At 69.4% G+C, this 48601-nt stretch carries 40 protein-coding genes (1 of these 40 running past the window's edge); 22 read left to right on the top strand and 18 right to left on the bottom strand.

The features are described 5' to 3' along the window. A protein-coding gene (locus BLW75_RS00235) for a DinB family protein (protein ID WP_034316697.1) crosses the window boundary here: on the top strand, nt 1–489 show its 3' portion. The gene continues 75 nt to the left of window position 1, outside the view; the window shows 489 of its 564 coding nt (coding positions 76–564); its start codon lies beyond the left edge, outside the window; its stop codon occupies nt 487–489. Between the two features lie 88 nt (nt 490–577). On the opposite strand, the gene BLW75_RS43110 is transcribed toward BLW75_RS00235, so the two are convergent. Beyond that, entirely contained in the window at nt 578–835 is a 258-nt protein-coding gene (locus BLW75_RS43110; RefSeq protein WP_198935787.1) for a hypothetical protein, read from the bottom strand. On the opposite strand from BLW75_RS43110, the gene BLW75_RS00245 reads away from it, so the two are divergent. Together BLW75_RS00245 and BLW75_RS00250 are read left to right on the top strand one after the other, a co-directional pair. Beyond that, nucleotides 818–1573 carry a carbon-nitrogen hydrolase family protein gene (locus tag BLW75_RS00245; protein ID WP_034316691.1) on the top strand — a complete coding sequence of 252 codons (756 nt, stop codon included), beginning with the start codon at nt 818–820 and terminating at the stop codon, nt 1571–1573. The genes BLW75_RS43110 and BLW75_RS00245 overlap by 18 nt on opposite strands. Continuing rightward, nucleotides 1570–3261, top strand: a complete 1692-nt coding sequence (locus BLW75_RS00250; RefSeq protein ID WP_034316688.1) for a flavin monoamine oxidase family protein — start codon at nt 1570–1572, stop codon at nt 3259–3261. The genes BLW75_RS00245 and BLW75_RS00250 overlap by 4 nt, the downstream gene beginning before the upstream one ends. Here the strand turns inward: BLW75_RS00250 and BLW75_RS00255 are convergent. The 4 genes from BLW75_RS00255 to BLW75_RS00270 all read right to left on the bottom strand — a co-directional run bounded on the left by BLW75_RS00255 (nt 3225) and on the right by BLW75_RS00270 (nt 6530). Continuing rightward, nucleotides 3225–3737, bottom strand: a complete 513-nt coding sequence (locus tag BLW75_RS00255) for a VanZ family protein (RefSeq protein WP_034316685.1) — start codon at nt 3735–3737, stop codon at nt 3225–3227. The two genes, BLW75_RS00250 and BLW75_RS00255, sit on opposite strands and share 37 nt — an antisense overlap. A 176-nt stretch (nt 3738–3913) precedes the next feature. Then, on the bottom strand, nt 3914–4459 hold the full coding sequence (locus BLW75_RS00260) for an isochorismatase family protein (RefSeq protein ID WP_091596367.1): 546 nt from the start codon (nt 4457–4459) through the stop codon (nt 3914–3916). A gap of 10 nt (nt 4460–4469) precedes the next feature. Then, nucleotides 4470–5459 carry a TolB family protein gene (locus BLW75_RS00265; RefSeq protein ID WP_034316682.1) on the bottom strand — a complete coding sequence of 330 codons (990 nt, stop codon included), beginning with the start codon at nt 5457–5459 and terminating at the stop codon, nt 4470–4472. 207 nt (nt 5460–5666) lie between these two features. Then, nucleotides 5667–6530, bottom strand: coding sequence for an alkaline phosphatase family protein (locus BLW75_RS00270; RefSeq protein ID WP_034316679.1), 864 nt, complete (start codon nt 6528–6530; stop codon nt 5667–5669). Nucleotides 6531–6876: 346 nt separating this feature from the next. Between BLW75_RS00270 and BLW75_RS00275 the strand changes: the two genes are divergently transcribed. Continuing rightward, nucleotides 6877–7512 (top strand): MerR family transcriptional regulator, encoded by a 636-nt coding sequence (locus BLW75_RS00275; RefSeq protein ID WP_034316676.1) that lies wholly within the window; start codon nt 6877–6879, stop codon nt 7510–7512. A gap of 173 nt (nt 7513–7685) precedes the next feature. On the opposite strand, the gene BLW75_RS00280 is transcribed toward BLW75_RS00275, so the two are convergent. The 4 genes from BLW75_RS00280 to BLW75_RS00295 all read right to left on the bottom strand — a co-directional run bounded on the left by BLW75_RS00280 (nt 7686) and on the right by BLW75_RS00295 (nt 12625). Next, entirely contained in the window at nt 7686–9233 is a 1548-nt protein-coding gene (locus BLW75_RS00280) for a purple acid phosphatase family protein (protein ID WP_241783836.1), read from the bottom strand. 229 nt (nt 9234–9462) lie between these two features. Beyond that, entirely contained in the window at nt 9463–9732 is a 270-nt protein-coding gene (locus tag BLW75_RS00285; RefSeq protein ID WP_034316670.1) for a hypothetical protein, read from the bottom strand. Nucleotides 9733–9891: 159 nt separating this feature from the next. Beyond that, the gene (gene glpK / locus BLW75_RS00290) at nt 9892–11844 is read right to left on the bottom strand and encodes a glycerol kinase GlpK (protein WP_034316667.1); all 1953 of its coding nucleotides are present in this window, start codon (nt 11842–11844) and stop codon (nt 9892–9894) included. Nucleotides 11845–11857: 13 nt separating this feature from the next. Next, entirely contained in the window at nt 11858–12625 is a 768-nt protein-coding gene (locus BLW75_RS00295; protein WP_007033228.1) for an IclR family transcriptional regulator, read from the bottom strand. A 151-nt stretch (nt 12626–12776) separates the two neighbouring features. Here BLW75_RS00295 and BLW75_RS00300 point away from each other — a divergent pair, with 151 nt between their 5' ends. The 3 genes from BLW75_RS00300 to glpD all read left to right on the top strand — a co-directional run bounded on the left by BLW75_RS00300 (nt 12777) and on the right by glpD (nt 16910). After that, nucleotides 12777–13598 carry an MIP/aquaporin family protein gene (locus BLW75_RS00300; protein ID WP_034316663.1) on the top strand — a complete coding sequence of 274 codons (822 nt, stop codon included), beginning with the start codon at nt 12777–12779 and terminating at the stop codon, nt 13596–13598. A gap of 76 nt (nt 13599–13674) precedes the next feature. Beyond that, nucleotides 13675–15192 (top strand): glycerol kinase GlpK, encoded by a 1518-nt coding sequence (glpK, locus tag BLW75_RS00305; protein WP_034316660.1) that lies wholly within the window; start codon nt 13675–13677, stop codon nt 15190–15192. A gap of 5 nt (nt 15193–15197) precedes the next feature. Further along, nucleotides 15198–16910, top strand: a complete 1713-nt coding sequence (gene glpD / locus BLW75_RS00310) for a glycerol-3-phosphate dehydrogenase (RefSeq protein WP_034316914.1) — start codon at nt 15198–15200, stop codon at nt 16908–16910. A gap of 88 nt (nt 16911–16998) precedes the next feature. Here the strand turns inward: glpD and BLW75_RS00315 are convergent, their stop codons facing one another. Then, on the bottom strand, nt 16999–17730 hold the full coding sequence (locus tag BLW75_RS00315; protein ID WP_034316657.1) for an SDR family oxidoreductase: 732 nt from the start codon (nt 17728–17730) through the stop codon (nt 16999–17001). Between the two features lie 113 nt (nt 17731–17843). On the opposite strand from BLW75_RS00315, the gene BLW75_RS00320 reads away from it, so the two are divergent. Further along, nucleotides 17844–18320: an RrF2 family transcriptional regulator gene (locus BLW75_RS00320; protein WP_034316912.1), complete on the top strand. Its 477-nt coding sequence runs from the start codon at nt 17844–17846 to the stop codon at nt 18318–18320. Here the strand turns inward: BLW75_RS00320 and BLW75_RS43285 are convergent. Together BLW75_RS43285 and BLW75_RS43290 are read right to left on the bottom strand one after the other, a co-directional pair. After that, nucleotides 18301–18915, bottom strand: a complete 615-nt coding sequence (locus BLW75_RS43285; RefSeq protein WP_241783834.1) for an MFS transporter — start codon at nt 18913–18915, stop codon at nt 18301–18303. The genes BLW75_RS00320 and BLW75_RS43285 overlap by 20 nt on opposite strands. 48 nt (nt 18916–18963) lie before the next feature. Then, entirely contained in the window at nt 18964–19596 is a 633-nt protein-coding gene (locus BLW75_RS43290) for an MFS transporter (protein ID WP_241783832.1), read from the bottom strand. A 67-nt stretch (nt 19597–19663) separates the two neighbouring features. On the opposite strand from BLW75_RS43290, the gene BLW75_RS00330 reads away from it, so the two are divergent. Further along, complete coding sequence (locus BLW75_RS00330) at nt 19664–20614, top strand: Lrp/AsnC family transcriptional regulator (RefSeq protein WP_034316654.1); 951 nt, start codon at nt 19664–19666, stop codon at nt 20612–20614. Here BLW75_RS00330 and BLW75_RS00335 read toward each other — a convergent pair. Further along, entirely contained in the window at nt 20604–21410 is an 807-nt protein-coding gene (locus tag BLW75_RS00335; protein ID WP_034316651.1) for an NmrA family NAD(P)-binding protein, read from the bottom strand. The two genes, BLW75_RS00330 and BLW75_RS00335, sit on opposite strands and share 11 nt — an antisense overlap. Nucleotides 21411–21727: 317 nt before the next feature. Here BLW75_RS00335 and BLW75_RS00340 point away from each other — a divergent pair, with 317 nt between their 5' ends. Next, nucleotides 21728–24304, top strand: coding sequence for a glycoside hydrolase family 3 protein (locus tag BLW75_RS00340; RefSeq protein ID WP_034316648.1), 2577 nt, complete (start codon nt 21728–21730; stop codon nt 24302–24304). A gap of 45 nt (nt 24305–24349) precedes the next feature. On the opposite strand, the gene BLW75_RS00345 is transcribed toward BLW75_RS00340, so the two are convergent. Continuing rightward, nucleotides 24350–24991 carry a TetR/AcrR family transcriptional regulator C-terminal domain-containing protein gene (locus BLW75_RS00345; RefSeq protein WP_034316646.1) on the bottom strand — a complete coding sequence of 214 codons (642 nt, stop codon included), beginning with the start codon at nt 24989–24991 and terminating at the stop codon, nt 24350–24352. Nucleotides 24992–25071: 80 nt separating this feature from the next. Here BLW75_RS00345 and BLW75_RS00350 point away from each other — a divergent pair, with 80 nt between their 5' ends. The 3 genes from BLW75_RS00350 (at nt 25072) to BLW75_RS00360 (ending at nt 28294) form a co-directional block, all read left to right on the top strand. Further along, on the top strand, nt 25072–26505 hold the full coding sequence (locus BLW75_RS00350) for an FAD-dependent monooxygenase (RefSeq protein ID WP_091596371.1): 1434 nt from the start codon (nt 25072–25074) through the stop codon (nt 26503–26505). A gap of 14 nt (nt 26506–26519) precedes the next feature. After that, on the top strand, nt 26520–27737 hold the full coding sequence (locus BLW75_RS00355; RefSeq protein ID WP_241783830.1) for an MFS transporter: 1218 nt from the start codon (nt 26520–26522) through the stop codon (nt 27735–27737). A gap of 92 nt (nt 27738–27829) precedes the next feature. Further along, complete coding sequence (locus BLW75_RS00360; RefSeq protein ID WP_034316644.1) at nt 27830–28294, top strand: TetR/AcrR family transcriptional regulator; 465 nt, start codon at nt 27830–27832, stop codon at nt 28292–28294. A gap of 242 nt (nt 28295–28536) precedes the next feature. Here the strand turns inward: BLW75_RS00360 and BLW75_RS00365 are convergent, their stop codons facing one another. Next, entirely contained in the window at nt 28537–29502 is a 966-nt protein-coding gene (locus BLW75_RS00365) for an aldo/keto reductase (RefSeq protein ID WP_034316641.1), read from the bottom strand. A 2-nt stretch (nt 29503–29504) separates the two neighbouring features. Further along, complete coding sequence (locus BLW75_RS00370; protein WP_034316638.1) at nt 29505–30305, bottom strand: SDR family oxidoreductase; 801 nt, start codon at nt 30303–30305, stop codon at nt 29505–29507. Between the two features lie 302 nt (nt 30306–30607). Here BLW75_RS00370 and BLW75_RS00375 point away from each other — a divergent pair, with 302 nt between their 5' ends. Genes BLW75_RS00375 through BLW75_RS00395 form a run of 5 tightly spaced genes read left to right on the top strand, consistent with a single transcriptional unit; the run spans nt 30608 to nt 43168 of the window. Continuing rightward, nucleotides 30608–36919: a type I polyketide synthase gene (locus tag BLW75_RS00375; RefSeq protein WP_034316635.1), complete on the top strand. Its 6312-nt coding sequence runs from the start codon at nt 30608–30610 to the stop codon at nt 36917–36919. Beyond that, entirely contained in the window at nt 36913–40935 is a 4023-nt protein-coding gene (locus BLW75_RS00380) for a beta-ketoacyl synthase N-terminal-like domain-containing protein (protein ID WP_034316633.1), read from the top strand. The genes BLW75_RS00375 and BLW75_RS00380 overlap by 7 nt, the downstream gene beginning before the upstream one ends. 16 nt (nt 40936–40951) lie before the next feature. Beyond that, nucleotides 40952–41251: a phosphopantetheine-binding protein gene (locus tag BLW75_RS00385; protein ID WP_034316630.1), complete on the top strand. Its 300-nt coding sequence runs from the start codon at nt 40952–40954 to the stop codon at nt 41249–41251. 4 nt (nt 41252–41255) lie between these two features. Continuing rightward, entirely contained in the window at nt 41256–42041 is a 786-nt protein-coding gene (locus tag BLW75_RS00390) for an alpha/beta fold hydrolase (RefSeq protein WP_034316627.1), read from the top strand. Beyond that, a complete protein-coding gene (locus tag BLW75_RS00395) occupies nt 42038–43168 on the top strand; it encodes a glycosyltransferase (protein ID WP_091596377.1) in 1131 nt (376 codons plus the stop codon). Before BLW75_RS00390 ends, BLW75_RS00395 begins: the two co-directional genes overlap by 4 nt. A 138-nt stretch (nt 43169–43306) precedes the next feature. On the opposite strand, the gene BLW75_RS00400 is transcribed toward BLW75_RS00395, so the two are convergent. Further along, entirely contained in the window at nt 43307–44161 is an 855-nt protein-coding gene (locus tag BLW75_RS00400; protein ID WP_034315139.1) for an ABC transporter permease, read from the bottom strand. Then, nucleotides 44158–45102, bottom strand: a complete 945-nt coding sequence (locus BLW75_RS00405) for an ATP-binding cassette domain-containing protein (RefSeq protein WP_034315137.1) — start codon at nt 45100–45102, stop codon at nt 44158–44160. Before BLW75_RS00405 ends, BLW75_RS00400 begins: the two co-directional genes overlap by 4 nt. A 238-nt stretch (nt 45103–45340) precedes the next feature. Between BLW75_RS00405 and BLW75_RS00410 the strand changes: the two genes are divergently transcribed. The 4 genes from BLW75_RS00410 to BLW75_RS00425 all read left to right on the top strand — a co-directional run. Then, nucleotides 45341–46120, top strand: coding sequence for a hypothetical protein (locus tag BLW75_RS00410; RefSeq protein ID WP_034315135.1), 780 nt, complete (start codon nt 45341–45343; stop codon nt 46118–46120). Between the two features lie 2 nt (nt 46121–46122). Beyond that, nucleotides 46123–46926, top strand: coding sequence for an MlaE family ABC transporter permease (locus tag BLW75_RS00415; protein WP_034315133.1), 804 nt, complete (start codon nt 46123–46125; stop codon nt 46924–46926). 4 nt (nt 46927–46930) lie between these two features. Then, nucleotides 46931–47770: an MlaE family ABC transporter permease gene (locus BLW75_RS00420; protein WP_034315131.1), complete on the top strand. Its 840-nt coding sequence runs from the start codon at nt 46931–46933 to the stop codon at nt 47768–47770. Next, nucleotides 47767–48601 (top strand): MCE family protein (locus BLW75_RS00425; protein ID WP_091596379.1); only part of this gene is annotated, 835 nt, incomplete at its 3' end. The genes BLW75_RS00420 and BLW75_RS00425, both read left to right, overlap by 4 nt.

Below are 48601 nucleotides of genomic sequence, written 5' to 3' on the forward strand. Positions count from 1 at the left end.
ACCACCGTCCAGGGGCTCACGGACGAGCAACTCGACGAGCGTCCGACGGTCAGCGAACTGAGCCTCGGCGGCCTGATCAAACACGTCGCCTCGATCGAGGAGATGCGGTTGCGCTTCGCGGTCGAGGGCCCGTCCGCGATGACCTACGACCTGCCGGAAGGCGTCACCTGGGCCGACCTCGGCTCCGGGACCGCCCGCGAGTTCCCGCAATGGGCGATCGACCACCAGAACAACTTCAGGATGCTGCCCGGCGACACGCTCGCGGGGATCCTCGCGCGCTACGAGCAGGTGGCCGCGCGGACGAACGAAATCGTCTCGTCCATTCCGGACCTTTCCGCGACGCACCCACTGCCGGAGGCACCCTGGAACCCGCCGGGCGCGGTGTGGAGCGTGCGCCGCGTGCTGACTCACGTCATCGCCGAGACCGCGCAGCACGCCGGCCACGCCGACATCCTGCGGGAAAGCATCGACGGCCGGAAATCGACCTGATCAGCGCGCGATCTCGTCGCGAAGGCCAGCCGCCGTACGAGGCTTTGCCGGATCTGCCGCCGAACGTGCGGTTCGTCGACTTCAGCGGCTACTTCTGCACGGTCGAGATCTGCCACATGTCGACGATGTCGGCCATCGCGGAGAAGGCGGTCACCGAGGCGCTCGGCTGGGGCGGACGATCACACGGAGGAACCGCCACCCGGCGGGTGATCCAGACAACAAATCGCCGTTGGATTGCGTAATAATGCACTGATTCGATGGTATGACGACACTTTGTGCAACGATCATCCCTTATCGGTGCATCGAAACGGCGGATATCGTCGTCGGTATGAAGGTCGCCGTCCATCAGGGCTCGTACGCCGAGCTGCCGTCCGCCGTCGCGGCGTCGGGCGCCGATCTCGTGATCGCCGCCGAGATGAGCACCACCGGCTATCACATCGGCGCCCGTTCCCGCGAGCTCGCCGAACCGGCCGACGGGCCGACAGCGAAGCGGATGTCCGCGCTGGCAAGGGAAACCTGTGTCGCACTGGCCTACGGGTACCCCGAGTCCGCGGACGGCCGCGTGTACAACAGCGTCCAGCTGATCGGCCCCGGCGGACAGCGCCTGGCGAACTACCGCAAGACACATCTGTTCGGCGACATCGACCGTGACTGGTTCGAACCGGGTACCGAGGCGGTCGTGCAGGCCGAACTCGACGGCCTGCGGATCGGCCTGCTGATCTGCTACGACGTCGAGTTCCCCGAACTGGTGCGGGCGCACGCGCTGGCGGGGACCGAACTCCTCGTGGTGCCGACCGCGTTGATGAGCCCGTACGAACTGGTCGCCGACACGCTGGTGCCCGCCCGCGCCTACGAAAGCCAGCTGTTCGTCGCCTACGCGAACCGGTGCGACACCGAACAGGAGCTGACCTACTGCGGCCGCTCCTGCGTCGTCGCTCCGACCGGCGAAGTGCTCGCCCGCGCGGGCACCGATCCGGCGCTGATCAGCGCCGAAGTCCCCCGTGACGCGCTCGTCGCGTCGCGTCTGGAGAACACCCACCTCGCCGACCGACGGCCCGAGCTGTACCGAGGACTTTCCGCATGACCTCCGCCCTCCCGACCGCGATCCACCACGACGAACCGGCGGGCCGCCCGATCACCATGTTCGGCCCCGATTTCCCGTTCGCCTACGACGATTTCCTCGCCCACCCCGCCGGACTCGGCTCGCTCCCCGCCGAACGCCACGGCACCGAGGTGGCGGTGATCGGCGGCGGCCTCTCCGGCATCGTCACCGCGTACGAGCTGATGAAACTCGGCCTGCGCCCGGTCGTGTACGAGATCGCCGAGATCGGTGGCCGCCTCCGCACGGTGAACTTCCCCGGCTGCCCGGACGACGTCGTCGCGGAGATGGGCGCGATGCGCTTCCCGCCGTCGTCGACCGCGCTCTTCCACTACATCGACAAGGTCGGCCTGGAGACGACACCGTTCCCGAACCCGCTCGCGGAGGGCACGCCGAGCACCGTCGTCGACCTCAAGGGGGAGAGCCACTACGCGCGCACGGCGGACGACCTTCCCGCCGTCTTCGGCAAGGTCGCGGCCGCCTGGGACAGCACGCTGTCCGAGCAGGCCGCGTTCACCGAGATGCAGATGGCGATCCGCGAACGCGACGTGAAGACGATCAAGCGGCTGTGGAACGAGCTCGTGCCGCGCCTGGACAACCAGACCTTCTACGGCTTCCTCTGCGACTCGCCCGCGTTCGCCTCGTTCCGTGACCGTGAGATCTTCGGGCAGGTCGGCTTCGGGACCGGCGGCTGGGACACCGACTTCCCCAACTCGATCCTGGAGATCCTGCGGGTGGTCTACACCGGCGCCGACGACGAGCACCGCAGCATCGTCGGCGGCAGCAGGCGGCTTCCGTTGCGGTTGTGGGAACACGCGCCCGAAGACATCGCGTTCTGGCCCGCGGGAACGAGTTTGAGCTCGCTGCACGGCGGGAGCCCGAACCCCGGCGTCGCCAGGTTGCACCGCACCGCGCCGAACAACATCACCGTGACCGACACCGAGGGCCGCATCCGTACCTATCCGGCGGCGGTGTTCACCGCGCAGAGCTGGATGCTGCTGTCGAAGATCGCCTGCGACGAGGCGCTGTTCCCGATCGACCACTGGACGGCGATCGAGCGCACGCACTACATGGAGTCCTCGAAGGTCTTCGTCCCGGTCGACCGGCCGTTCTGGCTGGACAAGGACCCGGCGACCGGCCGCGACACGATGAGCATGACGCTCACCGACCGCATGCCGCGCGGCACGTACCTGCTCGGCGACGACCCGGACGCGCCCGCGGTGATCTGCCTGTCCTACACCTGGGCCGACGATTCGCTGAAGTGGCTGCCGCTCTCGGTTTCCGAGCGGGTCGAGGTGATGCTGCAGTCGCTGCGGGAGATCTACCCCGGCGTCGACGTCCGGCGGCACATCATCGGCGACCCGGTGACCGTGTCCTGGGAGGCCGAACCGCATTTCATGGGCGCGTTCAAGGCCAACCTGCCCGGCCACTACCGCTATCAGCACCGGCTGTTCACCCACTTCAAGCAGGACCGGCTGGAGGAGCGCCACCGCGGTCTCTTCCTGGCGGGCGACGACGTCTCGTGGACGGCGGGCTGGGCCGAAGGCGCCGTCCAGACGGCGCTGAACGCGGTGTGGGGCGTCCTGCACCACTTCGGTGGCGAGACCGACCCGGCGAACCCGGGACCGGGCGACGTCTACGACGAGATCGCGCCCGTCGAGCTGCCCGACTGAGCGCGGCGGTCCACCAGCCACGCCGTGCCCGCCGCGAGGAGGGCGCCGAGTACCGCGCCGATGGTGTTCATCAGCCAGTCGTTGGTGTCGCAGGCGCGGCCGATCGCGGGCACGAGCGCCTGGAGCGTCTCGATCACGGCGGACAGCGCCGAACCCGCCGCGAGCATCGTCACCGGGCGCCGGGACGCCAGCGCGGCGAAGCAGACCGGCGGGAGGAACAGCGCGACGTTGGCCAGGAGTTCGACCGCGCCCGGCGTGGGCACGGAGAACTGGACGGTGCACAGGATCCCGTCGATCGTGTGCGCCGTCGGCACCAAGGTCAGTGCCAAGACGGGGAGCAACGACACTCCGGCGAGTGCCCAGAGGATCCGGCGCCTGCTCGCGAACAGGCGGCCCAGGACGGCGCAGACGAGCGCGACCAGCAGGATCGCCACCGGCACGAGGGCGGAGTGGTCGAGCAGGAAGTTCGTGATCATGGCGGGCCGATCCTACGGAGGGGTCCCTACGCCGGCTTCAAGGTAGAGAAGCGTGGTTCCCGGCTGGCCGATGGCTGCTGGGGTCGTGAGTGGTAAGTGTCGTTCTAACCCTCTTTGCCACTCACGACCCTCGCGAAAACGCGTGAATTACCTGAATCGGGCACTCCCTGCTTCGCTCAGCCGGTGAACCCGACCTCCGCCGACGGCACGACGCGCACCCGTCCGCCGGGATGGATCGCCGTGCTCAGGAGCAGGTTGTGCCGGGCGATGACCTGTTCGGCCGTCAGTCCCGTGGTGGGGTCTCCGTCGGCGGACGGCGCGTGGCCGTCGGCGACCAGCACGACGTCCAGCCCGTGGCTCTGCGCGGCCCGGGCGGTCGCGTCGACGCAGTAGTCGGTGGCCAGCCCGGTCAGCACCACGGTGTCGACGCCCCGGTCGACCAGCAGACCGGCCAGCCCGGTGCGGTAGAAGGAGTCCGTCGCGGTCTTGTCGACCACGACGTCGACCGGCTCGAGACCGAGCAGCGCGCTGACCCGGGTGCCCGGCGACGAGGGATCGAAGTCGGTGCCGGGAGCGCCGATCTGCCGCAGCGCGATCACCGGGACGCCGTTCTCACGGGCCCGCCGGGCGAGCCCGGCGATCCGGACCGCCAGCTCCTCGCCGCGCCAGACCAGGGGAACGAGCATTTCCTGCATGTCGACGATCAGCAGCGCGGCCCTCATACGCGGCAGCCTAGGGCAGCGCGGCGGGCGACTCCGCCTCCGGGATGAGCAGCCGGGGCGCGCCGGCCCCGTTGGCGGGGACGGCCCAGACATCGGAGTGTCCTTGCGTGCGCGGGAGGGCATAGGCGACGGTGCGGCCGTCGAGCCAGGCCGGCTGGTCGTCAACGCTCCGGGTCTCGGCCAGCGGGGTCACCGTGCCGCTCGCGAGGTCGAGCACCGAGACCCGCCAGCCCTTCGCGGGGTCGCCGTCGACGGCGGACTTGTGGGCGATGCGGGTTTCGTCGGGGGAGAGGGACGGGCATTCGACGTTGTCCCGCAACGTCCGCACGGTGCGGGCCTTCGAGTCGCCCTCGACGAGGTAGCGGTGGGAACCGGTCGACATGGTGGCGTAGAACCGGTTCGGCTGCCGGGTGAAGGTGACGCCCCAGAAGTTGACGTCGGCCGCCTTGTACGGCTTGCCGTCCACGGTCACCGCGAACTCTTCGAGCGTGCCCTCGACCTCGCCGGTGGTGAGGTCGAGGGTGCCGGCGCGGGTGGAGAACCGGCCGCCGTTGTAGGAGTCGCCGGTGACGAACACCGTCCAGGACAGCCTCTGACCGTCGGCCGAGACGCGCGCCCGGTTGGGCACCCCGACCAGCGGGATCTCCTGTGTCACCGCGAGACGGCGATCGAGCACGGCCAGCTGGTAGGTGGTCAGCCCGGTTTCCGGCCGCAGGCAGATCCCGGTGCCGCCGGCCGCGTGGACCCGGCTGCAGGACACGGTCGACACCGCACGTGCCCCGCCCGGGTCGGCCGCGCTGACACTGGACACGTGGCCGCGGTCGGCGTCGGCGGTGCTGCGGAACAGCAACCGCGGGCCGTCGAGGCTGACGGCGTCGCTGGTGCCCGCCGACGCGGTGTCCTGGTTGCGCGCGCCCGCCACCCCGACGTAGATCACGGCGGCCGCGATCAGCGCGAGTGTTCCGGTGACGGCGATCAGGACGCGGGTGCGGGCGTTCACGGTCGTGCCTTCCTGCGGGGGAGCCGAAGAACTAGTGAGGTGTAAGGCGAAGATTTCCGGAGCGAAGGCCTCCGTGCTCATGGCCGAGACGTGTCGCGAAAGCCACTTTCGCTGGGGCTCGCGCGGGGGCGCAGTGGGTTGCCTCGCCGTCCACGGAAGCCGCCCGCGGGCGCGTCCACAGAGGACACGCCCGCGGAGTTCACCCGATCACTGCCACACGCTGGTGATCGGCGGCTTGTTCGCCGCGTTGGCGATGCCCGGCAGGCCGAACGCCGCCTCGATCGTGCGGAGGATCGAGTAGTGGTTGATGGATTCGCTGTAGCTGCCCGGCTTCACGTGGGCACCGACGAACGTGGTGAAGATCTGGTTCACCGACGTCCCGCTGTCCTCGTCGAAATTGACGATCAACAGGCTGTTGTGCGTCTTGGCCCACTGCGCGTAGGCGTCGAGGTTCTTCTTCAGCCATTTGTCACCGGTGTCGACCGGGCAGTCGTGCATGTCGCTGCACAGGTCCGGGGTCACGAAAGCGACGTCCGGCAGCTTGGTGAAGTCGCTGGGGAACGACGAGAACCGTTTGTTCGCCGACGACGGCACATTGCTGAAGCTGACCCAGCTGTTGTGCTTGCGGGCGTATTTTCCCTTCGTGCAGCCGGTGTAGCCGTCCGAAGGCATGCTCTCCGCATAGCCGACGAACTTCTTGCCGATTCCCGCCAGCTGGGAAGCGATGTTCTCCTTGTTCCCGAGATCCTGGCATTTGTTGCTGTCGACACCGTGCGTCGAGCCCGCGAACTGGGCGATGTAGTTCGGCTGGCTCGGGTGCGTCGTGCCGTACGCCTTGGTGAACTTGGCCCCCTGCGAGGCGAGCTGGTTGAAGTACGGCGCCTTCGAGCTACCGCTGATCTCCTTGTAGTCCTTGTTTTCGAACATCACGAGGACGATGTGGTCGAACGCGGGCACCGCCGCCGCGGCGGGCTCCACCGCGGCGGCGGGACTGTCCTGATGGGACACCACCAGCGCCGTGGCCAGCCCGGTCGCGGCCACGGCCGCGACCGCGATCCGTTTCCAGAACATTGAAACCTCCTGGGAAAAAGGTTGAAACTTTGACGACCGACCGTCGGGTTCAGCGGCGCTCCGCAGGCGTCGACAGAGTCGAGACATCAGATGTCTCAGGAGCATTTAAACGGTAGGGGAGTCCGCGGCCCATCAAGATCGCCTGACTGGAGCAATCGGCGGGCGTGGAACGCCCCAAAACCGGCATTACTTGGCATGAAACCATGTAAACCGGGCACTCACCTTGTGTTCGGGCACGCGAACCGATCAACTTATGGCAACTCGCTGATTCAGCCGGTCGACGGTGGCGGTGCCATTGCACCGGCTTCATGGTGTACTCATCCGACCATTGGTTAAGCTGGTCGGCGTGAAGCCCTTTTCGCCGAGACCGGCCGGATACACGATCGAAGAACTCTCCACGATCGTCGGCATGTCGGCGCGCAATATCCGGGCCCATCAGACGAGGGGCTTGCTCGCCCCGCCGGTGCGGCACGGGAGGTCCGCCTACTACGGCCCTGCCCACCTGCGGCGCCTGCGGCGGATCACGATGCTGCAGAAACAGGGCTTCAATCTGGTCTCCATCGCCGCGATGCTCGGAACGGCCACAGTGGACGGCGTCGAGCGGCTGGACGCGGCGATGGCCGACATCGCCCGTGACCAGCCCGGCGTCGTCCGGTGCCTGGAGCGGCACGGCGTGCTCGGGCGGGACGACACGGGGGCGCCGTCCGTCGTGCGCCCGTCGGTTTCGCGCGCGGTGGCGGAGCTCGCCGGAGCCGGGGTGCCGCCCGCCGTGACGTTGCGGTTTCTCGGGCAGTTCATGGACCGGGTCGCGCCGCTGGCAGGCGAGCAACTGGCCGCGCTCAAAGCCCAGAACGGCGGTGTATCGGGGGCTCCCTTGGCCTGTTTCGCCGACCTTCTGGTAAGCGCTTTCAGGACGACCGTGGAGAACGCGGCCGAAGTCACTTTCGCAGACGGGGAGCCAGGGCCGCGGCCCCCGAGGTGACCGTCGCCGTCGCCACGTCGAGGCTCGTGCCGTCGATGAAAGCGGACAGCATGACGACGACGCGGCCAAAGGCACGGAAAGCGCTTTCTCGCTTCGGCGACTGAGCCGGGAAAACGGGCGTCCACATCGGCCGATCGGCCGATGTGGACCCCTCGTCCGGTGGATGTGCCTGCTCAGGAGCGCTGGACGATGATCTGATCGACCAGGGTGCCGTCGGCACTGATCGCGCGGACGTCCATTTTGGGCGGTGTGGTGCCCGTGCCCGCGATAACGCCGACCGAGACCAGGCTGTAGCCGCGGAACCGGACGCGGGACCAGGTGACCTTCTTGGTGCGGTCCTGTCCGTCCCGTTCCGAGTACTTCATCGGGACCGGGGTGTCGTTGGCGGTCTCGTGGCCGAGGTAGGTGTCCGGTGCCGGGAATTCGGAGACACTGCCGCCCCCGCCACCCGCGGTGATGTAGGTCGTCCCGTCCTTGACCGGGTCGGTCGTCCCGCGCGACGGCACCTTCTTGACGGCTTTACCCGCCCGGATGGGGTCGGTGCGTTCGTAGATGTGGTTGTGGCCGTTGAGCACGAGGTCGACCTGGTACTTGTCGAACAGCGGGGCCCAGTCCTTCTGCGCGCCGAGTTCCGCGCCGTTGGAATGGCAGGTGGAATACGTGCACTGGTGGCAGTAGACGACGATGAAGTCGATGGTGGGATCGGCGCGGAACGCGGCGAGCGTCCTGCCGAGCCACGTGAGCTGCTTGCCCTTGGTGTAGTCCAGATTGGACGGACTGTTGTAGCAGACGTCGTTGCCGTCCAGGCTGATCAAACCGACGTTCTGATAGCGCCACGAGTAGATGCAGGTCGAGCCGTTCCAGGCGTTGTCCGGCATGGTGAAGCGTGCCCGCACGCCGCCGTACCCGTCCGCGGAGTACCAGCCCTCCATCTCATGGTTGCCGAGCGCCATCATCCATGGGATCCCCGCGGTGACCGGCTCGTTCTGCACGAAGAAGGAGTCCCAGAGTCGCGCGTCGTACTTGTCCTCCTCCGGATGCCCGCCCTCGCCTTCGAGTGCGTAGCTCAGGTCGCCCATGGCGAGATGGAAGGCCGGATCGAGGCCCGCGATCAGGCTGCTGGTCGCGACGGCGTTGTAGCCGACACCCTGGTCACCGAAAGCGGTGAAGGAGAACGTGCCGTCGCCGCCGGGGGCGGGAGCGGTGCGGAAGCTCGCCATTTCGCCGAGCCTGGCGGCCGGGTCGTAACCCTCGTGGCCGACGACGTAGTAGTACGTGGTGTTGGGCAGGAGCCGGTCGATCCGGGCGTGGAGGTAGTACTGGGTGATCGATTTCGGGCTGTTCGGCGGGACCTCCTCGACGGGGTGCTGCCAGGACATCTGGCTGGTCAGCGCCCGGACTTCGGCCGGGATGGGCGGGCTGAAGTCGCCGGGAACCGTGCCGATCCGGACGAACGGCGCGGTCACCGCCGCGGGTACCTGCCAGGAGACCACGACTTGCTGGGACGGGTCGGCCCCGTAGGCGATGTGCCGTCCGAACGGGCGCAGCGCCGACCCCGCGACCTTGTCGGCGTTGAGCAGCACGGTCGGCCCTGGGGAGGCCGCGGCGGATCCGGGGAGGAGGACGCCGCCGGCGGCGAGTGCCGCGCCGCTCACCGCACCCACCCGGAACAGGGTCCGCCGTGAGTACCGATTGACGAACTTGTCGTGTTTCTCGGCCAAGCTGAGCCGACGATAGGCTTGAGACCTGCTGTTCCGTGGAGTTTCGGCCATGAAGCCGAAGTTAAGAAGGCTTCTTAACCAAGTCAATACGTAGGTGGTTGTTCCTTGACCGGCTGCACGGAACCGTGCAGCGACTTCGGGCATAGGGGACTAAGCGCCGACCTCGTGAGTGTTTAGGACGGTTCTAACCGTCCTAAACACTCACGAGGCCGAGCGGCGGCGCACCCCGTCAGACCAGTTCCGAGGAGACGACCGACGGAAGCTCGCGCAGGCGCTCCAGGAGCGGCTCGACCTCATCGGCGTCGATCAGGACCGCGCAGGTCATGGTGCTTTCGCGGACTCCGTCGCGAACGTCGACGGACAGGTCGTGGACCAGGCAGCCGAGCGCCTCGACCAGGCCGGGGATCTGCTCGACGCCGCCGACGAAATAGGTCGCGATCCGGCGGCGGACCAGCATGGACGAACGAGGGGCGGGAACCTGGAAAACGGTGATCGACATCGTGGACTCCAAGAGCGGGAAACGTACAGGCCATGGAGGGCCAGGTCCCGGGAGATGCCCCGTATCGAGGGGTCGCCGGATTGCGCGCCGGCGACCTGGTTCAGCCGGCGCGCTTGACTACGAGTCGGGTAAAGCGGCGCACGGCGACAGGCTAGCACGTCACGAGAGGCGCAGCCGGGCCCCTTGTTCGCGGACGTGCGCGGCGGACCCGCAGTCGAGGTCCAGCTGCCGCTGCCGCTCGGCCACGAACGCCCTGCCGAGGCCGGTCCGGTCCGAAGTGGACAGTGTGCGCCGGAGGTCGTTCAGCAACCCGCGTTCTTCCGTGCGGATATGGGCGTCCACCGAATTCTCCAGCGCCACCAAGGCTTTCTCGGGATCGGCGGCTTCCAGTACGGCCAGCAGCTCGTCCCCGAGCCCGCTCTCCGTCGCATCGGGACGGACGATCCGTTCGGTCGCGGTGGCATGGGCGACCAGGGCCGCCGAGAGTTCCGCGATCAGTGCCGGCCGGTCGGCCTCGTCGTTGCGGAGGTCGCGGAACAGCTGTTCGATCCGGCGGTGATCGGCCAGGACGACCTCGACCAGGTCCGAGCCAGGGGGAGCGGCGGTCGGCCCCGGGCGCATCCAGCCGAACGTCAGTTCCACGGCCTGGCGCCAGTGCGAGTATTCGCTGTCGCGGCGGGCGGGGTCCATCGTCGGCAGCCACTGCCCGGCGCGGTGCCAGTTCCGGCGCAGGCCCTCCAGATCCGGCCAGTACCCGACCGACAGCCCGGCCGCGTACGCCGCGCCCAGCGACACCGTCTCGGCGACCATCGGGCGCACCACCGGCACGTCGAGGACGTCGGCGACGAACTGCATCAGCAGGTTGTCGGCGGTCATCCCGCCGTCCACCTTGAGCGTCGTCAGCGCGAGCCCGGAATCGGCGTTCATCGCGTCGACGACCTCACGGGTCTGCCAGCCGGTCGCCTCCAGCACGGCCCTGGCCAGGTGCCCCTTGGTGATGTACGACGTCAGCCCGGCGATCACGCCGCGTGCCTCGCTGTGCCAGTGCGGCGCGAACAGGCCCGAGAAGGCGGGCACGATGTAGCAGCCGCCGTTGTCCTCGACCGTGCGGGCCAACGTCTCGATCTCAGGCGCGCTGCCGATCAGTTCGAGCCCGTCACGGAACCACTGCACCAGCGACCCGGTGACGGCGATCGACCCTTCAAGGGCGTAGACGGCGGGCTCGTCGCCGATCTTGAACCCGACGGTGGTCAGCATGCCGTGGGTCGACAGCACGGGCGTCGGGCCGGTGTTGAGCAGCAGGAAGCTGCCCGTGCCGTACGTGCACTTCGCCTCGCCGGGCGCGAAGCAGGTCTGGCCGAACAACGCCGCCTGCTGGTCGCCGAGCGCCGCCGCGATCCGGATCCCCGGCACCACCCGTGACGTCGCCCCGTACACCTCGGTCGACGGCCGGATCCGCGGCAGCATCGCGCGCGGGACGTCGAAGAACTCCAGCAGCTCGTCGTCCCAGGACAGCGTCCGCAGGTTCATCAGCATGGTGCGCGAGGCGTTGGTGACATCGGTGACGTGCACGCCGCCGTCGGGCCCGCCGGTCAGGTTCCAGATCAGCCAGCTCTCGACCGTCCCGAACAGCACGTCACCGCGCTCGGCGCGTTCCCGCAGGCCAGGGGTCCTTTCCAGCATCCACCGGATCCGGGGAGCGGAGAAGTACGTGGCCAGCGGCAGCCCGCACAGCCGCCGGACGCGATCGGCGCCCGGCTCGCGGGCGAGCTGTTCGAGCATCGCGTCGGTGCGGGTGTCCTGCCAGACGATCGCGCGGCCGACCGGATTGCCGGTGTACCGGTCCCACAGCACCGTCGTCTCGCGCTGGTTGGCGATGCCGAGGCCGACCACCTGCGCCGGTTCGACGCCGGCGTCGGCCAGCGCCTGCGGCACGATCCGGCCGACGTTGCGCCAGATCTCCGTCGCGTCGTGCTCGACCCAGCCGGGCCGGGGGAAATGCTGCTGGTGTTCGCGCTGCGCGACCGACACCAGCCTGCCGCGCGCGTCGAACAGGATGCACCGCGTCGAGGTGGTGCCCTGGTCGATCGACATCACGTAGCGCTGGACCACGCGAGCACCTCCATCACCATCGGGACGCGCCGAGGTCGCGGGAGACCGCCCGTGCCGCGTCGCGCACGTGGCCGAGCAGCCGCGGGATCGGGCTGCCGTCGGCTTCACAGATCCGTTCCGTCGCGCCGGACACCCCGATCGCGCCGACCACGATGCCGCCGTGGCCGCGGATCGGTGCCGCGATCCCGGCCTCACCGGTGATCATCTCGCCGTTCTCGCTCGCCCAGCCCGCCTCGCGCACCTTGCCGCAGGCGCGTTTGATCGCGGTTTGGGTGACCAGGGTCCGGCGGGTGTAGGCCTCCGGCTCGCCGGTGCGCAACGATGCCACGAGACCGGTGTCATAGGCCAGAAGGACTTTCCCGAGCGCCGTCGCGTGCAACGGCAGAAGCGTGCCGACGTCGAGGGTCTGAAGGCTGTCGTCGGGGCGGAAAACGTGGTGCACCACCAGGACCCGGCCCTCCAGCGGAGCGCCGATCCGGACGGCTTCACCGCTGCGGGCGGCCAGCGCGTCGGCCCAGTTGATCGCGCGGGACCGGAGTTCGTTGACGTCGAGGTAGCTCGTGCCGAGATGCAGGAGTGCCGCGCCCAGTTGGTATTTGCCGGTGTCGCGATCTTGTTCGACAAAGCCGACCCCTTGCAGGGTACGCAGGATTCCGTGCGCCGTTCCCTTGGCGAGTTCGAGGGAATCGGCGATCTCGCCGACCCCCAGACGCCCCGAACCGCGCGCCAGCAACCGCAGGATCGCGGCGGCGCGCTCGATGGACTGGATCGGACCGGGCACGGCACAACCGTAGCCCGACCGGCCCTGATTCGACAATGTCGAACATCGTCTTCGACCGTTCGACAATGCCGACCGGTGTCCGTTGACCCCGGGTTTCCGCGAACTTAACTTCGGCCTCAACAGGGCAACGGTGTCCTTTGTGGAGGAAGCAATGGTGCGAAACCTCAAAGCTCGCGGACTGGCGGGCGAACTGGCGGCGGAGTTCGTCGGGACGATGATCCTCATCCTGTTCGGCTGCGGGGTGGTGGCTCAAGTCGTCGCCGCGGGCATCGGGGATCACGACAGCATCGCGTGGGCCTGGGGAATCGGTGTCACGCTCGGTATCTACGTGGCTTCACGGATCAGTGGCGCGCATCTGAACCCCGCCGTCACCGTGGCGCTCGCGGTGTTCAAGGGCTTCTCGTGGCGCAAGGTCGCCCCGTACGCCCTGGCGCAGACCGCCGGCGCGTTCCTGGGCGCGCTGCTGGTGCGCTGGAACTACACCGAGGTGCTCAACGCCGCCGATCCCGGCCTGACGATCAAGACCCAGGGTGTGTTCTCCACTCTTCCGGGTAACGGAACCCTGCCGGTGGGTGACTGGGGCGCGTTCCGCGACCAGATCATCGGGACCGCGATCCTCGCTTTGGTGATCTTCGCCATCACCGACCTCCGCAACACCGCGCCCGCCGCGAACCTCGCTCCGGTCGTCGTCGGCTTCCTGGTGGTCGCGATCGGCATGGCCTGGGGCACCAACGCCGGCTACGCGATCAACCCCGCCCGCGACTTCGGCCCGCGGCTGATGTCCTGGCTCACCGGTTACGACACCGCGTTCACCGACCAATACGGCTATCCGTACTGGTGGATCCCGATCGTGGCGCCCGTCATCGGCGCGGTGATCGGCGGTGCGATCTACAAGTTCTTCATCGAGCGTTACCTGCCCGCCGACCCGGCACCGGAAGCCTTGCCCGCCAAGGACATCGAGCGCGTTTCCTAGGGAGACTCCGCCATTCGGGGTGCAACCCCGAACCCGCCCGGAGGCTCCGCCCCGGACCCCGGAAAGAGAGGGAATCATGTCTGACTACATCGGCGCCGTCGACCAGGGCACCACCAGCACGCGCTTCATGATCTTCGACCACGGCGGCAACGAGATCGCCCGCCACCAGCTCGAGCACGAGCAGATCCTCCCCAAGCCGGGTTGGGTCGAGCACGACGCCACCGAGATCTGGGAGCGGACCCGGTCGGTCATCGCCACGGCGCTCAACAAGGCGAAGCTGACCGCCGCCGATCTCGCGTCGCTCGGCATCACCAACCAGCGCGAGACCACCGTGGTGTGGAACCGCCGGACCGGGCGTCCGTACTGCAATGCCATCGTGTGGCAGGACACCCGCACCGACCGGATCGCGTCGGCGCTGGAGCGCGAGGGCAAGGGCGACGTCATCCGGCGGAAGGCCGGTCTGCCGCCCGCCACCTACTTCTCCGGCGGCAAGCTGCAATGGATCCTGGAGAACGTCGAAGGCGTCCGCGAAGACGCCGAAAAGGGTGACGCGCTCTTCGGCACCACCGACACCTGGCTCATCTGGAACCTCACCGGCGGCCCCGACGGCGGCGTCCACGTGACCGACCCGACCAACGCGTCGCGCACCATGCTCATGGACCTGGAAACGCTGGAGTGGGACGACGAACTGCTGTCGTTCTTCGGCGTCCCCAAGCAGATGCTGCCGTCGATCGCGCCGTCTTCGAACAACGGCCGCTTCGGTGTCACCCGTGCGGACGGCCCGCTCGGCGGCGAGGTCGCCATCACCGGTGTGCTCGGCGACCAGCAGGCGGCGACCGTCGGCCAGGTGTGCTTCCGTCCCGGCGAGGCCAAGAACACCTACGGCACGGGCAACTTCCTGCTGCTCAACACCGGGCACGAGGTCGTGCGCTCGAAGCACGGCCTGCTTACGACTCTGGCCTACCAGTTCGGCGACGAGAAGCCGGTGTACGCGCTGGAAGGCTCGATCGCCGTCACCGGTTCCGCCGTGCAGTGGCTGCGCGATCAGCTGGGCATCATCAGCGGCGCGTCCCAGAGCGAGAGCCTCGCCCGCCAGGTCGAGGATAACGGTGGCGTCTACTTCGTCCCCGCGTTCTCCGGGCTTTTCGCCCCGTACTGGCGTTCCGACGCGCGCGGCGCGATCGTCGGCCTCACCCGAGCCACCACCAACGCGCATCTGGCGCGGGCGACCCTCGAAGCGATCTGCTACCAGACCCGCGACGTCGTCGAGGCCATGCAGAACGACTCGGGCGTCACGCTCGACGTGTTGCGTGTGGACGGTGGCGTGACCGCGAACGAACTCTGCATGCAGCTCCAGGCGGACATCCTCGGTGTGCCGGTGTCGAAGCCGGTCGTCGCGGAGACCACCGCGCTCGGGGCCGCCTACGCGGCCGGGCTCGCCGTCGGGTTCTGGAAGAGCACCGACGAGCTGGAACAGAACTGGAACGAGGACAAGCGCTGGGAGCCGTCGTGGACGGACGAACAGCGCGCCGAGGGCTACGCGGGCTGGCAGAAGGCCGTCGGCCGCACGCTCGACTGGGTCGAGGTCGAGTGAGCCCGATGAACAGGAGGAACAGAGTGACACCCGTACCGCTTTCCCCGGTCTACCGTGCCGAGACGCTGCGCAAGCTCGCTCGCGAGGAGATCGACGTCCTCGTCGTCGGCGGGGGAGTGACCGGTGCCGGCGTCGCGCTCGACGCGGCGTCGCGCGGGCTCTCCGTCGCGCTCGTCGAGGCCCGTGACTTCGCCGCGGGCACGTCCAGCCGATCGTCCAAGCTGATCCACGGCGGGCTGCGTTACCTGGAGAACCTGGACTTCAAGCTGGTCCGTGAGGCGCTGAAGGAACGGAGCCTGCTGCTGCAGACACTGGCGCCGCATCTGGTCCGGCCGGTGAAGTTCCTCGTGCCGCTCAAGCACCGCGTCTGGGAACGCGGCTACATCGGCGCGGGGGTCACGCTCTACGACACCCTCGGCGGTGCGCGGGCCCTGCCGCGGCACCGGCATCTGTCCAAACGCGGCGCGGGCAAGGTCGCTCCCGGCCTCGCGGACGACGCCCTCATCGGCGCCATCCAGTACTACGACGCGCAGGTCGACGACGCGCGCCACACGATGACCATCGCGCGGACCGCGGCCGAACAGGGCGCCTCCGTCCTCACCCGCGCCCGGGTCACGTCGCTGCTCCGCGACGGCGAACGCGTCGTCGGCGCCAAGGTCGTCGACCGCGAGAGCGGCGCGGAGATCGAGGTCCGGGCGAAGACGGTCGTCGCGGCCACCGGCGTGTGGAGCGACGACATGGCCGAAGCGGCGGGCATCCCCGCGCCCTTCACCGTGCGCGCGTCGAAGGGTATCCACCTGGTGGTGCCGCGCGAGAAGATCGACCTGGACACCGGGCTGATCCTGCGCACCGAGAAGAGCGTCCTGTTCGTCATCCCGTGGGGGCGGCACTGGATCGTCGGCACCACCGACACCGAATGGGACCTCGACCGCGAACACCCGGCGGCCAGCCAGGCGGACGTCGACTACGTGCTCGATCACCTCAACGCGGTCCTGCGCACGCCGATCACCGCCGACGACATCGAAGGCGTGTACGCGGGGCTTCGGCCGCTGCTGGCCGCGAAGGCGACGTCGACGACGAAGCTCTCGCGGGAGCACGCCGTGGCGCATCCGGTACCGGGCCTGGTGATCGTCGCCGGCGGCAAGTACACGACGTACCGCGTGATGGCCGCCGACGCCGTCGACGTCGCGGTGGAGGACCTCGGCCGTCCCGCGCCGTCGTCGTGGACCGAGCGGCTGCCGATCGTCGGCGCGACGGGCTACCACGAGCTGTGGGGCGCGCGGCACTCGCTCGTGCAGCGCACGGGGCTGCCCATCGCCCGCCTCGAGCACCTGCTCCAGCGCTACGGCACCGCGATCGAGGACATCCTGGAGTCGATCTCGGAACGTCCCGAACTGGGTGAAGCCATCCCGGGGACGGCGGAGTACCTGAAGGCGGAGGTCGTCTACGCCGTTTCGCATGAGGGCGCGCTTCACCTGGAGGACGTCCTGACGCGACGCACCCGCATTTCCATCGAGGAACGGGACCGTGGTGTGACGGCGGCGCCGGTGGTGGCGGAGCTGATGGCGCCGCTGCTGGGCTGGGATTCGCACAAGCAGGAGCGCGAGGTCGCCAATTACCTCGCGCGGGTCGAGGCTGAGCGCTCCGCCCAGGCCCAGCCGGACGACGAAGCGGCCAACGCCAGCCGCCTCGCGGCTCCGGCGCTGCTGCCCAGCTGACGTGGGCTGAAGGGGCCCTTCGCCGCATGCGACGCGGCGAAGGGCCCTTTCGTCGCGTCGCATGCGGGCATGGCTCCCTTCAGCCCGGCTACTTCAGCCAGTCGAGGTAGCGGGTCTCGGCGACGCGGGCGCCGTCCTTCGTGGTGAGGACGTCGCCCTTGACGGCGGCGAACATGCCCGCGGTCTCGTCGACGATCACCGGACGCCGGTCTCCCTTGGCGGACAAGGTGATCCGGCCCAGTTCGTCGAGCGGGTAGACGTCCGGGCCGCCCACGTCGAGGGTGCCGTTCAGCGGCTTTCCCGCCGACACCTCGGAAACGGCGGCGGCGACGTCCGCCGCGGCGATCGGCTGGATCGGCGTACTGGGCAGGCGGACCGCCGTCTCGTCGGAGGTCCAGGACAGGACCGCGCCGACGAATTCCATGAACTGGGTGGCGCGGACGATCGAGTAGGGGAGACCGCTCTCCTTGAGGATGTTCTCCTGCAGGGTCTTCGCCCGGTAGTAGTCGAGGTCGGGCACCTGGTCGACGCCGACGATCGACAGGATCACGAAGTGCCCGGTGCCCGCCTTCTTCGCGGCCGCGACGAGGTTGTCCATCGACGTCCGGAAGAACGCGGGGGAGGCGTCGTCGAAGGTCGGCGAATTCGTGAGGTTGACGACCACGTCGGCGCCGTCGAGCGCGGCGTCCAGCCCTTGACCGGTGAGCAGATCGACCCCGGTGGAGGGCGAATGCGGCACGGCCTCGTGGCCCGCCTCGTTCAGGTTGCGCACGACCTGTGAACCGATCAGCCCGGTCCCGCCGATGATCGCGAATTTCATGACCCAGTGCCCTTCGTCGATGCGTCCGGTTAACCCGGACAACTTATGTCCGAAATACTACTCGGACATGTTGTGTCCGAGTCAAGAGGCGGGTTAGAGTCGTCCGGGTGAAGATGTCCGGTGGGGTCGAGTGGGCCCTGCACTGCTGTGTCGTGCTGACCTCGGTCGACGAACCCGCGCCCGCCGCGCGCCTGGCACAGCTGCACGACGTCTCGCCGAGCTACCTCGCGAAACAACTCCAGGCCCTTTCGAAGGCCGGTCTCATTCGGTCGGTCCAGGGGAAAGCCGGGGGATACGTGCTCACCCGGCCGCCGTCGGAGATCACGGTGCTCGACGTCGTCGAGGCCATCGACGGGCCAGGGCCCGCTTTCGTCTGCACCGAAATCCGGCAGCGCGGTCCGATGGCGACCCCGCCCGAGGCGTGCTCGGCGCCGTGCGCGATCAGCCGCGCGATGGCGAACGCCGAGGTCCAGTGGCGGGCGGCGTTGCGGGCGGTCTCCATCGCGGATCTGGCTGACGACGTCCGTGGTGACTACGGTCCTGGCGCGCTCGCCGGGATCGGCGCGTGGTTCAAGGCCGCCGAGGGGTAGCGGGCATCAGCGCGGTCGCGGCCATGGTCGCCACCACCAGCACCGCCGCGAGCGAGAACGCCTGTGCCGAAGAGCGGCCGTGCAGGAAGACGGTGCCGAACACCGCGATGCCCAGCGTCGCGCCCACCTGCTGCACCGCGTTCAGCAGCCCCGCCGCCGATCCGGTCTCCTGTGGACGGACGACGGACAGTGCCGCGGTGAAGAACGGCACCGTGAACAGTCCCAGGCCGAGTCCGCCGACCCCGAGCGCGACCGGCAGCGGACCCGCGATCGCCAGCAGGATTCCCGCGAGCAGCAGTGTCAGGCCGGCGAAGGCGACCCGGGATCCGTACCGGGGCACGAGCCATTTGCCCGCCACCCAGGAAGAAATCGCCAGCCCGCCCGACCACGGCAGCAGTGTCAGCCCGGACGTGAGTACGCCGCGTCCCTCGTCGAGCTGCTGGTGCAGGACCACCACGAGCATCACCCCGTTCATCACGGCGAAGAACAGGGTCGACGCCGCCAGCGCCGCGGGAAAACCGCGGTGGGCGAACAGGCTCGGCTCGACCAGGGGATGACGTCGGTTCCGCTGGTGGAATCCGAACAGCACCAGCACGGCGGCCCCGGTGGTGAAGAGAATCCAGCTCCACCTGTCGATCAGCGGTTACACGACGAGCCCGATGCCGAGCGAGACGAGCACGGTGCCCGGCACGTCCAGCCGGACCGGATGCTCCGCGCGGTCTTCCGGCAGCAGCCGCCCGGCCATGAGCACCACGATCGAGATCGGCACATTCACCAGGAACGCCGCCCGCCACGAAACCAGATCCGTCAGGAGGGCGCCGAGCAGCGGCCCGCTCACCGCGGACAGCCCGACCACCGGACCGTTCCAGCCCAGTGCCGCCGCCAGCGCCGGCCCCGAGAACAGGACCTTGATCAAGCCGAAGGTCTGCGGGATCACCAGCGCCGCCGCGATGCCCTGGACCGCTCGCGCGCCGATCAGCACATCCGTGCCCGGCGCGAGCGCGCAGCACAGCGAGGCCAAGGCGAACACCGCGACGCCGGACAAGAACACACGGCGGCGGCCCAGCAGGTCGCCGAGCCTGCCGCCGGTGATGAGGAGTACCGCGAACGGGAGGGTGTAGGCGGCGCCGAACCACTGGATGGCGGAGGCGGGGCCGCCGAGGTCCGCGTGGATCGCCGGGCCGGCGACCTGGGTGATCGTCGCGTCCAGCACGTTCATCGCCTCCGCCGCGAGCAGTGTGGCGAGCGGAACCGATCGGGCCTTCGTCAGTTGCATGATCGAGAGCGTGCGGTGAAGATGAATTCTGTTCCAGGCAGCCCGGACCGGATGGACGAAATCTTCCATGCTCGACGACATAGACCGTGCTTTGATCCATGCCCTGCAGATCGACGCCCGTGCGTCGTTCAGCCGGATCGGGGCGGTGCTCGGTGTCTCGACCCAGACCGTCGCCCGGCGCTACCAGCGGCTCCGCGCCGAATCCGGGTTGCGTGTGGTGGGCCTGCCCGATCCGGATCGGGCAGGCTTGACGCAGTGGCTCGTCCGCCTCAGCGCACAGCCCGCCACCGCGCGGACGCTCGCCCGCTCGCTGGCCAGGCGGCCGGACACGTCCTGGGTCAAGCTCACCTCGGGCGGCACGGAGATCGTGACGATCGCGCACACGCCGAGACACGAGCAGAGCGCCATGCTGCTGCACGACATCCCGCGCACCGCGAGCGTCACCGCGGTGTCCGCGCATTTCATCCTGCACACCTACCTCGGCGGACCGACGGCATGGCGCGGGCGGGTCGCCGCACTGACGGAGGACCAGCAGGAGGCGTTGCGGCCGCCGGAACCCGTCGCCGACGAGACCCCGCTGACCGCGGCGGACCACGCGCTGATCGCCGCTCTCCGGCACGACGGCCGAGCGAGTATCGCGGATCTCGCCGCGGTGGCGGGGCTGGCCCCGGCGACCGCGACCCGTCGCCTGGCGGATCTGCGCGCACGGGGAGCGCTCTTCTTCGACGTCGAAATCAGTGCTGCCTTGTACGGCGTGACCACGCAGGCGTTCCTGTGGATGGCCGTCGCGCCGGCGGACCTCGACGAGGTGGCGACGACGCTGGCCACTCACGATGAGCTCGCCGTCGTCGTCGCCACGACCGGGCCCACCAACCTGGCCGCGCAGGCGCTGTGCCCGGATCCCGCCGCGCTACACCACTACCTCACGCACCGGCTGGGCGCGCTGCGTGCGATCCACACGGTGCACACCGCGCCGGTGCTGGAGATCGTGAAGGCGGTCGGCCCGCTCACGGCTTGAACCGGTCGGCGTGTTCGGCGACCCACTGCGCGAAGGTACGGGCAGGCCGTCCGATCACCTTCTCGACCGTGTCGACCACTGTGCGCGCCTCCACCGGCGGATCGCTGTGCCAGCCGACGACGTATTCGGCGTCCGCGACCGAGACGCCGTCGGCCAGCAGCCGGTCGATCGCCTGCTGCCGGGTGATCCGCTCCAGGGTGATGTCGTGGCCGAGTGCGGCGGAGAGGATCGCGATCCGTTCGCTCGTGGTCAGTGCCTCCGGGCCGGTGAGGTTGTAGACCTTGCCCGAATGCCCGTCCTCCACGAGCGCTGTGGCGGCGACGGCGCCGATGTCGCCCTCGTGCACCACCGCGCTCGGGAGGTCGAACGGCTCACGGACCACCTTCCCGGTGCGGATGGAGTCGGTCCAGGTCAGCGCGTTGGACATGAACTCCTGTGGCTCGAGCCGCGTCCACTCCACCCCGGACTCGGCCATGGCCTGTTCCGTCGGCCCGACATAGCCGCCCCAGACGATGGTCATACGCCGCACTCCCGCGTCCACGGCGCGTTTGACCAGATCGGCGCCGACGTCGGCGAGTCCTGCCGTCACGGTGATGTGCAGCCGGGTGACGCCCTCGAAGGCTTCGGTGAGCGTTTCCGGTGCGGTGTGCGTGCCTTCCACCAGTTCGACGCCCGCCGGAAGCCGTGCCCCGGCGGGGTTCCTGGTGAGTGCCCGGACACGTTCCCCGCGGCGGACGAGTTCGGCCACGACGTGGCGGCCGGTGTTCCCGGTCGCGCCTGTTACCAAGACGGTCATGAGGGATTCCCTTCGTTTCCGGTGAAGGTAAAAGCTCAAGTAATGTGGAGGTCAAGCGGAGCCCGCTCTTGCTGCTGATGTTCGGCGGCACTTCTGTTCGCGCTGCCGTATACCGCCAAGCGGTGGAACCGGGAGCGCGTGGCCGGGTGACTTGCCGAGTCTTAGTTCATGGCAAAAATTAACACTCGGCATACCGGCCGGAAACTCTTGACGCGGCCGCCGGGGCCGGTGAGGATCGGCCGGTCCCCGCCTCCCGCAGAATGGACCAGACCATGGCAAGACGTGCCCGTGCGCGCCGAAGTCCGCTGATCGCCTTGATGAGTCTCACGCTGCTCGGCGGAGCCGTGGTGGCCACGCCCGCGGCCGTCGCCGCCGAACAACCCGTGATCGGGAAGCCCGCGTTCGACCGGGACGGTTGCGCCCGGATCGAGAAGAGCCTGCCGACGCTCGCCGACTGGCCGAAGGTGGAGAGCCGGTTCAAGGGCAAGGGCGGTGACGAGCAGCGGATCGCCCGGATCCTCGAAGGGATGACCCTGGAGGAGAAGGTCGGGCAGATGACGCAGCCCGAGATCGCGGCGATCACCCCCGACGAGGTCCGGCAGTACTCGATCGGCTCGGTCCTCAACGGCGGCGGTTCGTGGCCGAACAAGGACAAGCACGCCTCCCAGCAGGACTGGCTCAAGCTCGCGGACGCCTACTGGGAAGCCGCGAAGGGCAGCCGGACGAAGATCCCGGTCATCTGGGGCATCGACGCCGTGCACGGCAACAACAACGTGTACGGCGCCACCGTCTTCCCGCACAACATCGGGCTCGGCGCGGCGCAGGACCCGTGCCTGGTGCGCGACATCTCCGCGGCGACGGCCCGGCAGATCCGCGCCACCGGCCAGGACTGGGCGTTCGCGCCGACGCTGGCCGTCGTGAAGGACGACCGCTGGGGTCGCACCTACGAAGGGTTCTCCGAGGACCCGCGGATCACCAGGGCCTACGGCTACGAGGCGATCAACGGACTCCAGGACGGCTCGACCAAACGCATCGGCTACAACGGCGTGATCGGTACCGCCAAGCACTTCATCGGTGACGGCGGCACCCTCAAGGGCCAAGACCAGGGCGTCAACCCGTCCTCCGAAGCCGAGATGATCAACGTGCACGGCCAGGGCTACTACGGCGCGCTCGCGGCGGGCTCCCAGACCGTGATGGTGTCGTTCAACAGCTGGACCAACGCCGAACTCGGCATCGACGAGGGCAAGCTGCACGGCAGCGACAAGGCGCTGAACGAGATCCTCAAGGGCAAGATGGGCTTCGACGGCCTCGTCGTGTCCGACTGGAACGGTATCGGCCAGGTTCCCGGCTGCACCAACGCTTCCTGTCCGCAGGCGATCAACGCCGGCATCGACATCGTGATGGTGCCGAACGACTGGAAGGCGTTCATCGCCAACACCGTCGACCAGGTCAAGGGCGGCCAGGTCCCCCTTTCGCGAATCGACGACGCGGTGACCCGGATCCTGCGCGTCAAGCTGCGCTCGGGGCTGTACGAGTCGCAGAAGCCTTCGGACCGGTCCTACGCGAATTCCGATGAGGCGCTGAAGGAGACCTGGCTGGCCCGCGACGCCGTCCGTTCGTCGCAGACATTGCTGAAGAACAACGGCAACGTGCTGCCGCTGAAGCCGAAGTCGAAGGTCCTCGTGGTCGGCAAGAGCGCGGACAGCATCCAGAACCAGACCGGTGGCTGGACGCTGAGCTGGCAGGGGACCGGCAACACCAACGCCGACTTCCCGAACGCCACGTCGATCCTCGCGGGGCTCAAGCAGCAGCTCGGTGACGTCAACGTCACCTTCGACGAGAAGGGCGACACGGACCCGAAGGGCTACGACGCGGTCATCGCCGTCATCGGGGAGACCCCGTACGCGGAAGGTGTCGGCGACCTGACCAGGAAGACGTTGGAGGCATCGAAGCTCTACCCCGAGGATCTGGCCGTGCTGGACAAGGTTCGCGGGAAGGGCGCTCCCGTCGTCACCGTCTACGTCGGCGGCCGCCCGCTGTACATGAACAAGGAGATCAACCGGTCCGACGCGTTCGTCGCGGCCTGGCTGCCCGGTACCGAAGGTGGCGGCGTCGCCGATGTTCTGCTCAAGGGCGGGTTCAAGGGCAAGCTGCCGTATTCGTGGCCGAAGAGCGCGTGCCAGACGCCGCTGAACGCGGGCTCGGCCGACTACGACCCGCTGTTCAAACTCGGCTACGGCCTCAAAACCGGGCAGCGCGTCACCGTCGGTCAGCTGGACGAGACGGCCGGTCCGGTGACCTGTGGCTCGACCGGTGGCGGCGGCACGGCGACCGAGGATCTCGAGGTGTTCAACCGCACCGATGTCGCGCCGTACAAGGGTTTCATCGGTTCGGCAGAGAACTGGGGCGGTACCGAGATCGGCCCCGACGGCACTGCTTCACACGCTGAGATCGGCGTCGTCCAGTCCGATGTGAACGTCCAGCAGGACGGTCTCAAGGCGACTTGGACCGGCACCGGGCCGGCGCAGCTCTACTTCCAGAACCCGGCCGGTACCAACGATCTGAGGGGCTACCTCAACGCCGACGCGGCCTTGGAGTTCGACACCGTGGTGCACGAGGCGCCCGCCAACCGGACGGTGATCAGCATGCACTGCGTCTACCCGTGCTTCTCCGAGGTGAACGCGACCAAGCTGTTCACCGATCTGGCGGGGGCGCCGAAGTCGACGGTGAAGATCCCGGTGTCCTGTTTCGCGAACGGGCTGGATCTGGAGAACGTCAACACGCCGTTCCTGGTGTACACCGACGGCAAGTTCTCCGCTTCGTTCGCCAACGTGCGGTGGGTGCCCAAGGGGGCGCAAGACCCTGACGCGAGGCCTTGCTCGAGTCTGAGCTGATGTCCGGTCGTGAGTGATTCGGGTTCTTCCAGCGACCCGAATCACTCACGACCGCGCGGCCGCGACAAGTCCGCTGATCAGCAGATCCAGCGCGCGTGTGAAGTCCCGCTCGGGGTCGGGTGCTCCCAGTGTGGGCAGCGCGCGGCTGAAGTTCGGCAGCGCCGCCGGGTCGATCCGCCGTAGGTAAAGGTCTTGTCCGGCTTCGTCGCGGCGCGTCGTGGTGAACCCGGCGGTCGTCAACAGCAGGGAGCCGAACACGAGGCTGTTCAGCGCGCCCAGTGTCTGGCGGATCCCATCGTCCTCGAACCCGGCTTCGTAGAGCGCGCCGACGAGATCCTCGACCGGCCGCAGCGCTCGCAGCGAGTTCGGATTGGCCTCGTCGGTGGCCAGCGCCATCGGCACGACCGGATGCCGGGCGAGCGCGCGATAGAGGTTGAGCACGGTGGCCCGCACCCGTTCCGGCCACGGCGCAGCCGGATCGGCCGGTTCGATTCCGCTGTAGACGCGTTCCGCGATGCCGTCGAGAATGTCCGTCTTGTTCTTGACGTGGTTGTACAGCGCCATCGCTTCGACGCCGAGCGTCTTGGCGAGTTTGCGCATCGACAGCCCCTTGAGGCCCTCCTCGGCGGCCAAGGCGAGCGCCGCGTCCAGGACCTTCTCCCGGTTCAACGGTTCTCTCCGTGTCATCCCGCGCCCTTCGCTTGACAGGTTTACGGTGTATCTATCATATTTACAGTGTACATGTACGCTGTAAATACGGGGGTGTCGTGAACGACGTGATCATCGTGGGCGGGGGTCCGGTCGGCCTGCTGCTCGCGGGTGAACTCCGGCTGGCCGGGGCCGATCCACTCGTCCTGGAGGCGTCCGACGGAGCGGTCCGCCGGAACCGGAGCTTCGGGTTGCGCGGGATCAACGGCCGCACTTCGCAGTCCTTGCGGCTGCGTGGCCTGACCGAGGAATTTTCGAAGGCGCAGAAGGAAGCATCAGGCGCTTCGCGGCTGCTGAAAGGCAATCGTGCCAGGGGACACTTCGCGGGCTTGCCTCTCGTGGAGGACGAGGTCTCATCGGGGGCGGCCGGCGGGTTCGTGCTCAAACAGCATGTGCTGGAACGGATCCTCGCCGACTGGGCGATCGGTCTCGGCGTCCGCGTCCGGACGGACTGCGAGGTCGTCGACCTCGTCGACGAGGATTCGGCGGTCCGTGCCGTGCTCGCCGACGGCCGGTCCGAGCAGGCCGCCTATCTCGTGGGCTGCGACGGAGGGCGCAGTGTCGTGCGGAAGCGGGCCGGGATCGCGTTCCCCGGTACCGATGCGACGATGACCGGGCGGGTGGCACTGGCGGAACTCGCCGATCCCGGCGCGGTGGAGTCGACCATGCACGGCCCTGGCGGGATGGTGCGCACGTCGTTGGTGCCGGGCGAGATCTCCACCATGGAGTTCGACGGCGGGCCGGGTGACCGGGACGCGCCGCTGACGGCCGAGGAGATGCAGACGAGTATCGCTCGTGTCTCGGGCGTCGGCGTCGACGTCATCCGCTTCGGTGGCGGAATCCGCTTCAGTGACAACACACGGCTGGCCGCGACCTATCGGCGAGGGCGGGTCCTGCTGGCGGGCGACGCCGCCCACGTGCATTCGCCGATCGGCGGGCAGGGATTGAACCTGGGGCTCCAGGACGCGATGAACCTCGGCTGGAAACTGGGCCTTGTCGCCCGAGGACTGGCTCTGGAGTCCTTATTGGACAGTTACACCGCGGAGCGGCGTCCGGTGGGGGAGCGTGTACTGCGCAACACCCGGGCTCAGGTCGCGTTGCTGCGTCCCGGCCCGCAGGTCGCCGCGCTCCGTGAGGTGCTGGCGGAGACCCTGGAGATCCCGGCGGCCAAGCGGCACTTCATCGCCATGGGGAACGGCGCCGACATCGACTACGCGCCGGACGCGGCGCATCCCCTGGTCGGCCGGTTCGCTCCGCTGCCGCCGATGTCCGAGGACGGTCGCGCGGTCCTGGTGGCTCGCGACGACGAGGTCCGTGCCGCCGCGAACGGCAGGGTGCGACTGGTCGAGGCGGACGTCGACCAGGCCTTCCTGGTGCGGCCGGACGGCTACGTCGCCTGGGCCGCGCCGGATGGCGAGACGACTGGACTGACCGAAGCGCTCGCGTTCGCAGCGGGAGACGTGTATAAAGTGAAACGACCGTTCAAAATGTAACGATCGTTCAAGTTGTGGGGGATGTCGTGCCGGGTCACTACCGAGAGCTGTTCGCCGCGAAAGGCTCTCTCGCCTTCTCCGCCGCCGGATTGGTCGCGAGGATCCCCGTCCCGATGATGGGCATCGGGATCATCACGATGCTGGCGCAGACGCGGGGTGACTACGGGCTCGCGGGGCTGCTCTCGGCGGTGTTCACGCTGTCCATGGCGTTGCTCGGGCCGCAGGTGTCGAGGCTGGTGGACCGCCGGGGGCAGAGCCGGATCCTGTTGCCCGTCACGGGGATCAGCGTGATGGCGCTCGGCGCGCTCCTGCTCTGCGCGCGCTTCGGGGCGCCGGTCTGGACGCTGTACGCGTCCGCGATCCTCGCCGGATTCATGCCCAGTATGGCGGCGATGGTCCGGGCACGCTGGTCGCGGCTGTATCGCGGCTCGGCCCGACTGCACACCGCTTTCGCGTGGGAATCGGTGGTCGACGAACTGACTTTCGTCATCGGCCCCGCGTTGTCGGTGGCGCTGTGCACCACCGTCTTCCCCGAAGCCGGGCCGCTGGTCGCCGTGGTGTTCCTCGCTGTCGGAGTGCTGCTGTTCGTCGCGCAGCGCGAGACGGAACCACCCGTGCTGCCGCCGGGCGGGTCGGCCGGAAGTTCGGCGATCCGGCTGGGCGCGGTGCGGGTGCTGGTGCTGACGCTGGTGGCGGGCGGCGTCATCGTCGGCACGGTCGACGTCGTCAGCGTGGCGTTCGCCCGGCACGTCGGGTCGCCGTCGGCCGCTGGTGTCGTCGTTTCGGTCTACGCCGTGGGCTCCGCGATCTCGGGCCTGGCCTTCGGGACGCTCAAGCCTGCCATGACACCGCCTCGACTGCTCCTGATCGGCACCGCGGGCACGGCGGCGAGCGTGCTGCCGTTGCTGGTCGTCGACGGCGTCGTCAGCCTGTGCGCGGTGGTGTTCGTCGCCGGATTGTTCTTTTCTCCCACGATGATCGTCGTCATGGGGATGATCGAGAAGGTAGTGCCGGCGGAGAAGCTGACCGAGGGGATGACGTGGGCGATCACCGGTCTGAGCATCGGTGTCGCGCTCGGCGCCGCGATATCGGGTGAGGTCGTCGACCGTTTCGGGCCGGACGGCGGGTTCGCCGTGGCGGTCGTCGCCGGTGGCTTGATCGTCCTGATCGCCTTGCTCTCGTATCCTCTGCTGCGCAGGAAGACCGCGATCAGTGAGGAGGCGGCACGCTGAACGAGCCGAGCACCGACGGCCGCCTTGCCAAGGGCGAGCAACGCAAACGGGAACTGATCGAGGCCACCCTGCGGATCGTCGCGAGGGATGGCGTGTCGGGGGTCAGTCATCGCACCGTCGCCCGCGAGGCGGGGTTGCCCGCGACGGCGGCCGCGTACCACTTCCGGGGGATCGGCGACCTGCTGACCGCCGCGCTGACCCAGTGCATGGACGAGGACTCCGAACGGATGCGGGTCCTCGCCGCCGAGGCCGACGGGGGCGAGGACGCACTACGGAGGTTCGCCGCCTTGATGGCCGAAGTCGTCGCCAAACCAGGGCATCTGCTGGCGGAGTACGAGTTGTACCTCTTGGCGGCGAGGGACCCGAAGCTCCGCGAGTCGACCGATCGCTGGATGGCGGCCTTGGCGGACTTCGCCCGCCGCTACACCGCCGACCCGGTGCGGGTCGAGATGCTGGTCGCGCTGGTGGACGGGGTGCTGCTGCAGGGATTGCTGCGCGACGAGCCGCCGACGGCGGAACGGTTCGAGGCCATTCTCCGGACCGCGCTGCCCTCGTGATCTGATCGCGCGTGAAGGCCAACCGCCCTCAGGCGGTGGTCTCGCGTGATCGGGCGGACGACACGCGTGTCCGGATGGACGACACGCGTGATCCCGCGGACGGCACACGTGTTCAGGCGGACGACTCGCCGCGCGACCCTCGCCTCGCGCGTGTCGTCCAGCCAAGCACGCGAAACCGCCGTGAAGGCCTCCTTGAGGGACCAAGAGTCCCTCAAGGAGGCCTTCACGGACCCGACCGCGGCCTACGTGGTCGCGGGTGGTGACCAGGTCAGCCGCGGATCCGTCTGCACGAAACTGCCCAGCAGGTGATCGATCCGCGTCAGCGCGTCGAGGTCCAGCACCACGCCTGCCGCCTTCGCGTTCTCGGTCACCTGGGCGGCGGTGCTCGCGCCGGTCACCACGGAAGCGACGGTGTTGTGCTGCAACGTCCACGCGAGCGCCAGCTGAGCCATGGTCAGCCCGGCCTCGTCGGCGACGCCGCGCAGCATGCCGACGCGTTCGAGAAGGTCCGGCAGGAGCAACGGCCGCGCCTCGACCGCCTTCGCGGCCCGTGAGCCCGGCGGGATCTCGCCCGGCCGGTACTTGCCGGTCAGCACGCCCTGCGCGAGAGGGACCGACGCGAACTGCCCGATCCCGGAGCGTTCGCACACCGGCATCACCTGGGCTTCGGCGACCCGCCACAGCATCGAGTAGTGCGGCTGGTTCGCGATGAGCGGGACGCCGTGCCGCTCGGCGATCGGCCGTGCCTCGAGCAGCTGCTCCGCCGTCCATTCCGCGGTGCCCGCGTAGAGGATCTTCCCCTGCCGCACCAGATCCGACAGCGCGAGGAACGTCTCCTCCAGCGGCGTGCGGTAGTCGAACCGCAGCAGCTGGTAGACGTCGATGTAGTCCGTGCGCAGCCGCCGGAGCGAGCCGTGCAGGGATGTGACCAGGTGTTTGCGGCTGAGGCCCGCGTCGTTGACGCCCGGCCCTTCCGGCCAGAACACGCCGGTGCACAGGACGAGATCGTCGCGGCGGGCGTGGCTCAGTGCCGCGGCGAGGTTCTCCTCGGCGGCGCCGCCGTCCCAGGCCGCGGCGGTGTGGAAGGTCGTGACGCCCGCCTCGAGCGCGGCCTGCACGCATTCCGCACCGTCCTGGTGGGTGAGCCAGTTGCCGTAGGAGATCTCGCTGACGGACAAGCCGCTCGCGCCGAGCCTGCGGTACTCCATGGTCACCTCTTCCGCGCGCCGGTTTCGAGGATGGTGCGGTCGATCCATTCGTCGAGGCCTGCCGCCTTGCGGGCGTAGGTCTCCCGCACCGATTCGTGCGGCAGGATCAGGAACTCCTCCGACGCCAGCCCGTGCACGACGGACTCCGCGACGTCCTCCGGCTCCAGCAGGGGCGCGGCGGCGGCGATCGCGAGCGCGGCGGGGTGCCCGGCCGCGATCCCGGGTTCCAGGAGCGCGGTCCGCACGCCGAGCGGGCACAGCGCGCTGACCCGTATCCCGCGCGGACGGTAGGTGATGGCCAGCCATTCGGCGAGTCCGACGGCCGCGTGCTTGGTCACCGAATACGGCGCGTCGCCCGGGGTGCCCAGCAGGCCCGCGCCCGACGCCGTGATCAGCAGGTATCCGTGGCCCCGGCTCAACATCGCGGGGAGCGCGACCTGCGCGGCGTGCACGTGCTGCATGACGTTGATCGCCCACGAGCGGGTCCACTGTTCGTCCGCGGCGTGCACGCCCGTCCCGAACGCGGCGCCGGCGTTGGAGCAGAACAGGTCCACCGCGCCGAAGGTCGAACGGGCGTCGGTCACCAGCGTCTTCAAGTCCTCTTTGGACGACGCGTCGGCGTGGCGGGCGATCGCGGCGCCGCCCGCGGCGGTGATCTCGGCGACCACCTTCTCCGCGCCCTCGAGGTCGAGATCGGAGACGACCACCCCGGCGGCGCCCTCGGTGGCGAACCGCCTGGCCATGGCGGCGCCGATACCGTGTGCCGCGCCGGTCAGCACGACGACTCGTCCTGTTACTTCCACATGCGCTCCATGGTTATCGATTCTGCTTTCGGTGACAATTATTCCGTTTTGTGACGCCGGTGAGCAGCGCGTTGTCGAAATATGCGATGTGCGTGATAAAAGTGCAGGTCAGAGGCTTGTTCTGCACATGTCGACATATTTGTTTCCGGCGCCGGACTTTAGCACGCGTTCCCTTGTTTTCCGAGTTTTCGCACGAGAGTATTGCGCTCTCTGCGGCAAGTAGATTATTTCTTGGGAATCCCGCTGAAAGATCGCCGAACCCGGCGAGGTTCGACCAGCCCAGCCGAACAGGAGGTCCGCCGGTGAGTCATGCGACGGCGCGCACGCGGGTACTCGGCGTCAATCCGCTCGGACGTCCCGATCCGGGGCTGGCGGCCGCCGTCGCCAGGGGTGGCGGTCTCGGGATCGTGGATATCGGGTCCACGGCGTCCCAATCGGACTACGGGTTCCCGTTCGGCCTTCGGATCCCGGCGGGACGTCCCGTGCGGGACGAAGAGGTACGGGAAAGCGGCGCGGGGCTCGTCCTGCTGGCCGAGGGGGCGGTCTGGCGGGGCAGGGCCGGCCTCCCCGTGCTGGCCGAGGTGACCGGTGTCGAGCAGGCCGTCCGAATGCTCGACGCCGGCGCCTCCGGTCTGGTGGCGAGGGGAGCCGAGGCGGGCGGCTCGGACCTCACCACCTTCGTCCTGCTGCAACGGTTGCTGGCGCGGTTCGGCGAGGGCGTCCCGGTGTGGGCGTACGGAGGCATCGGGCCGAGGACGGCGGTCGCCGCGATCGCCGGCGGCGCGGCGGGCGTGGTGCTCGACGGGCTCGGCCTGTTCCCCGAGGCCGACGTGCCCGAGGCGGACCGCGTCGAGCTGGCCAGGGCCGACGATGGACTCAGCGCGATGCTCGCGAATCGCTTCGAGGACGCGGAAAGCGCTGTCCGCTCGGTCGTGCGGTCGCTCGCGGTGCCGGCGGCGCTCCACGCGGATCAAGGTGAACGGCTGTGCCGCACCTTGGGAACCCGTCTGCCGGTCGTGCAGGGTCCGATGACGCGGGTGAGCGACCAGCCCGGTTTCGCCGCCGCCGTGGCCGCGAAAGACGGCTTCCCCTTCGTCGCGGTCGCCACCGCGAACGGCGCCAAGACCACCGAGTTGCTCGGCCGCACCGCCGAAGCCCTCGGCGAACGACCCTGGGGAGCGGGCATCCTCGGCTTCGTCCCGGAGGCCCTGCGCGCCGAACAGCTCGCGGCGATCCGCGCGGCGCGCCCACGATGCGTGCTGATCGCGGGCGGGAAACCCGCGCAGGCCAAGACGCTGGAGGCCGACGGTATCTCGACCTTCCTCCACGTGCCGTCGCCGATCCTCCTGCGGCAGTTCCTCGACGCCGGGATCCGCCGGTTCGTCTTCGAGGGCGCCGAATGCGGCGGGCATATCGGCCCGCGGTCGAGCTTCGTGCTGTGGGAACAGCAGATGGACGTCCTGCGCGAACACGGCGGCGATGACGTCGAGGTCCTGTTCGCGGGCGGGATCCACGACGCCCGCTCCGCCGCGATGGTCTCGTCGATGGCGGAGCCTCTGAGCGGCGGCGTCGGTGTCTTGATGGGCACTGCGTACCTGTTCACCGAAGAGGCGGTGACCCACGGCGCCATCACCGGGACCTTCCAGGACCGCGTGCTCGACGCCGGGTCCACGGTCACCCTGGAGACCGCGCCCGGACATCTGACCCGCTGCCTGCCCAGCCCGTACACCGACGAGTTCGCCGCGCTGAAGGCCGGGCTCCGCGCGGACGGTGTCCCGCCGCAGGAGGCCTGGCAGCGGCTGGAGGAGCTGAACACCGGACGGCTGCGGATCGCGAGCAAGGGCATCCGGCGGGAAGGCGACGCGCTGGTCGAGGTCGACACTCTCGGCCAGCTCGCCGAAGGGATGTACATGGCGGGACAGGTGACCGTCTTGCGCGAAGACCGCACCGACATCGCCGCCCTGCACCGGGAAGTCACGGAAGGCGCGGCCGAACTGCTCGCCGTCCGCGCTCCCGCCGAAGAGTCCGTTGTGGACGGTGACATCGCCATCGTCGGGATGGCCTGCGTGTTCCCGGGGGCGCCCGATCTCCCGGCCTTCTGGTCCACCGTCCTGCACGGTGCCGACGCCGTCACCGAGGTGCCGGACCAGCGCTGGGACAAGGAGATCTACGCGGACCAGTCGACGTCGAAATGGGGCGGTTTCCTGCCGCCGGTGGACTTCGATCCGCTCGCCTACGGCATCCCGCCGAAGTCGATGGGCAGCATCGACCCGGCACAGCTGGTCTCCCTGCAGACCGCGCGCCGCGCCCTCGAAGACGCCGGTTACGGCGAAGGCGGCTTCGACCGCGAGCGCACCAGCGTCATCTTCGGCGCCGAAGCCGGGGGAGACCTGGCGAATGCCGGAGTGCTGCGCGCGCTGCTCCCCAGCTACCTCGAGGACGTCCCGGATGAACTCCTCGCCCAGCTGCCGGAACTGACCGAAGACTCTTTCCCCGGCACCCTCGCCAACGTCATCTCCGGCCGCATCGCCAACCGGCTCGACCTCGGCGGCGCCAACTACACCGTCGACGCCGCGTGCGGCTCCTCGCTGGCCGCGCTGGACCTCGCGGTGAAGGAACTGCGGGCGGGGACGAGTTCGATGGTCCTGTGCGGCGCGGTCGATCTGCACAACGGCGTCAACGACTACCTCATGTTCACCTCGGCGGGTGCCCTGTCGCCGACCGGCCGGTGCCGTCCGTTCGACGCGGCGGCCGACGGGATCGCCCTCGGCGAGGGCGTCGCTTGTCTCGTGCTCAAGCGGCGGTCCGACGCCGAACGCGACGGCGACCGCGTGTACGCCGTGGTCAAGGGCGTCGGCGCCGCCAGTGACGGCAAGGCGCTCGGCCTCACCGCGCCGCGTCCCGAGGGACAGCGACGGGCCCTCGCCCGCGCGTACAGCGACGCCGGCGTGTCCCCGGCGGACGTATCGCTCGTCGAGGCGCACGGTACGGGCACGGTCGTCGGCGACGCCACCGAACTGACCACGCTCACCGAGTTCTTCCTCGCCGCGGGTGCCGAACCGGGCACGTGCGCGCTGGGCTCGGTGAAGAGCCAGATCGGGCACACGAAATGCGCCGCGGGACTGGCGGGCCTGATGAAGGCGGCGCTGGCGCTGTGGCACGAGGTCGTGCCGCCGACACTGCACCTGAGCAGGCCGAACCCCGCCTGGGACGCCGAGAGCAGTCCCTTCACCTTCTCCACCGGCGCCCGGCCGATGCCGGTTCCGCGCGGACGCGAGTTCGCCGGAGTGAGCGCGTTCGGGTTCGGTGGGACCAATTTCCACGCGGTGCTCGCCGCCCCCGGAGTGCCGCCGTCGCGGCGGCACGGCCCGCGTGACTGGGACGCCGAGCTGGTCCTGCTCCGCGGCACCGACGTGGACGCCGCCCGTGCCACCCTGCGGGATCTGCTGGCGGCCAACGAAGGCCGTCCGCTGCGGGAGATCGCGGCCCTCGCCGCCGAATCGGGAGGCTCCGCGCCGGTGCGGCTCGCGGTCGTCGCAAGTGACGTCGCGGAACTGCGCGAGGCCGCCGAGAACGGTGGAGGTCTCGTCGCCGAGGACACCGAAGCCGGTGCGGTCGCGTTCCTGTTCCCCGGCCAAGGCAGCCAGCGGACGGGAATGCTGGCGGACCTGTTCGTGCACTTCCCCGACCTGGCCGACGTCCTGCGGCTCGCTCCCGACGTCGCCGCGACGACGTTCCCGCCGCGCGCGTTCAGCGAAGACGCCCGCGCCGCGCAGGACGAAGCGCTGAAGGACACGCGTGTCGCGCAGCCCGCGCTCGGGCTCGTCGAGTCGGCCGTCTGCCGGTTGTTCGCCGACCTCGGCGTCCGGCCGGATCTGCTGGCGGGGCACAGCTACGGCGAACTGACCGCCCTGTCGGTCGCGGGCGCGTTCGACACGCCGACCTTGGTGGCGCTCAGCCGGGCCAGGGCCCGTTCGATCGCCGAAGTCGCGGGCGCGGATCCGGGCGCGATGGCCGCGGTGAAGGCGTCCAGCGAGGAACTGGCCGCCGCCCTCGATCACCCGGACGTCGTACTGGCCAACCACAACGCGCCGGGACAGACCGTCCTTTCCGGACCGACGGTCGCCATCGAGGAGGCGGTCCGCGAACTGCGAGCACAGGGAATCGGCGCGAAGCGGATCCCGGTCGCCTGTGCCTTCCACAGTCCGCTGGTGGCCGGGGCGAGCGACGTCTTCGCCGTCGACCTCGACAACGCCGAGATCGGCGAGCCGGGTCCGCCGGTGTGGTCGAACCGCACCGCCCGGCCGTACGAAGCCGGAGCGGTCCGTGCCGAGCTCGCTGCGCAGATCGGCTCACCGGTGCGCTTCGTCGAACTGATCGAGGACATGTACGCGGCAGGCGCGCGCACCTTCGTGGAAGCGGGCCCCGGGCAGGTGCTTTCCCGGCTGGTCAAGGACATTCTCGGCGACCGGCCGCACAGCGTGATCGCGTGCGACCCCGGCGGGCCGGGGCTGCGCGGGTTCCTCACCGCGCTCGCGCGCCTGGCCCTCATCGGTGTCGATGTGCGCACCGAACGGCTCTTCCGCGGCCGGGTCCGTGTCGGCCCGCTCCCCAAGCCCGCTTGGACCGTGGACGGCCAGACCGTCCGCGCGCCCGGCGGCGAGGTCCCCGCCCATGGGCTCGTGCCCGCCCGACGAATCCCGAGGACGACCATGAACCAGCCCGCGCCCGGACGTGACCAGGCCGTCGTCGAATTCCTCCGTACCAGCCGCGAACTACTGGCGGCGCAACGGGACGTGATGCTGGGATACCTCGGCACCGCGCCGCTCGCCCCCGCTCCGGTGCAGGCTCCGGTCGTGCCGGCGCTGGTGCCATCGATCGAGGCGGCGGTCGTCGTACCCGAGCCGGAGCCGGTCGCCGAGGCCGCGGTCACGGATGTCCTGGCCACCGTGATCGGCGCGATCAGCGAACGCACCGGCTATCCGGCCGAGATGATCGACGCCGATCTCGATCTGGAAGCGGATCTTTCCATCGACTCGATCAAACGCACCGAGATCGCGGGCTCGCTGCTCGCGAAGCTGGGCCTCACCGGCCGGGTGCACGACGACGCCCAAGATCAGCTCAGCCGCGACCGGACGGCGAGCGCGCTGGCCGCACGGCTGCGGAAGTGGCTCGAACCGGCGGCGCCTGCCGCCGCGGCACCGGTTCCCGCCGAGACACCGGTCGGAACGGCGCCCGGGCGATACCTGCTCGACCGCGTTTCCGCGCCGCTCGGCACGCCCGACCTCGCCGAGGTGAGCGGCAAATCGGTCGCGGTGAGCTTCGAGCCCGGTCAGGAGGAACTGGCCGAGTCGGTCCGCGCGGTGTTCGCCGACGCGGGTGCGCTGCCGGGGGAGCGGGGCGAGGCCGACTTCGTCGTCGTGCTGAATCCGTTGTCGGACGCCGAGGAACCCGTCGCGGCGCAGGTGTTCGGCCTGCTCAAGGCCGCCAAAGGTGCGGTGCTCGTGGTGGCGAGGCCGGGTACCGCGCACACCGCCGGACTGCGCGGACTTGTCCGGGCGGCGGCGCGGGAGCGTAAGGAGCCGACCAGGCTCGTCGAGCTGGAGTCCACAGTGGACCTCGCGCGGATAGTGCTCGAAGAGGTGATCGCCGACGGCCCGGTGGCCGTTCGCTACGACACCGCGGGACGCGCGGCGTTCGAGCCTTCTGCGGGCTCGCTCGGTTCGATCGCGTACGCGGGCGCCGGCCCCGGCGGGGGAGAGGCCAAGGCGCTCGGCCTCGACGAGGATTCGGTGCTGTTGCTGATCGGCGGCGCCCGTGGGATCACCGCGCGGGCGGCGGTCGCGCTGGCGGCGAGCGGATGCCGCGTCGAACTGGCGGGCCGCACGCCGTGGCCGGCCGAACCCGGCGACGAGGACCTTCCCGGTGACGCGCCGGGGATGCGCTCGGCTTTGGCCGCGCGCGGGGGTTCGCTGGCGGACATCGAACGCCGGGTGCGCACCGTGCTGGCCCAGCGCGAGATCGCACGGACGCTCGACCAGATCCGGGCAGCGGGCGGTACCGCCGCGTATCGGCCGCTCGACGTGCGCGACGCCGCGGCCGTCCGGCAGGTGGTCAAGGATCTGCACACGCGCTACGGCCGGATCGACGGCGTCGTCCACGCGGCCGGGGTGATCGACGACAAGCTGATGGCCGACAAGGACGAGCAGTCGTTCCGCACGGTCTACGGTACCAAAGTGGACGGTGCGCGGGCGTTGCTCGACGCACTGGAGCATTTCGGCGTGCGGCCCGCGTTCGTGACCTTCTTCGGGAGTATCTCCGCGGTTCTGGGAAACCGCGGTCAGACCGATTACGCGGCGGCCAACGACGCACTCGAAACCCTTGGCGAACAGTGGGCGGAACGTACCGGCTGCCGGGCGCTGACCGTCCACTGGGGACCGTGGGCGCCCTCGGGCGATCACGCGGGCATGGTCTCGCCCGAGCTGGCGCGCGAGTACGAGCGTCGCGAGGTGGCGCTGATCGACCCGGACGAGGGTACCGCCGCGCTCCTGCGTGAGCTGGCCTACGGTCCGGCCGACGTCCGCTCGGTGCTGTACACGGCGTCGCTGTGGTGAACCAGGAGCCGGTCGCGATCGTCGGGATGGGTGTGTTCCTCCCCGGCGCGTCCACTGTGGACGAATATTGGCGGAACATCGAGTCGGGCACCGACGCGATCACCGAGATCCCGCCGCACCGCTGGGATCCGAGTTTCCACGACGGCGACGGCCGCACCCCGGACCGCACCTACGGCAGGCGCGGCGGGTTCGTCGCCGACAGCCTGGACTTCGACGCGACGGCGCTCGGCATCGCCCCCAGCAGCGTCGCCGGGATGGAGCCCGACCAGCTCGTCGCGCTGGCCGTGGCCGCTTCCGCGGTCGACGACGCCGGTGGCCTCCGACGGCTCGGGGACCTCGAACGCGTCGGCGTGATCCTCGGCAGGGGCGGCTACCTCTCACCCGGGCTCCAGCGGTTCGACCAGCGCGTCCGGTCGGTCCGCCAGATCACCGGCGCGGTCCGGGAGCTGCTGCCGTCGGCGCGTCCAGAGATGCTCGACCGGCTCCGCGACGCGCTGCTGGAACCGCTCGGCGAGTTCCGGCCGGACACCGCGATCGGGCTGGTGCCGAACCTCGCCGCGTCGCGGGTCGCCAACCGCCTGGACCTCGGCGGCCCGGCCTACACGGTGGACGCGGCCTGCGCGTCGTCGCTGCTCGCCGTGGACCAGGCGATCGGTGAACTCGCCCGGCGCCGCTGTGACGTCGTGCTGGCGGGCGGCGTGCACCACTGCCACGACGACACGCTCTGGTCGATGTTCACCCAGCTCGGCGCCCTCTCGCCGAGTCAGCGGATCAGCCCGTTCTCGCGGGACGCCGACGGCCTGCTGATCGGCGAAGGTACCGCGATCGTCGTGCTGAAGCGGTTCTACGACGCGCGCCGCGACGGCGACCGGGTCTACGCGATACTGCGCGGTTCGGGGACGTCGAGCGACGGGAAGGGCGCGAGCCTGCTCAGCCCGGCCGTCGCCGGTCAGACGCTGGCGCTGCGCCGCGCGTGGGCGTCGGCGGGGCTCGATCCCACCGCGCCCGGTGCGCTCGGCCTGCTGGAGGCACACGGGACCGCGACGCCGGCCGGGGACGCGGCCGAACTGGCGACCCTCGCCGAGGTGTTCGGCCCGCCGGACGGACCCCGCGCCGCGATCGGCGCGGTGAAGGCGATGATCGGCCACACCATGCCGACCGCCGGGGCCGCCGGGCTGGTCAAGGCGGCGCTCGCCCTGCACCACGCGATCCTGCCGCCGACCCTGAACTGCGCCGATCCGAGCCCCCTTCTGGACAAGACACGGTTCCGTACTTTGACCACCGCCGAGCGCTGGCGTTCAGGGGACGTCCCGCGCCGGGCGGCGGTCAACGCCTTCGGTTTCGGCGGTGTCAACGCGCACGTGGTGCTGGAGGAGGCCGACCCGGCACCCGCGCGGCCGCGCCGGGCCAAGGTGACCGGGGAAGCCGAGCGCGTCCTGCTGCTCGCCGCACCCACCCTCGGGGAACTGCGCGCCCTGCTCGACCGCCCGGAGCCGGAATCCGGTGGGCACGGCCCGTGCCGGATCGGGATCGTCCGGCCCGACGGGAAACGGCTCGAAGTCGCGCGGAGGGTGCTCGCCAAGGTCACGGCCGAGGGCGGCTCCTGGCGCGGCCCCAACGACATCTGGTGCACGACCGCGCCCTTGCTGGAGCAGCCCGGGGCGAAGACCGCGTTCGTCTACCCGGGGCTCGAAGCGGACGCGGAACCACGGTGCGCCGACGTCGCCAAGCACTTCGGCCTGGACCGGCCGGAGTGGTCGACGACGAGCGTGCTTTCGCGCGCTTCGAGCGTGTCCCAGGTCGGGTTGCTGCTAGACGCCGCGCTGAGGCGACTCGCCATCAAGCCGGATCTGCTCGCCGGGCACAGCGTCGGCGAATGGACCGCGATGCAGGCGGCGGGGATGTATCCGGGACAGTCCACTGAGGACATGCTGAACCGGTACTGGCCGCAGGGATTCACGCTGCCGGATGCCGAGTTCCTCGTACTCGGCTGCTCCGCGGAGCGTGCCGAGGCGCTGCTCGCGGCCGAACCGGAGCTGATGATCTCGCACGAGAACGCGCCGCGGCAGACGATCGTCTGCGGTGACCCGGCGGCCGCGGCCCGGCTCGCCAAGCTGTGCACGCAGCACGGCGTCGTCGCCAGGACACTGCCGTTCCGGTCCGGGTTCCACACCCCGCTGATGCGGTCCCGGCTCGGCCCGTTCACCCGGCTCGCGGCGGAACTCGACCTGAAGCCGCCGCGGATCCCGGTCTGGTCGGCGACCACGGCGCGGCCGTATCCCGCGGATCCGGTGGAGGTCCGTGAGTTGTACCTGGCACACCTGGTGCGCAAGGTTCGGTTCCGGGAGCTGGTCGACGCGCTTTACGCCGATGGCGCGCGGGTCTTCGTGCAGGCGGGCGCCGGTCAGCTCGGTTCGTTCGTGTCGGACACGCTGGGCTCGCGGCCGCATCTGGTCGTCCCGGCGTCGTCCGGTACGAGGCCCGGTCTCGCGCAGTTGCGCAGGGTCGCCACCGCCTTCTGGGTGGAGGGCGGTCGGCCCGCGTTCGAGGCACTGGAGCCACGCCGCACCCGCATCGACACCGCGGGCACGCTGCTTTCGGTCGAGGGCGACGTGAAGGGCATGTTCGACGGCGCGGTTCCCGAACTGGCCGACGGGATCCCGGACGCGATCGTCGCGGAGTTCACCGCGCTGCTCGCCGAGACCAGAGAGGCCGCCGCCAGTGTCGCCAACGCCGCGGCACGGCGCACAGTCGAGTCCACTGTGGATGTCTCACTCGCGACGATGCCATATCTGGTGGATCATCGGTTCTTCCGTCAGCGCGAGGACTGGCCCGACGGAGCCGACTTCCGTCCCACCGTCCCGGCGACGACGCTGGTCGACCTGGCCTGCCGGGAAGCGGAACGGGCCTGGCCGGGTACGGTCGCGACCGGGGTGAGCAACGCGGCGTTCTCCCGGTGGCTGATCGCCGCCCCGGCCGCGCTCGTGCCGCTCTCGATGACCCGCGAAGGTGACCGGATCAGTGTCCAAATAGGACCGCACGCCAGTATGGACGTCCATCTGGCGCAGCGGTATCCGGCGGCTCCCCGGCCGTCCCCGCCGCCGGGGCCGGAAACCGCGCCGCCGTTGACCGCCGCCGAGATCTACACCCGCCGCGAGATGTTCCACGGACCCGCGTACCAAGGGCTGGACAAGCTCATCGGGCTCGGTGAACGGCATATCCGAGGCGACCTCGTCGTGCCGTCGGCGCCCGGCGCGCTGCTGGACAACGTCGGCCAGCTGCTGGGCTGCTGGCTGATGGCCACCAAGGCGGACGCGCTGCTGGCGTTCCCGACGTCGATGGGCCGGATCACCTGGTACGCCCCGGAACCGGCGCCGGGCACCCGGCTGCGGTGCGTGGTGCGGGTCCGGCTGCCCAGGCCGGACGTGCTGGAGATGGACGCGGAACTCGTGCTGGACGGCGCCGTGCTGGCCCGGATCGAGCAGTGGCGGGACATCCGGTTCCCGTGCGACCGGCCTGCCCATCGGGTCTACGCCTTCCCGGACCGGAACCGGCTCTCCGAGGACCATCACGGCGGGTGGACCCTGGTCTCCGACCGGTGGCCGAGCCCGGCGGCGCGGGACATCTACGCAGGCATCTATCTGGGTGCGGCGGAACGCGCCGAGTTCGCCGCCTGCGCGCCCCGGCGGCAGCGCGGCTGGCTGCTGGAACGGATCGCGATCAAGGACGCGGTCCGCGCGAAACTCGGCCTGGACGGCGTGTACCCGGCGGAACTCCGCGTGAGCGCCGACGGGACCAGGGTGACCGGGCTCCACGGCCGGACGGTGTCACCGCTGAACGTGGCCGTCGCGACGACGGGAGAGGTCGCGGTCGCCCTCGTCCGTGAACCGGGCGCGACGCCACCCAGGATCGCGATCCGGGCGGAAGGCGAGCTTGCCGGGCTCGCCGAGGAGATCGGTATCGGGGCGGAATACGCCGGAATCCCCGGGCACGTGGTGGCCTGGAACCACGGGTGAGAGCAAGGAGCAGAGCATGACGATCGAACAGCAGAGCCCGGCGTCGGTCTTCGGCACCGTGGCCGAGTTGCTGAAGGAACTGGTCGGGGACACCGACGTCCTCGGCATCGAGATCACCCCGCAGACCACCTTCCACGAGGATCTCCAGCTGGAGAGCATCGACCTGGTGACCTTCGCGAGCATCCTCGCCGAGTTCTTCGGCGCGGACGTCAACCTCGCGGAGTTCCTGGCGGAGAAGGACCTCGACGACGTGATCGGGCTCCGCGTCGGCGACATCGCCGACTACGTGGCCGCCCGCCTCGGCGAACGGGCGTAGGGCGATGCCGACGATGACCGTCAACGGGCTGCGCACCAACGTGCAGCTCGTGCCCGGCGGGGGCACGGAGACCGTGGTGTTCCTGCACGGCATGGGCACCGACAGCCTCGCGAGCTTCTACCTCACGCTCGCGCCGCCGGTCGCCGCCGCCGGAGTGGACGTGATCAGCTACGACCTGCGCGGGCACGGCAAGACGGAACGTCCCGAACGCGGGTACACGATCGGGGATTTCGTCGACGACCTCGACGACCTGCTCGACCAGCTCGACCTCGACCGGCCCGTTCATTTGGTGGGCAACAGTTTCGGCGGCACCCTCGCCTACAGCTACGCCGTGGCGAAACCGGAACGGGTGCGCAGCATCGTGTGCATCGAGTCGGAGCCCGCCACGGAACTGTGGGCGGGCAAGATGGCGCAGATCCTCGAACACACCGTGCGCTTCTTGAAGGTGGAGGAAAGCTTCGACTGGATCGAGGCCAACTACAGCGCGCATCACCGTCGGCTGGCGCGGATGGCGGCCGAACGGATCATGTCCACGTCGATGGCCGAGGAGGTCCCGCTCGGTCCGCTGCTGACCATGGACCAGGTGGCGGGGATCGGCTGCCCGGTACTGTCCATTTTGGGCAGTCACGGCTATCAGGCGGACGACCTCACCGCGTTGACGTCCTTGTTGCCCCGCGGCGAGCTGCACGTGTTCGAGGGGCAGGGCCATTCGGTGCTCGTCGAGCAGCACCGGGAAGTCCGCGAACTGCTGATCGACTGGATCTCGCGGCACGGGAGGCCACGCGGATGAAATTCCTGCTGGTCGTCCCGCCGCTCACCGGGCACGTGGCGCCGTTGCGCGCGGTGGCCGCCGAGCTGGTGGGGCGCGGCCACGACGTCGCCTGGTGCGGTCCGGAACCCACGACGTCCGAGCTGACCCGGGCGGGCCGGGTGTACCCGGCCGGGGACGCGCTGGATTTCGCCGTCGAGCGCCGTCCCGAGGGCCTGCGCGGGTTCGCGGCGCTGAAATACCTTTGGGAGCAGTATCTGGTTCCGCTCGCGGACGCGATGGTGCCAGGGGTCGAGACCGCGGTGGCCGAGTTTCGGCCCGACGTCGTCGTCACCGACCAGCAGGCGTTCGCGGGCGCCCTCGTGGCGAGCCGTCGCGGGCTGCCGTGGGTGACGTCGGCGTCGACGTCCACCGAACTCGGGGACCCGCTGGGCGCCATGCCGAAGATCGCCGCTTGGGTCGACGGGTTGCAGGAAGGCCTGCGTGCGCGGCATCAAGTGGCCTGCGGGGACCTGCGGTTCTCACCGGATCTCATCCTCGCCTTCACCACCGTGTCCCTGACCGGGCCGATCGCCGACATGGGCGCGGTCCGGTTCGTCGGCCCGGCGCTGGCACCCGCGCCCCCGGTGGGCTTCTCGTGGGACCGGCTCGACGGCCGTCCGCTCGTCCTCGCCACGCTCGGTACCGCCAACGCCGCTCTCGGCCGCCGCTTCCTGTCCGAATGCGTCGACGCCCTCGCGGGGATGCCGGAAGTGCAAGGCCTCGTCGTCGATCCCACCGGCGAGCTGCTCAGCGAGGACGTGCTGGTGGTCAAGCGGATCCCGCAGGCGGAAGTGGTGCGGAAGGCGGCGGCGGTGATCTGCCACGGTGGGCACAACACCGTCAGCGAGACCCTCGCTTCCGGCCTGCCGCTGGTGATCGCGCCGATCCGGGACGATCAGTCGATGCTGGCGCAACAGGTCGAGGCCGCCGGCGCCGGGTTGCGGCTGCGCTTCGACCGGGCGAAGGCGCCCGACATCCGCGACACGGTCACCGAGGTGCTGACCGAGCCCGCCTACGCCGCCGCGGCCGCCCGGGTGCGGGCCTCGTTCACGGCGGCCGGAGGAGTCGTGGCGGCCGCGGACCACCTGGAAGCCTTGCCGCGCTGACCCGCCGGTGGGCGTAACTTGCGTGCTTGGGGCCGTATCTCGCGTGATTGAAGACGTAACACCGAGATACGGCCCCAGCCACGCGTGTTACGCCTTCAATCACGCGAGTTACGCCTCTGATCACGCGAGTGCGGAGTTTCAGGCCATCGGGGTGACGCCTCGTGGCGAGCGGAACGTCCTCGCCGCGATCCACCCGCCTGCCGCGGCCGCCACGGCGGCGATCGCCAGCGAAATGGGGACCGACCAGCCTGAAGGACGTCCGAGCGCGAGCGCGCGGGTCGCGTCGATCGCGTAGGTCAGCGGATTGAGCGCCGAGACCACTCGCAGCCACGTCGGCATCGTCTCGAGCGGCATGTACGCGCTGGACGAGAACATCAGCGGGAACATGACCACGAAGGACGCCATCTGCAGGGTTTCGGCCTTGCGCAACCAGGTCGTGATGGCGACGAAGATCCAGCTCAGGCACCAGCCGACGACGAGCGTGAGCAAAAGAGCCGCGGTGACACCGAAAACGCCGCCGGTCGGCCGGAAACCGAGCAGTACCACGCTGGCGAGCGCGGTCACCAGCAGTTGCACGGCGAGCCGGGCGGAATCGGAGATGGTGCGCGCCACCAGGACGGCCGAAAGGCTGATGGGCATGCAGCGGAGCCGTCCGGTGAATCCACTGTAGATCTCCGCGAGCAGGCCGGCTCCCGAACTCATCGCCGTCGTCATCGCGATGTTCACCAGCGTCGCCGGGACGAGGAAATTCACGTAGCCCTGGTAGGCCGCGACACCGGGCAGCGTGCTGACGCCGTTGAACACCTGACTGAACAACAGGAGCAGCACGATCGGCTGCAGCAGCCCGAAGAACACGAGCCGCCGGTCGCCGAACGCGGTCTTCAGCGAGCGGGCTGCGAGCACCCGGACCTGGGTGGTGAAGGTGCTCGGCGGCCAGGTCGACGGGTCACCCAGCACCGGCGGGGACGGCGCGCGATGCCGTGCCTCGGTCATGGCGCGCCCGCCGGATTCCGGTGCAGCGAAAGGTAGACGTCGTCGAGCGTCGGCTCCGCGACGGTGAGGTCCTTCATCGGAGCGCCCGCCGCGTCGAGCGCGCGCACCAGCACCGTGATGTCGGAGGGCCCGGACAGTGCGACACCGAGCACCAGCCCGGAGGCCGACGTCGTGCAGCTCATGCCGAGCCGGTGCACCGCGGCCAGCGCGCGGCGGGCGGCGAGGTCGGTGCCGAAGGTCAGGGTCGCGGTCCGTTCCCCGAGCCGGGCCTTCAGTTCCGACGGCCGCCCGGAAACGGTGACGTGCCCCAGCCCCAGCACGATGACGTGATCCGCCAGTCTGTCCGCCTCCTCGAGGTACTGCGTGGTGAGCACGACGGTGGTGCCGTGCGCGGCGAGCCGTTCGACGCCGTCCCAGAGCCCCGCCCGGCTGAGCGGGTCGAGGCCGGTCGTCGGTTCGTCGAGGAAGAGGACGTCGGGGGAGCCGACGAGCCCGGCGGCCAGGTCGAGCCGCCGCCGCATACCGCCGGAGTACGTCCGCGCGGGCCGGTCGGCCGCGTCGTCGAGGCCGAACATGGCGAGCAGTTCGGCCGCGCGGGCCCTGGCCTGACGCCGGTTCGCGCCCAGCAGCCGGGCGACGAGTTCGAGATTGCCGCGACCGGAGAGCGCGTCGTCGACCGCCGCGAACTGACCGGTGACCCCGATCCGCCGCCGGACGTGATGGCCGGCGCGCACGACGTCGAAACCACAGACCTTGGCGCTGCCTCCGTCCGGTTCGACCCGGGTGCTCAGGATGTCGATCAGCGTCGTCTTGCCCGCGCCGTTGTGGCCGAGCACCGCGAGCACGGTGCCGCGGCAGACCCGGAGACTGACGCCGGCGAGGGCCGTCACTTCACCGTAGTGCTTGGCGAGGCCGGACACCTCGATGGCAGCCTGCTCCATTCGCCGAACGTAGCGGGGCCTTCGGTGCGGCCGCAATGCCCAGGGCCTCGTGAGTGGCAAGGACGGTTAGAACCGTCATTACCACTCACGAGACCGGACGCAAAACAGTTACGCCCATTACAATCTTTTCCCGTCGCGGACCCTCCATTCCTGAATTACTTGTCCCCCTGGCATTCCGTCAGTAGCGTGCTGCTCCAGTTGGCCGTTCGGCCGGACAAGTCGAAATGAGGAAGCCCGAATGTCAGTGCTGACCGGGCGCGTTCTGCGCGCCTTCCTGCTCCCGGCGGTGCTGGGGCTGGGGGCGCTTTCCTTGGCTTCCGCCTCCGCCGATCCCGCGCGGACACAGCAGACACGAGAAGCCCTCACGCAGGAACCCGCCATCGCGCAGGCCGGACTGACGTTCGGTTTCTATGTCGGCGACGAACAGCAGCCCACGACCAGCCGCGTCGCGAAACTCGGCTCGGACATCACCTTCCCGCAGGGCCGGTTCGACGGCAAGATCCTCGGTTTCACCGGGCAGGTGCCGATCACCGGCAAACTCGCCATCCCGCCGACGTCGAGTTATTTCGTGTCCTTCCGCTTCATGCCCGCCACCGGTGACGTCGCACTCATCCCGGACGGCGACGCCACCGGCACGGTCCTCGTGAAGACCGGCGCCACCGGCGACTGCAAGGAGGTCGGCACCAACATCTGCGCGCACACCGACGTCACGAACAAGGTGTTCATCAAACTCACGAACGTCAAAGTGGACGGCAAGGTCCTCGACGTCGGCCCGAACTGCCGGACCGCGCAATCGGTCGCGGTGAACATCAAAGCGCTGGTGCCGCTCGCGTTCCCCGCCCCGCCGGTGAAGGTCACCAGCACCTTCACGACCCCGGGGTTCGCCGGCTGCGGGGTGCGTGAGGATCTGAGCCCGTTGCTGACCGGGCTGGTGTCCGGACCCGGCAACACCCTGGTCACCAACCTTCGGCTGCGATGCGTCGGCGATGGTGGGCCCCCCAACGGATGTGGAGCCTGACGATGGCCAATCCAGTCGCTCTGCTCGCCCGCGCGCCGGAGAAGGCCGCCGCGGGCCTGCGCGAATTCGGCCGCATGTGCGCCATGGGGATCGACGTCGTCCTCGCGATGTTCCGCCGCCCGGTGCAGGTCCGGGAGTTCATCCAGCAGTTCTGGTTCATCGCGAGCGTGTCGATCACGCCCGCGATCCTCGTGTCGATCCCGTTCGGCGCGGTCATCTCGCTGCAACTGGGTTCGCTCACGAGCCAGATCGGCGCGCAGCAGTTCAACGGCGCCGCGAGCGTCCTCGCCGTCGTGCAGCAGGCCAGCCCGATCGTGACCACGCTGATCATCGCGGGAGCGGGCGGTTCGGCGATCTGCGCGGATCTGGGCGCTCGCTCGATCCGCGAGGAGATCGACGCGATGGAGGTGCTCGGTGTCTCGCCGATCCACCGGCTGATCGTGCCCCGCGTGCAGGCGGCCATCGGCGTTTCGGTGCTGCTGAACGGTTTGGTCAGCGTCGTCGGCGTCCTCGGCGGCTACTTCTTCAACGTCATCGTGCAGGGCGGCACGCCGGGCGCGTACCTCGCGAGTTTCAACGCGCTGGCCCAGCTGCCCGACCTCGTCGTCAGCTCGATCAAGGCGTTCATCTTCGGTTTCCTTGCCGGCGTCGTCGCCGCCTACCGGGGTCTGAACCCCAAGGGCGGCCCCAAAGGCGTGGGCGACGTCGTCAACCAGTCGGTGGTGATCACGTTCCTGCTCCTGTTCTTCGTCAACACGATCCTGACCGCGCTGTACCTGCAGCTCATTCCCGCGAAGGGAACCTGATCCCGTGACCAGCGTCCCCGAACGGGCCCGCGAGGCGTTCAAACGCCCCGGCAACAGTCTTTTCGAGCTGGGCGACCAGTTGCTGTTCTACATCCGCGCGCTCGCGGCGATCCCGATGGCGGTCACCCGCTACTTCCGGGAAGTGGTCCGCCTGCTCGCCGAAGTGACCTTCGGCAGCGGGGCCCTCGCGGTGATCGGCGGCACCGTCGGCGTGATGGTCGGCCTGTGCGTGTTCACCGGGATCACCGTCGGGCTGCAGGGTTTCAGCGCGCTGAACCAGATCAACATCTCCGCGATGACCGGCTTCCTCACCGCGTACTTCAACACCCGCGAGATCGCGCCGCTGTCGGCAGGGCTAGCGTTGTCCGCGACGGTCGGCGCCGGATTCACCGCGCAACTGGGCGCCATGCGGATCTCCGAAGAGATCGACGCGCTCGAAGTGATGGCCGTACGCAGCATGCCCTACCTCGTCACCACCCGGATCGTGGCCGGATTCATCGCGATCATCCCGCTCTACGTGATCGGCCTGCTGATCTCCTACCTCGGCTCAAGGGTGACGACGGTGGTCTTCTTCGGACAGTCCGGCGGAACCTACGACCACTACTTCTCCTTGTTCCTACCGCCTGAAGACGTACTGTGGTCGTTCGCCAAGGTCCTCGTGTTCAGCGTCGGCGTCATCCTCACGCACTGCTTCTACGGCTATCGCGCCGCAGGCGGCCCTGCCGGCGTCGGGGTCGCGGTCGGCCGCGCCGTGCGGACGTCGATCGTGCTGATCAGCGTGCTGGACCTCTTCCTCAGCCTGGCGATCTGGGGCGCCACCACGACCGTGAAGGTGTCCGGATGAGCACGCGCGCACGGACGCAGGCGGCGGGGGTGGTCTTCCTCGTCATCCTGGTGCTGCTCGGCTGGCTCGCCGTCGCCATCTTCAACAAGGACTTCGAACGCGCGGAACTGGTCACCCTCAAGACCGACCGGGTCGGCAACCAGCTGGCGCCGCCCGCCGAGGTCAAGGTCCGCGGTGTGCCGTTCGGCGAGGTCAGGGCGGTGCGGGGCACCGCCGACGGTGCGGAGATCGACCTCGCCATCGATCCGGCGAAGATCGATCAGCTGCCGCGCAACGTTTCGGCGCGGTTGCTGCCGAAGACGGTGTTCGGCGAACGTTACGTCAATCTCGTGCTCCCGGAGCGGCCCGCCGGTGGCTCGCTGCGCGACGGCGACGTCATCGGCCAGGACCGGTCTTCCAACGCGATCGAGCTGGAACGGGTCCTCGGAGATCTGCTGCCGCTGCTGCGCGCGGTGCAGCCGCAGAAGCTGAACAGTTCACTGGGTGCGATCTCGCTCGCGCTCGACAACCGCGGGAAGTCCCTGGGGGACAGCATCGTCCAGCTCAACGACCTCCTCGACCAGGTGAACCCGCTGATGCCGCAGTTCAAGGCCGACGTCACCGGTCTCGCCGACGTCGCGGACCTCTACACCGGCGCGGCGCCGGACATCCTCAAGGCGCTCTCGGATCTCTCCACCACCGCGAAGACCATTGTGGATACTCGGGCGGACCTCGACAAGCTGTACGCCAGCGTCACCACCGCGAGCGGCGACATGAACAAGTTCCTGGTGCAGAACAAGGACAACATCATCGGTGTCAGCGTGAAGAGCAGGCCGACACTCGAGCTGCTTT

This window comes from Amycolatopsis lurida, assembly GCF_900105055.1.
Taxonomy (GTDB): domain Bacteria; phylum Actinomycetota; class Actinomycetes; order Mycobacteriales; family Pseudonocardiaceae; genus Amycolatopsis; species Amycolatopsis lurida.

Coding starts and splice junctions, on each gene's coding strand:
- BLW75_RS00405 (WP_034315137.1), bottom strand. CDS start 45,102: ATGGAGCAGGCTGCCATCGAGGTGTCCGGCCTCGCCAAGCACTACGGT.
- BLW75_RS00320 (WP_034316912.1), top strand. CDS start 17,844: ATGTCCGGTGGGGTCGAGTGGGCCCTGCACTGCTGTGTCGTGCTGACC.
- BLW75_RS00340 (WP_034316648.1), top strand. CDS start 21,728: ATGAGTCTCACGCTGCTCGGCGGAGCCGTGGTGGCCACGCCCGCGGCC.
- glpK (WP_034316660.1), top strand. CDS start 13,675: ATGTCTGACTACATCGGCGCCGTCGACCAGGGCACCACCAGCACGCGC.
- BLW75_RS00270 (WP_034316679.1), bottom strand. CDS start 6,530: ATGTTCTGGAAACGGATCGCGGTCGCGGCCGTGGCCGCGACCGGGCTG.
- BLW75_RS00285 (WP_034316670.1), bottom strand. CDS start 9,732: ATGTCGATCACCGTTTTCCAGGTTCCCGCCCCTCGTTCGTCCATGCTG.
- BLW75_RS00315 (WP_034316657.1), bottom strand. CDS start 17,730: ATGAAATTCGCGATCATCGGCGGGACCGGGCTGATCGGTTCACAGGTC.
- BLW75_RS00250 (WP_034316688.1), top strand. CDS start 1,570: ATGACCTCCGCCCTCCCGACCGCGATCCACCACGACGAACCGGCGGGC.
- glpD (WP_034316914.1), top strand. CDS start 15,198: ATGAACAGGAGGAACAGAGTGACACCCGTACCGCTTTCCCCGGTCTAC.
- BLW75_RS00410 (WP_034315135.1), top strand. CDS start 45,341: ATGTCAGTGCTGACCGGGCGCGTTCTGCGCGCCTTCCTGCTCCCGGCG.
- BLW75_RS00335 (WP_034316651.1), bottom strand. CDS start 21,410: ATGACCGTCTTGGTAACAGGCGCGACCGGGAACACCGGCCGCCACGTC.
- BLW75_RS00345 (WP_034316646.1), bottom strand. CDS start 24,991: ATGACACGGAGAGAACCGTTGAACCGGGAGAAGGTCCTGGACGCGGCG.
- BLW75_RS00255 (WP_034316685.1), bottom strand. CDS start 3,737: ATGATCACGAACTTCCTGCTCGACCACTCCGCCCTCGTGCCGGTGGCG.
- BLW75_RS00400 (WP_034315139.1), bottom strand. CDS start 44,161: ATGACCGAGGCACGGCATCGCGCGCCGTCCCCGCCGGTGCTGGGTGAC.
- BLW75_RS00395 (WP_091596377.1), top strand. CDS start 42,038: ATGAAATTCCTGCTGGTCGTCCCGCCGCTCACCGGGCACGTGGCGCCG.
- BLW75_RS00365 (WP_034316641.1), bottom strand. CDS start 29,502: ATGGAGTACCGCAGGCTCGGCGCGAGCGGCTTGTCCGTCAGCGAGATC.
- BLW75_RS43290 (WP_241783832.1), bottom strand. CDS start 19,596: ATGCAACTGACGAAGGCCCGATCGGTTCCGCTCGCCACACTGCTCGCG.
- BLW75_RS00260 (WP_091596367.1), bottom strand. CDS start 4,459: ATGAGGGCCGCGCTGCTGATCGTCGACATGCAGGAAATGCTCGTTCCC.
- BLW75_RS00330 (WP_034316654.1), top strand. CDS start 19,664: ATGCTCGACGACATAGACCGTGCTTTGATCCATGCCCTGCAGATCGAC.
- BLW75_RS00385 (WP_034316630.1), top strand. CDS start 40,952: ATGACGATCGAACAGCAGAGCCCGGCGTCGGTCTTCGGCACCGTGGCC.
- BLW75_RS00390 (WP_034316627.1), top strand. CDS start 41,256: ATGCCGACGATGACCGTCAACGGGCTGCGCACCAACGTGCAGCTCGTG.
- BLW75_RS00245 (WP_034316691.1), top strand. CDS start 818: ATGAAGGTCGCCGTCCATCAGGGCTCGTACGCCGAGCTGCCGTCCGCC.
- BLW75_RS43110 (WP_198935787.1), bottom strand. CDS start 835: ATGGACGGCGACCTTCATACCGACGACGATATCCGCCGTTTCGATGCA.
- BLW75_RS00415 (WP_034315133.1), top strand. CDS start 46,123: ATGGCCAATCCAGTCGCTCTGCTCGCCCGCGCGCCGGAGAAGGCCGCC.
- BLW75_RS00300 (WP_034316663.1), top strand. CDS start 12,777: ATGGTGCGAAACCTCAAAGCTCGCGGACTGGCGGGCGAACTGGCGGCG.